Source organism: Pseudomonas sp. F2, from assembly GCF_057174385.1.
This window is the reverse complement of sequence record NZ_CM169904.1, coordinates 2,535,242-2,592,912: the sequence shown is the minus strand read 5'-3', so window position 1 is coordinate 2,592,912 and position 57,671 is coordinate 2,535,242. Positions and strand designations below refer to the sequence as shown.

The window sequence follows — 57,671 nt, the reverse complement described above, 5'->3', positions numbered from 1 at the left end:
ACCAGCAGGGCCATCTGCAAACCGTTCGGCCCACCTTCCTGCAGGTTGCTGCGGGCGACGATCCAGTGGCGCCCATTGACGTCGAGCCGTTTGCCCTGATGGGGCGTGGACAGCAACGCGTGCAGGTTCGGGCTCAGGTCGGCGGCCTTGGCCAGGCGCGCGCTGCGGTCATCGACAATCAGCCGGCGGCTATCGGGATAGGCCACCGCATTGCCATCGGCATCGAACAACACGATTTCGGTGGAGGGGGTGACGACGTGCTTGAGCAAGGTGGCGGAAAGTGCTTCAAGGGTCAGGTCGGCACCGATGACGGAGTCTGCGCTGCTGCGACGGGCGAGCGTGGTGCCCACATTGTGCGTGGAGAAAAATACATAGGGCTCGGTGGTGATCTGGTCACCCTGTTGCAGGGCGTTGATGTACCAGTTGCGGGTACGCGGGTCGTAGCGGTCGTCGGAATTGACGTCGCGCCCCACCGGCGCCAGTGTCTGATCGAAGAACAGTGACTGCGACGATACGGTGCCGCTGGCGTCGTGCTCGATGCTCCAGACCTGATAGACCGCGGTCGGCGGCGCCTTGAGCAGGGTTTTAAGGGCGTTGGTACGCAAGGGTCGAACCATGAAGAAGTCGCCGTTGCCGTACCCCAGATACAGCGACGCGAGATCGCTGTTGTCCTTGAGTGACTGACTGAACGGCTTGAGTAGCGCCAGACGCTGTTGCAGGTTCGAAGCGCCGGCCGCCTGATTGTCGGCCAGCAGGCTCAGCAGGTGCCGGATCGGTTCGTAAGTTGAATGCAGGTCCAGGCGCACGTCCTGTTCGATGCGATTGAACAGGTTTTCACTGCTCGACAGGATGATCCGGGTGGTCTGGCGATAATTGAACAACCCCAGCACAACGCCTGTCAGCAACAGCAGGAAGGTGAACATGACGCTGATGTGCACGTGCAACGGGAATCGGCGTTGATCCGGGCGCAGTGGGCTGGGCATTGCTGACTCTCCATTGAAGTAAACACACTGCTCAGCGTCCAAGCATAGTTAAGGCTCGCCCAGTGTGCCTTCTTCCAAAGGTTCCAGTTGTCGCTGCAATGCCTGCTCCAGTTCGACAATCGCTGCGTCGGTGGCCTCGGTGCAGCGCACGATGGTCGCCAGCGAGGTTGTCTGCAGGCAGGCTTGTTCCAGCGCATCGCAACAGGCAATCAGGCGCGAGGCCTGGGCGATCCGGGCGGCACCCTTTATCTTGTGTGCCACGACCGCCAAGGCTTCACGGTCATTGTGCGGGGCCAGGGCCAGAAGCTCCTGGCGATCAAGGCGGCTACTCTTGAGCAACTGTGTGAGCAGGCGCCGGGCTTGCAGCGGATTGCCACCGGTCAACTGATTCAGGCCCTGAAGATTGAACGCCGGTTCAGGCGCTGCCGGTCGCAACCCATTGACCCAATGGTTCAGGGCGCTGAGGCTCAAGGGTTTGAACAGGCAGTCATTCATGCCAGCCTGTTTGCAGCGCTTGACCTCTTCGGGCTGGGCGTTGGCCGTGAAGCCCAGCACCGTACAAGGCGTGCGGCCAGTGCGCCGTTCCTGTTGGCGGATGGCCTCGGTCAGTTCATAGCCGTTCATCACTGGCATGTTGCAGTCTGCGATGACCAGGTCGAATTCGCCGGTCTGCCAGATTGCAAATGCGTTTCGCCCCTCTTCGGCAACACTGAAACGATGACCGAGGAATTCCAGCTGCTGGCACAGCAGCAGGCGATTGGCCGGATGGTCATCAACCACCAGAATGTTCAGCGGTGTCGCAGAGGGGGCGATTGGCTGCGCGGTTTTCGCTGCGGTGGCCTTGCACGGCAGCGTCTGCAACGGCAACGACAGGCAGACCTGGGTGCCGATCCCGGGCTGACTGCTCAGCTGCAGTTGACCGCCCATCATTTCACAGAGGTTTCGGCTGATGACCAGCCCCAGTCCCGCACCACTTCGAGCCTGTTGTCGACCGCTGTCGGCCTGGGAAAACGGTTCGAACAGGCGTTGTTGATCTTCGGTGCTGATTCCGACTCCGGTGTCGTGAATGGTCAGTTGGATCAGGGAATACACGCCCGCGTCGTTGGGTCGTACGTCCAGCGCAATGCGCACTTGTCCGCGCTCGGTGAATTTGATGGCGTTGCTGATCAGGTTCGACAGGACTTGCTTGAAGCGCAACGGATCCAGCTCCACGTCGACGGCGAGTCCGGGAGGATTGACCGTCAGGGGCAAGGCGAGGTTTTTCTGGCGGGCCAGGCCGTCGAAAATTCTGACCACTGACGCCACGGTTTCGACCAGATTGACCCGCTCGGGGCTCAGACTCAGGTGCCCGGACTCGATTCGTGCGATATCGAGGATGTCGCCGATCAGGCCCAGCAGATCCTTGGCCGAACAGTAAGCGGTTTCGATGGATGAGCGATCCGGTGCCTGATCGCTCATACGCTCGAGCGTCAGTTCGAGCATGCCGATGATGGCATTCATCGGCGTACGGATTTCGTGGCTCATGGTCGCCAGAAAGGTGCTTTTGGCGCGATTGGCGTTGTCCGCCTGCTCCTTGGCCGTGCGCAGCTCATCGAACAATTGGCGACGTTCACTGATGTCGATCCAGCCACCGATGATCCCTTGTACTTCGCCGCTGGAGTCGCGGTACGGCAGGATCCAGTGATAGATCGTCAGGCGCCGGCCACCGATGTGCAGCGGACGGTCGAGCAGCAGCGGCGTCCCTTCGGCCACCACCCGTTGGTAATCCGCCTGGAAGGCCTGGGCTTCGAAGGCATTGCTCAGGGTGCCCTGCATGACACTCTTGCCGATCACGTCTTCGCGTTTGGCGTTGAAGGCTTCGAGATAGCTGTCGTTGCAGCTTTGCAGCAGACCCCGGCGGTCACGCACGTAGATCGGGTGAGGGGTGCCGTTGACCAGCGAGCGCATGAATTCGAACTGATCGTTGAGCGCGCGCTCGGCGGCCTGACGTTGCTTGATCTGGCGACGCATGTAGGCGTTCCAGAGCAGTGACAGCAACAGCAGCAGGCATGCCGCCCCGATCAGTTGGTAAAACAGGCGCTGGTATTGATGCCAGTTGCTTTGCGCGGCATTGGAAAAACCGCGCCAGCGGCTGTTGATGACGCCCAGTTCTTCGGGGCTGATGCTCAGCAGCGCTTTGTCGAGGATCGAGCTCAGCTCGCGGTTGTCACGCGCCGTGGCCAGCGAGAAGGCGGCCTGGCGAGTGCCCAGGGTCGTGGTGATCTGCAACTGATGTTCGAAGATCCGCGACGAGATCAGGTAATTGGCGATGACCAGTGAGGTGACCGCGCCATCGACCCTGCCTTCAGCGAGCAATGTCGCGGCGCCGAAGGTGTCCGAGGTTTCGGTCAGACGGATATCGGGAAACTCGCGGCGCAGGTAATCGGTCATGGGGCTGCCTTGGGCAATCGCCAGGTATTTGCCCCTGAGCTGAGCCGGATGTGTCGGGCTGTCGGGGGATTTGCGGGTCAGCAGGACAAAGGAGTTTTCCAGATAAGGGCGACTGAATTGCAGGGTTTTTTCCCGCTGGGGGCTGGGAAGCAGCGCCGCGATCAGATCGGCCCGATGCTGATTGATCTGTTCCACCATGTCGCCGTCGCTGCGGCTGCGCACCAGTTCGAAGCGCATGCCGGTGCGCAAGCGCAGCAGCTCAAGCAGGTCTGCGGTAATGCCGCGCAGATTGCCATCGCTGTCGAAGAACGTCAGCGGGGCGAACGCTTCGTTCACCACCACACGCAGCACCGGATGCTGTTTGAGCCACTGCTCTTCATGATGGGTCAATTGCAGCTTCTGGTCGGTCAGCAGGATGTCGCTGCCGGCGCTCCAGCGCTTGGCGATGCTGTCCCGTTCACTGGTCGGTATGGCTTGTAGCACGGCGTTGATGATGGCCAGCAGTTGAGGATTTTCGGCGTGTACGGCAAAACTGAAACCGTGGGCTTCCTGTTTGCCGAAATTGGCCATGCGGATGTTGTTGAGATAGCCCTTGTTGATCATGTAGTGGGTGGAAATGGTATCGCCCAGAAACACGTCGGCCTGATCAAACGCCACCGCGTTGATTGCGTTTTGATAGGACGGATAGGAGGTCAGGATGGCTTTCGGATACAGCGCCCGGACCTCGTCCTGGGGCAGATAGTGATAGACCATGCTCAGGCGCAGACCGGCCAGGCCCTGGGTGAGCGTGCGGGTTTCGTCCTCACGGGTGACCAGTACCGGCTGATCGATGGCGTAGGGCGTTGAAAGCAGGATATCCGCGTCGCTGGCTTCGAAACCGTTGGCGGTACCGAGCATGTCGACCTGACCGGCTTTCAATGCGCGCAAGGCGGCTTCCCGTGAGGCAAAGCGCTGGACCCGCACTGGCAGTCCGCTGGCCTGTTCGAGGAGGCCGGCGTAATCAGCGGTAAATCCTTCGTAATCGCGACCGCTGGCCGTCATATCGAACGGCGGATAATCCGGTGCGGAAGTGCCCAGTACCAGTTCGCTGCGAGTCTGCAGCCATTGTCGCTGCGCAGGCTCCAGTGTCACGGACAGTGCTTCATGACCCGAACGGCTGCGCAGCACATACTCTTGCGCCGTGATGAGGTCGGCATGGCTCTGAGTCGTCAGGCACAGGCTCGCGCACCAGAGGGCAAGATAGATCTTTAAACGACTGGGCATTCGGGCTCTCACACTAGTGCGTTGCGTTTGGCCATCTCGATAAGTTCCACCAGAGACCTGGCTTTCAGTTTCTGCATCAGGCGTTTTTTATAGGTGCTGACAGTCTTGTTGCTGAGAAACATGCCTTTGGCAATTTCCTTATTGGTGCGCCCTTGGGCAAATAACTGCAGAACCATGAGTTCCCGGTCATTGACGGACTTGAATAACTCCAGTTCGGCATAACGCACATCATCGCTGCGCACCGGATTCAATGCCTGGCTGGGGAAATAGTTGTAACCGGAAAGTACCGCCTTGATGGCACTGACCAGTTCGCTCAAGTCTTCTTCCTTGCACACATAACCGGATGCACCGGACTGCATGCAGCGAATGCCGAACAGGGTCGGGCATTGTGCGGTCAGCACCAGGGTCTTGAGCGGGGTCCCCATGGCGTTGAAACGGGCGAGGACTTCCAGGCCGTCGAGTTTGGGAATGCTGATATCAAGGATGATCAGGTCGGGCATGCATTCGCGGACCATCTGCATGGCATCGACCCCGTTATCGGTTTCGCCGACGACCTTGTAACCTTCATGCTCGAGCAGCATCCGAACGGCAAGCCGGATGACGGGGTGATCATCGACAATAAAAACGGAGTTCATAATCAAATCCCATACGTGCGCGAATAAAGCGCGCACCTTAGCTCAGATAAATGAGCGGCCGCATGAACTCCCACGGCTCTAGCAGCGATATAGGATAAGTCCTACACGCTAAAGGGAAATCGACTACGATCAAACTCAGTGTCGCGTAAGGAAGTGTTTAGGATATTTGTTTATCTGAATGTCTTAAGTTGCTTGTAGAGTATTGAAGAAGCAGAGTTTGTCCGGTTTTTCTGAGTGTTAAACAAATGACACTTGGAAGTCACAAATATCGCGAACCGTAACGCCGGTTCAATGGACCACGCGCTCAACCGGGCAGTCATGGCGACCCGGTGAGCGCAGTGTTCTGTCAGTGGCTGGAACGTCCGGTCATTTCCAGCGCCATGTCGCTGGCGTAGCTGTCGGTCATCCCGGCGATGAAGTCGATCATGCGCAGAAACGAAGTGTGCAACGGGCCATGGGGATCCGGCGCATTGTTGCCCAGCAGATCGAGGATGCGTCGGCTCTTGAACGACGGCGTGCGGCCGCCATGTTGCTCCAGCGCGGCGCCGCAGAATGCGTTGAGGAGAATTTCCAGGGTGGTGTAGGCGCCGATTTCATGCAGCGTCTTGCGCTTGTCCTGAAAAATCTTCTTGCGCGCAATGTCCTTGGCGTTCAGCACGCAGCGTTTGGCCGGGCCGTGCATGTGTTCCACCAGGTCGCCGTGCAGAGTGCCTGCCAGCAATGCGTCCTGTTGTTCGACGAACGCCCTGGCGGCGGCGTTGGTCAAGTGCTCGATGGCCTTGCCGCGCAGGATCGCCAGTTTGCGTCGACGCGAATCCTGCGGGCCGAGCTGGCGATAGGTTTCCGGCAGATCGTCTCCCACCAGGCCGAGCAGCAGCGATTCAACCTCCGCGTACTCCAGCAGTTCCATTTCCAGGCCGTCTTCGAGGTCGATCAGTGCATAACAGATGTCGTCAGCCGCTTCCATCAGGTACACCAGCGGATGCCGCGCCCAGCGTTGGTCTTCCAGTTGTGGCAGGCCGAGCTTGTGGGCGATCTGCTCCAGCAGTGGCAGTTCGCTCTGATAGCAGCCGAACTTGTGTTTCTTGTAGCCCAGCGAGTCGGCGTGACGTGCGGTCCACGGATACTTCAGATAGGTGCCGAGGGTGGCGTAAGTGAGGCGGGTGCCACCGTCGAACTGGTGATACTCAAGCTGAGTCAGCACCCGAAAGCCCTGCGCGTTGCCTTCGAAATTGAGGAAGTCACCGCGCTCGGCTTCGCTCATACCGTCGAGCCAGCCGCGCCCGGCGGCTTGCTGGAACCAGTGACGAATGGCGTCTTCACCGGAGTGGCCGAATGGCGGGTTGCCGATGTCATGGGCCAGGCAGGCCGATTGCACGACCATGCCCAGATCGCTCGGGTCGCACCAGTCGGGCAGGGCGCTGCGCAAGGTTTCGCCGACGCGCATGCCCAGCGAGCGGCCGACGCAGCTGACCTCCAGCGAGTGGGTCAGACGGGTGTGGATATGGTCGTTACTCGATACCGGATGCACCTGGGTCTTGCGCCCCAGGCGGCGGAAGGCGCCGGAGAAGATGATGCGGTCGTGGTCTTTGTGGAACGGGCTGCGGCCCAGCTCTTGCGGGCTGTGCAGCGGTTTTCCAAGGCGTTCGCGGTTGAGCAGGGTCTGCCAATCCAAGGCTGGTTCTCTCCGTCGGTGACTGGGATGACTGTTGCCCTAGCTTCCCGGTTCAGGCTCGCACCTGCAAGCGGAACTACAGGCCCGCGGCATCGATATCGATCAGCAGCAGGCGCTCGCCGTTATCGAAGAACTGCCCGGCGGTCAGGCAATACTGGTTGCTCGTGGCGTCGCGGTAGGTGCTGGACAGCGTCAGGCGACGTTCCTCCCAGCCTTCGGCCAGCAAATGATAGAAGTACGGGCGCCATGACCAGTTGTGGCCCAGGTAGCGGTTATCGGCGACCCAGCCGTTGTTGCGCCATTCAAGGTTAGGCGTGAGTTGGGTGCCATGCCGGTCGCATTGGTAGAACCGCAGCAACCACGGAAAGGCTTCCAGTTGCGGCAGCGCACTGAGCGGTGCGTGGGCCTGAGCCCAGGCTTGGAGAATCGCCATCAGTTCGCTGAGTTGTTGGCGCATTTGCATCAGGCGTCCGCGTTCGGCCAGTTTCTGCCGCACGTAACGCTGGCGCAATTCAGCGAAGCGCTGCACGAAGGCATCCGTTGGATAGAGCGCCTCCTGCGCCCGGGCGAACAGGAAACCCTGAACGTAGCGCGAACCGCATTCCAGGGCGAAATTGAGCTGGGCCTCGGTTTCCACGCCTTCGGCAATGATCCAGCAGCCGGTCTTCTCGGCCATCTGCGCCAGTGCCTTGACCACATCACTGCTCGGCCCGCCGAGTGCGGCAGCCTGGAACAGGCGCATGTCGAGTTTGAGGATGTCCGGCTGCAGGGCCAGCACCCGATCGAGCTGCGAATAACCGGCGCCGAAATCATCAATCGCAATCCGCGCTCCCGCGTCGCGATAACGCGCCACCACTTCGGCCAGACGCTGACTGTTGCCGCCCAGCTCAGTGATCTCGAACACGATGCGTTGCGGGTCGACGTCGTGTCGCAACATTTGCTTGAGGCTGGGCAGCGGCTGATCGGCGCGCAGGCGACTGATCCAGCGTGGCGACATGTTCAGGCTGAGAAACCACTCCGGGGGGGCTTCATTCAGTCGGCTCAGGGCGTTGTCGCGGATCTGTCGGTCGAGGCGGCGCAGGGCGATGGCGGGTGTGCGCGGGTCGGCGAACAATGGCCCGACCGAGACCAGTTGGCCATCGGACTGGCGCAGGCGACCCAATGCTTCGACGCCTGCAATGCGCCCAGTGGCGGTATCGATGAAAGGTTGAAAGCAGGCGAGCGGTTGCCCGTCGATCACGGGGCCTCCTTAGTCGTTCTTGTTCTGGGTGAACCCCGCCGACCGGGTAGGCGCGCGGGATTGAACCTCCGGGTAAAGAGGTTCATCCCGCGGATATTGCAAGAATGCAGCCAGATGCGCCGGCTCAGCGTTTGCCAGAGCTCTGCATTACCAGTCTGATCAGCGGCCCGAGGCTGGTGCCCAGACGTATCAGTCGGGTCAGACCGCCGACGCCCCCGCTTTTTGCGCCCTTGCCGGTGATAAACCCCAGCAGGGTCACAGCGGCCACGCCCCATAGCGGCGCGTGCTTGATGCCGAAACCTGCTTGCAGGTTTTGCGTCATCCCGCGCATGCGCTGCAAGGGTTGCAGCACTTGCCCGGCTTCATGGCGGATTTCCTGCCGGTGCATTTCCATACGCAGGCGGATCAGTGCCTTGCGCATTTCCCGGCGCGAGCTGTTGTGCGGCAGTTCAGGCAAGCTCATGGCAACAGGCGCTCCCGATCGTTGGCCAACTCTTCCAGCGTGCCGTGGAAGGGCGAGGATTCATCGAAGACGGCTGCTTTGAGGCGTAGCCCACAGAAAGCGGCGGCCAAGGTGTAGAACACGCACAGGCCAATGATTGCCGCCAGGCGATAAGTGTCCCAGAACACGATCAGCACCAGCGTCGACAGACCGACCAGCAACAGCAGGGCAAACACCAGTGCCAGGCCTGCGAACAGCAACAGGCTGACGGTGCGTGCTTTCTGCTCCTGCAACTCGATGCCGAACAGTTCGACATGGCTGTGCAGCAAGCCGAGAACAGCGGCGCCCAGACGCCGCGTGGAGGATGAGGTGCCCGACCCCAGGCCGGATTCGCCGATCGACATGATCAGCGCCGAGTGGCCAGCAGGCCAATCAGAAAGCCCACTCCGGCAGCAATGCCCACCGACTGCCAGGGATTGGCCGACACGTAGTCTTCAGTCGCGGTGACGGCGGCCTGACCGCGATCGCGCAGGGTGTCTTCGGTCAGCTTCAGGGTTTCACGTGCGCGCAACAGGCTGTCGTGGATCTGCTCACGCAGCTCATCAGCCTGATCGCCCGCCAGCGTCGCGGTGTGTTCGAGCAACCGCTCGGTGTCGGCGACCAGAGTCTGGAAGTCGTTCATCAGGATTTCTTGAGCGGTCTTTGCCTTGATGCTGGCCATGGGTGGATCTCCGTAAGTGACGTCTGAAGCGTTCGAGTATGAGCCTTGCGCGAAGGTTCAGTACAAATGACTGGTACAGCTTTTGCTATGTCCTGGTGCGTTCTGCCGCGCTCGTGCGCTGTTGGCGGGCGTACATGCAGCAAAACCTTAACTCAAATAATCCTGGTCCGTGTCAGGACATTGACCTTGTGCGCCAAAGCGGTTCACTGCAGCGTCACTGCGGTGCCTGGCCGGGCGCAACTTGGTGCATGAATTGTCCGCGCGAACCGCTTTGGTGCCTTTCTAGCCTTCAGGTCTGCCTTTTTATGGAAAATCTGCAAAGCGCTGTGGACACGCTGGTCCACAGCTCCAACACGTTGTTCATTCTGATCGGTGCGGTGATGGTGTTGGCGATGCACGCCGGTTTCGCCTTCCTTGAAGTCGGCACGGTGCGCCAGAAAAATCAGGTCAATGCACTGTCCAAGATCCTCAGTGACTTTGCCGTTTCGACGCTGGCCTATTTCTTTATAGGCTATTGGATCTCCTATGGGGTGACCTTCATGCAGCCGGCGGCGGTGCTGAGCGCGGATCACGGTTACGGTCTGGTGAAGTTTTTCTTCCTGCTGACCTTTGCCGCGGCGATTCCGGCGATCATCTCCGGCGGGATTGCCGAGCGTGCGCGATTCGTTCCGCAGTTGTGTGCGACAGCGCTGATCGTGGCGTTCATCTACCCGTTTTTCGAGGGCATGGTCTGGAACGGCAACTACGGTCTGCAAGCCTGGCTGACGGCGCGCTTTGGCGCGGCGTTCCATGATTTCGCCGGTTCCGTGGTGGTGCACGCCATGGGCGGCTGGCTGGCGCTGGCGGCGGTTTTGCTGCTCGGTCCGCGCAACGGGCGTTATCGCGATGGGCGTCTGGTGGCGTTCGCGCCGTCGAGCATTCCGTTTCTGGCGCTGGGTTCGTGGATTCTCATCGTCGGCTGGTTCGGCTTCAACGTGATGAGCGCGCAGACCTTGCAGGGCGTCAGCGGTCTGGTGGCGGTCAACTCGTTGATGGCCATGGTCGGCGGCACCGTGGCGGCACTGATCGCCGGGCGCAATGACCCAGGCTTCCTGCACAACGGCCCGCTGGCCGGGCTGGTAGCCGTCTGCGCCGGTTCCGACCTGATGCATCCGGTAGGCGCGCTGGTAACCGGCGCACTGGCCGGTGCCTTGTTCGTCTGGTGCTTTACCGCCGCGCAAGTCAAATGGCGCATCGACGACGTGCTCGGCGTGTGGCCGTTGCACGGTCTGTGCGGCGTGTGGGGCGGGATCGCCTGCGGCATCTTCGGCCAGACTGCGCTGGGAGGGCTTGGCGGCGTCAGCCTGATCAGTCAGTTGATCGGCAGCGCGCTGGGTGTGCTGGTGGCACTGATCGGCGGATTCGCCGTCTACGGCGTGATCAAGGTCTTGCACGGCCTGCGCCTGAGTCAGGAACAAGAGTATTACGGCGCCGACCTGTCGCTGCACAAGATCGGCGCGGTGAGCCAGGACTAGGCTTCCTCGTCTTCCGCGCCGGGATAGAAGCCATGCAGCAGACGATAGCGGTCAATGCGCACCTGATCGATTTGCTCCTGCACCTTATGCGCCGGCAGGCCGAGCATGACCAAGGCGTGGGAGGCGAGCATCAGGCTCGACTCCAATAGCTCCGGCACCACTTCGCTGGCGCCGGCGGCTTTGAGTTCAGCCCATTGGCTGTCGTCGCGGGTGCGCACCAGAATCGGTATCCGCGCATTGAGCCGGCGCGCTTCCTTGAGAATTTGCAGGCTGACATCGCTCTGATCCACGGCGATCACCAGCAGCCGGGCGCGCAACAGTCCGACGGCGGTCAGCAGGTCGCCGCGCGCAGAATCGCCGTAATGCACCTCGCTTTCGCCGGCTGCGGCTTCCTGCACTCGCACCGGATCGTTATCCAGCGCGATATAAGGCTGATTGGCGTTGCGCATGAAGCGGCCGATGGATTGACCGACACGGCCGTAACCACAGATCACCACGTGTTGATCCAGCCCGGCATTGAGGGCGCTGATTTCCTCGATTTGCGCCTCCTGGTTCGGCTTGCGGTGCAGGCGCGCGGCCATTTGCGGCGCGGCGCGCAATAGCAGAGGTGTCAGCAGCATCGAGCAGAAGGTTGCCGCCAGCAGCAGGGCGCCCAGCTCGGCAGGCAGCATCTGGTTTTGTTGCATTTGCGCCATTAAGGCGAAGCAGAATTCCCCACCCTGCGCCAGGGCCAGGCCGCTGCGCCAGGCGGTTTCGTGATCACTGCCGCGCCATTTCACCAAGAGCGCGACGACCGTGCCCTTGATCAGCATCAGGCCGAGGGTCAGGCCGAGAATCAACACACTGTGACTGACGAACAGTTGCAGGTCGATCAGCATGCCGATGCTGACGAAAAACACCCCGAGCAGAATGTCGCGAAACGGCCGGATGTCAGCTTCGATCTGATGGCGGTAGTGGCTCTCGCCGAGCAGCATCCCGGCCAGAAATGCGCCAAGGGCAGGGGACAGGCCGAGCAGGTGCGTCAGCCATGCAGTCAACAGCACAATCACCAGCGCCAGCAGCACGAACAATTCCGCCGAACGCGAGGCCGCCACTTCATGGAACAGCCGTGGCAGCAACCAGCGGCTGGCCAGCAACAGACCGAAAAACAGCACCACGGTCTTCACCAATGTCAGGGGCAAGGCCCAGTACCAGGCTTGCGCGCTGCTTCCGGCGAACACTGGCACCAGGGTCAGCAACAACACCGCTACCACGTCTTGAAACAGCAAGACCCCGACCGCGTTCTGCCCGTGACTGCTGAACACTTCGCCCAGGCTACCCAATTCCTTGGTGACAATTGCCGTCGACGACAATGACAGTCCGGCGCCGAGCAACAGGGCCGGGGCCCACGGCATGCCCAACAGGATCAGCACCAGCCCGAGCAATCCGGTGCTGAGCACTACCTGCTGGCTGCCCAGGCGGAACACCACCTGGCGCAGCGCGATCATCTTCGACAGGGAAAACTCCAGGCCCAGCGAGAACAGCAGAAACACCACCCCCAGTTCGGCCACGTCCGGCAGATGTTCGCTCTCGTTGACCCAGTTGAAAGCAGTCGGTCCCACCATCAGGCCCACGCAGAGATAGCCCAGCACCGGTGGCAAGCGCAGGCGGCGGAACAGGGCAATCATCACCAGGGATGAGGCGAGGATGATCAACAGGTTGGCAAACACAAGGCACTCCGATGTCAGGCTCAGGCTTCTCAAGCGTAGAGGCAAAAAGCGCGGGAGCATCGCCTGATTGGCTTTTCCGTGGACTGATTTGCATCAGGGTTTTGCTTGTTTGCTGCGGTGCGCCGGCCATCTGGCAGCGCTGGCTCGACGGGTTTTCGAGGCGGGCCTAGAATGAACGCTCATTTTTTCGGTTGAGCGATCATGCCTCCTGAATGTCAGTTGTTCGGCACCTTGGGATGCCATCTGTGCGAGGTGGCAGAAGCCGAGTTGATGCCGTTTGTCGAGCACGGTTTGCTGGTGGAACTGGTGGATATTGCAGAGGATCAATCGTGGTATGAGGCTTACAGCCTGCGGATCCCTGTATTGCGCCGAGTGGATACTGGCGCAGAACTGAATTGGCCGTTCAGTGCCGATCAGGTGGTGGCATTCCTGCGCTGAGCGATTTGTCATCCGCTGGTCGCGAGCGACCATCGTCGCGTTGGCACTCTGCGGTTTATTCGTTTACTGTATGCGCATACAGTAATTGGGTTGACCTGCTGCTTGTGAAGTCTTGAGCAGGTGAATCCGGCAGTCAGAGGGACGAACCGTGGTCAATGTCGAACAGTTGAAGAACAGCGTGAACCGGATGTCGGTTGACGTGGTGCGCGAGGCGGTCCTCGAGTTGCGCCTGGACGGGCTGGTCACGGAGGGCAAGACGCCATTCAACAAACTGCATTTCAACACCTGCTTTGCCGAGATCGAAGCGTTGTTCCAGCGTGCCGGTTATCACAAACAACTGGATGTGGTCGGTTATCAGGGGTTGTTGTACGCCTTGTATGACCCGGGACGCTGGGAGGCGGTCGATGTGTTGCGCTGGCTCAAGGAGTTTACCGAAGCTGCGGCACTCAAGTCGATTCCGGCCTGAGGCGGGCCGCGGATTCCGCACTAGGTTCGTTTCGCTCAGTGTTGGATAATGCCGGCCTGCATTGAGGGTTCGAATTTCCGTATGTCCACACCAACGTTTTCTGCTGCGCAGAATCAGGCCAGCACCCTTTACCTTCCTCCGGGGCCTTGGGCGACCGTCCTTGATTGCCTGTGTGAGCATTTCAGGGCGATCAGTCGCGAGCAATGGCTTGACCGGATTGTCCGGGGCCGGGTGCTGGACGGTCAGGGTCAGCCGATTGCGCTGGATCTGCCGTACAAGGAAGGGCTGCGCATTCACTACTTCCGTGAAGTGCCGGATGAAAAGCCGATTCCGGTGGTCGAGTCGATCCTCTATGCGGACGAGCATCTGGTAGTGGCGGACAAACCGCATTTTCTGCCAGTCACGCCCGCTGGTGAGTATGTCGAGCAGACGTTGCTGCGTCGTCTGATCCGCCGCCTCGATAACCCGCATCTGGTGCCATTGCACCGCATCGACCGGCACACCGCCGGGCTGGTGATCTTCTCGGCCAACCCACAAACCCGCTCGGCTTATCAGTCGCTGTTTCCGACCCGGCAGATCGATAAACGCTATGAGGCGATTGCCCGTGCGCTGCCGGAGCTGGCGTTTCCCCTGGTGCACAAAAGTCGCTTGATCGACGGCGAACCGTTCTTCCGCATGCAGGAAGGCCCGGGTCTGGCGAACACTGAAACGGCGGTGGAAGTCCGGGAAAAGAACGGTGATCTGTGGCGCTATGGTCTGTATCCGGTGACCGGCAAGAAGCATCAGTTGCGCGTGCACATGACTGCGCTGGGCGCGAGTATCTGCAACGATCCGTTTTATCCGCAGGTGTTGAAAGACGTTGAGGATGACTACGCCAATCCGCTCAAACTGCTGGCGCAGGGACTGCGGTTTGTCGACCCGGTCACCGGTGAGAAGCGCGAGTTCGAGAGCCAGATCACCCTGCAGTGGTGACACCATTTACTTTTACGTACCCATGAAAAAGCCCGCATCAATGCGGGCTTTTCTGTATCCGGTGTCGACGTAAAGATTACAGCTCTTTAACGGTACGAACCTGATCCTTGTTGATGCGGGTCTCTTTGCCGTCCAGCTGCTTGAACTCGTAGAAGCCCGAATCTTCGTCATATTTCGGGGTGTCGACGGCCTGGATTTCGCGACCGTCATTCAAGGTGATCACTGTTGGCGACGAGCAACCAGCGAGCGTTGCCAGGCCCAGTGCGAGCATGAAAGTGGCGAGGGTCCGTTGAGTCATGAGTGTGTCTCCGAATGGGAATACTTTTGGTTACTGAGCTTGAGACGTATACAAGGCGTGAGAGTTCCTTGAATGCTGTCAGTCTGACACAGTGTTATGCGCATTTAACAGTTCGGGGGTATTCAGGTTGGCCAGGCGCGGGTCGTTGTCCGGGCATTGCAGGGCCGCTGCGCCGAGGCTGCGCATGATACGGCCGGGGCTGCGTTCGCCGGCGTTCCAGGCGTTTTTGAATGCGGGCAACAGGGCCACCGGAATCACGCACAGCAGGGGCTCCCAATGGTCGTCATGGCGCAACATTAAAGGTTTGTCAGGAAACTGGCCGGCAGTTGCACGCATGTCGCGCAGCAGCGCTGCGTCGATGCGCGGCACATCGCAGGGCAAGACCAGCAGATGGGGCAAACGCGCAACTTCAAGCCCCGCGAGGATGCCGGCCAAGGGGCCTGGAAAGTCGTCTTCTTCATCACTCACCAGTTGGTCGGCGTAGGCAGCATAACGCTCGCGATTGCGATTGCAGGAGATGATCAGATCGTCAGTCAGCGGTCGTACCTTGCGCTGCAAATGCGCAATCAGCGGTTCACCCTGCCATTCCACCAACCCTTTGTCCTGGCCGCCCATGCGCTGGCCGCGTCCGCCTGCCAAGAGCAGAATGGAGCAGGGGAGCAATGGCGTATTCGGGATCATGGCAGCTCTCCAGCAGGGCGGCGAAAGAATCAAGCGCTGTGATATAACACCGGGCTGATTCTCCTACAACTGGACGAGCCTAATGAAAGCCAAGGCCGATGTACCTTTTGCACCGCTGAATATTGCGGTGCTGACTGTCAGCGATACCCGAACCCTGGACACCGACACCTCAGGTCAGGTCTTTGTCGACCGCCTGACTGCTGCCGGGCACCGTCTGGCCGAACGGGTCCTGCTCAAAGATGACCTGTACAAGATCCGCGCGCAAGTTGCCCACTGGATTGCCGAGGACGTGGTGCAGGTTGTATTGATTACCGGCGGCACCGGCTTCACCGGGCGTGACAGCACGCCTGAAGCCGTGGCTTGTCTGCTCGACAAGCAGGTTGACGGGTTTGGTGAGCTGTTCCGGCAGATTTCGGTGGCTGATATCGGTACGTCAACCGTGCAATCGCGGGCACTGGCCGGTCTGGCCAATGGCACGCTGGTATGTTGCCTGCCAGGTTCGACCAATGCGGTGCGCACCGGGTGGGACGGCATTCTCGCCGAACAGCTGGATTCGCGGCATCGGCCGTGCAACTTCGTTCCTCACCTGAAACAGGCGGCGCCTTGTGAATCCCGTGGGTAAGCCGGGCAAGACCGGCAGCCTGATGCCCGTCGAGGAAGCGCTGGCTCGCCTGCTGCAAATGGCCGAGGCCACGCCGATTGTCGAGCGCGAGTTTTTGCCATTGGCGCAGGTCGAGGGGCGAGTGCTGGCCGAAGACCTGGTTTCGACGCTGGACCTGCCGCCTTGGCCAAACAGCGCCATGGATGGTTATGCCTTGAGGCTGGCGGATTGGACCGGCACACCGCTGCCGGTCAGCCAGAAAGTTTTCGCCGGTCAAGCGCCTGTCGCCTTGACGCCCGGCACCTGCGCGCGGATCTTCACCGGTGCGCCGGTGCCTGCTGGTGCCGACTGTGTGGAAATGCAGGAGAACGCCGAAGTCCAAGCCGACGGCAGTGTGCGCTTCGTCGAAATCATGAGCCTCGGCCAGAACATTCGTCCACAAGGCCAGGAAACCACCGTGGGTGAGTTGATCCTGGCGGCAGGCACAAGGCTGGGACCGATCGAACAAGGTCTCGCGGCATCGCTGGGATGTGACGGGCTGAATGTGGTGCGCAAGGTCCGAGTGGCGGTGCTGTCCACCGGCGATGAACTGGTTGAGCCGGGCCAGCCGCTGGGGCCGGGGCAGATTTACAACAGTAATCGGGTGGTGTTGTGCAGTTGGTTGCAGCGATTGGGCTGTGAGGTGATCGATGCGGGCATTCTGCCGGACGATCTGGACACCACCCGAGCGCGGCTGGGCGACTTGCAGGATGTCGACCTGATTCTTTCAACCGGCGGGGTTTCGGTCGGGGAAGCAGATTTTCTGGGTGTTGCATTGAGGGAAGAGGGCGAGTTGGCACTGTGGAAACTGGCAATCAAGCCAGGAAAGCCGCTGACGTTCGGCCATTTTCGCAACGTGCCAGTGATTGGCCTGCCCGGTAACCCCGCTTCGACGCTGGTGACGTTTGCCTTGCTGACGCGACCTTACTTGCTGCGGCGTCAAGGTGTAAGAGACGTTGTGCCGTTGAAGTTCAAGGTGCCAGCCGGTTTCGTCTGGCCTGTGGTTGGCCATCGGCGTGAATACCTGCGTGGTCGACTCGAGCAAGGACGGGCCATCATTTATCGTAACCAAAGCTCTGGTGTGTTGCGCAGTGCTGCCTGGGCGGATGGGCTGGTAGAAGTGCTGGAGGGTCGTACGCTCGTAGAAGGTGATGAAGTCGGGTTCATTCCCCTGAGCGACCTGCTCGACTGACTCTGATCTTCGCTGAGCCTGCCCTTGCAACTGCAGGCTCTACGCCTGAAAGCGTCGAGCCTGCATTCCCCGGTCATTGGCTCATCAGTGTGACCAACTGATCGAAGCGGCTGTTGGCAACCCAACCCAACAGTCCCATTATCACTGCCGTTGCACCTGCCGAATAGGCGAGTCGGTGCTTGATTGTTCTTACATCTGCGCGCACTTCATCCATATCCCGGCGTATGTATTTGAGGTGGGTTTCCAGTTCGGTCACGCGCGGTTCCATTTGTGCTTCTCCAGCGGTTCTGGCGCTCTTTTTGAAATCGGATTTGTGACTGCTGCGACTTTCGTTGAGAGGGGCAATCGGACGGGTTGAAACTCTGGCTTCATGGCTGGACATGGACATATCCGTCGGCTGTTTTCACTGTCAGCGCGCTGGCCTTTCCGTCATTCGAACTGTCACCAGCTTCGAGGGGGTATCCACTCATTCCCTGCACATCCTTGTGTTGTTAAAAAACGAAAATTGATACTGCCTGCACAAGGTGTATCAAGGATCGAGTCCGGTCAATTGAGCCGATTCCTTACCTGTTGTAAGAAAAAATACCGCTGTGTAGGACGTGACAGGCCGGGCGCTTGAATTAAATGGTGCTCCGATGGCTTTTTTGCCTGTGCCAGTGGTCAAGATGTTTTATACCGATTCAATTGTGGGGAGTGACCGTTATGAGTGAACGCAGGGCGCTGTTGATTCTGCATGGCAAGCAGGCACTCAATGAGGCGGTTCGCGCCGCTGTCGAAGCAAAACGCAAGCAGGGCTGGGAGTTGGCAGTGCGCCTGACCTGGGAGGCCGGTGACGCTCAGCGTCTGGTCGCGGAAGCACTGGCGAGTGGCTATCGGACGATCATCGCCGGAGGCGGAGATGGCACGTTGCGCGATATCGCTGAAGCGCTTGCCGCGAATCCGGACGAGGCCAGTCTGGTGCTGTTGCCGCTAGGAACGGCTAACGATTTTTCTCGCGCGGCGGGGATCCCGCTGGAGCCGGCCGAAGCACTGGAAATGCTGGACGTGCCACCGCGCAAGATTGACCTGGGCGAAGTCGGTGGGCAGATTTTCCTGAACATGGCGACGGGTGGTTTTGGTAGCCAGGTCACGGCCAATACCTCTGAAGATCTGAAAAAAGTGCTCGGCGGGGCCGCCTATCTGTTCACCGGTTTATCGCGCTTCAGTGAGTTGCACGCAGCCTACGGCGAACTGCAGGGACCGGACTTTCACTGGCGTGGCGAGCTGCTGGCGCTGGGAATCGGCAATGGCCGTCAGGCGGGTGGCGGACATGAATTGTGTCCGCAGGCACTGGCGGATGATGGCCTGTTGGACATCAGCATTTTGCCGGCACCGCAGGAGTTGGTCGGTACGCTTAAGACCCTGCTAAGTGACGGCTTCGGCCTCGACAATATGTTTGTCCGGGCCCGTCTGCCCTGGGTCGAAATCAAGGTCGCCGAGGGCTTGAGCATCAATCTTGACGGTGAGCCGCTGGAGGGCGACAGCCTGCGCTTCGAGGCGCGCCCTGCGGCCTTGCGGGTGCATTTGCCCGAGCATTCGCCGCTGTTGGGCGGTGCCGGGTCGATCAGTCGTCAAGACTGATGATCTGTTCGCGCACGGCGAACAGGACCAGACCCGCCACGTCGTAGATCTGCAGGCGTTTCATGATCTGCGAGCGGTGGGTTTCGACGGTCTTGATGCTCAGGCCCAAGCCGTTGGCGATCTCCCGAGTGGATTTGCCGCGCACGATCAATCGCAGGATTTCCAGTTGACGGGCTGTCAGGTTGTGCGAATCGGCGACTTCCGGCGGGTTTTTCTGCGTACGGGTCAGGGCCTGGTTGATCACGGTGTGGGCGATCGCCGGGCTCAGGTAACGTTCGTTGTTACGCAGGGCTTCGAGGGCATGTTCAAGTTCGGTGGCTGTGGTGTCCTTGAGCAAATAACCATGCGCCCCGGATTCCAGTGCCTGCATGATCAGCGCCGGATCGGTGTGCATCGACAAAATCAGCACTTTGCTCTGGGGCCGCACCCGCTTGAGCCGTTGCAGGGCTTCAAGGCCACCGGTTTCCTTCATCGAGATATCCAGCAACACGATATCGGGCGCCAGATGCTCGACCATTTCAAGCAACTGCGAGCCATCGCTGGCTTCGCCAACGACGGCGTAACCGGGAATGTCGAGCACCAGAGCGCGCACGCCGGCTCTGATCAGCGAGTGGTCATCCACCAGAAGTAAGTTACAAGTCAACGCATAACCTTATTCGTACTGGCCCGCTCGAGTGCACGGGGCGCCCAGGGGAATAGTGCTTCGATTTGAGTGCCTTTGCCCGGCTCGCTGATGACGTTCAGCGTGCCGCCCAATTGTTCGATCCTTTCGGCCATCCCGGCCATTCCGCGCTGTCCTTCCCGACCCGGATCCGCAGCAGGCGCGAAGCCTTGGCCATCGTCGCTGATCAACAACGTCAGCCCTTGTGGCAGGCGCTGCACACGGATCAACAGGTTGCTGGCCTGCGCGTGGCGCAGAATGTTGGTCACCGCTTCCTGGGTGATGCGAAAGGCGGCGACTGCCATTTCTTCCGGAATGCCGTTGAGTCGCTGCTGGCAATCGAGGCTCCAGTGCACCGGTGTGTTGGCCAGAGTCTTGAGCAAGTGCGCACGCAGGCTGGCTTCCAGTCCGAGGCTGGTCAGCTGGCGCGGGTTGAGAATGGCCGAGACGTCGCGCACCTTGTTGAGGGTTTCTTCGAGGGTGTCGCAGAGCGTCGAGCATTGCTCTTGCAAGTCGCTTGGCAAACGTCTTTTGAGCCATTCACTTTGCAGTTTGGCGGCCGTCAGTAACTGACCGATGTCGTCATGCAGTTCACGGCTGAGGCGGTGTCTTTCGTTTTCCTGGACTTCCAGCAAGCGGTCGGCGAGTTCCTGGGGCTGGAACTTGATCGATTTGCGCGACAGCCGATATTGCACCCAGACACAAGCAGTGGCGGCCATGTTCAACAGCAGCAGTCCCAGCGAAAGCGGTGCAGACAAACCGTAGGTCAGCAGGCAGCCGGCGGTGGCAGTGACACACAATATGAGTGTGAACCGGCGTGCATTTTCCCGGGACGGTGGCCATGTGGTGATTGACTTGAGGCTGGCGTACATATCGGATGGAGCCAATGGATATTCGCTGCGGGCAGACCGGCCGTTGGCTGGCGGGTCTCTGTCTGAAAATGCTGTCAATTACATTATTGATTTGAACGAGGTTCAGTGAACGCTGTTTGACCGCCAACTGCGTTGGGGAGGACTGTCACTGAATCACTTTGCCATTAATTGATAGCAACTAACGGGCGGCATAATACCACTTAAGATACCGTTGGTCGCGTTTGCCATATATGTCCAAAGGGTCAGGAAAGTCGCCATGTTGGACGTGAGTTCCATAATGGAAAAAAGTCACCTTATTATGCTGGATAGATATCCCGTGGCGCTTGAAGTTGATCGTTACACGGACACAGGCAAACCCTGAGGCGCGGGAAAATTTCTGCGGGTGTCAGGTGTGATTATTTAATTCGAACTGTCGCTGGCGGGCATGAACTATTCATTTGCGACATTCAGCGATTCGGCTCTACAGCCTCGATGTGCGCATTAACCGCAGCGAATCAGGCCTGGCGCTCGGAATAAGACAAGAGTGGAACAGGCCGGGGCGAGAGCGAAGGCTGAAACTGGCGTTGGCCGACCTGGAACGCGAAGGCTTCGATCAGCGAGGTCTGCTCGCTGCTATCCAGGCTCAGTTGCCCGGTATTGTGATCGACCAGTTCAATCTGCCAGGCCATCAGGGTGAAACAGTCCTGAAGCGCATTCAGTGCCTGAGCGTGCAGATCGATAGAGTCCGGGGCATGATCGAGCAAGCTGTGAATGTGCAGGGAAAACTCGGAAATCGCTTCCAGTGCCAACGCTTCGGCACGACTCGCCAGCTTGAGCAGGGTGCTGCGCATGCAGTCGATCGCATCCTTGTCGTTGCTGATCAATTGCAGGTGGCTCAGGCATTCTTCCGACTTGGCCAGGAGTGTTTCCGCTTCGACGAGAAATTCGGGAAAGCGTTGTGCCCAGTCTTTACGGTCGATTGGCATGCTTATCTCCACAGCGTCATGTCTGATGAGGGAATGCCGTGTGTGTCGACGATCATGAACCGTCGGGAGATCGCGCCCCGCCGTGCAAGTGCACTGGCTGAGGTTTTCCAGAGGGTGGGTTTCCACTGACCTGCGATCGCACACAATAGCCTGACTCCGTTCATGCAATGAGAATGGCGTCACATTAATGGCTATTGGATATTGCGAACATCAGGTTGGGCCTGATTGTTACTAGGGGATTCCCTTACACGCGGGAACCTGTGGCGCAAACTGTGGTCGCGCCAGAAGAGAATGTAGCAGATGAAAACGCCGGGCCAGTAAACCATGATGTTAATGTGACATCAATGCCTGCGTGTGGCATTTTGATGGTGATTTTGTGGGGATCAAGAATCGCCATCAACAGCCGATAACCCCACTTAGTAGTGAATTCATCAGAACAAGCCCAGGAGTCATTGATGGCCGGCATTCTCGACACGGTAGACCAACGCACGCAACTGGTGGGTGAGAATCGCCTGGAAATTCTCATGTTTCGACTGGCCGGACGCCAATTGTTCGCGATCAACGTGTTCAAGGTTCAGGAAGTCCTGCAATTGCCGAAGCTGACCCTGATGCCGCAACGTCACCCGTTTGTCTGCGGTGTGGTCAACCTGCGTGGCCAGACGCTGCCGGTGATCGACCTGTCCCAGGCGATCGGCATGCGCCCGCTGGTACCGGGACCGAACAGCACCATCATCGTCACCGAGTACAACCGTTCGGTGCAGGCGTTCCTTGTCGGTGGCGTGGATCGCATCGTCAACATGAACTGGGAAGCCATCCTGCCGCCGCCGACCAGTGCTGGCCGCCAGCACTACCTGACCGCGATCAGCAAGGTCGACGATCAACTGGTGGAAATCATCGACGTCGAGAAGGTGCTCGCAGAAATCGTTCCGTACAACGCCAAGGTTTCGCGCGACAAACTCGACGATCCGGTGCTGGAACGTGCCCGTGGCCGTGAAGTGCTGCTGGTGGACGACTCCAACGTCGCGCTCTCGCAACTGCGTGACACCCTCGGCCAGCTCGGGGTGAAGATGCACATTGCCAGTGATGGCCTGAAGGCGCTGAACATGCTCAAGGCCTGGGCCGATACCGGCGTGAACATGACCGACAAACTGCTGATGGTGTTTACCGACGCGGAAATGCCGGAAATGGACGGCTATCGCCTGACCACCGAGATCCGCAATGACCCGCGCCTGCGCGGTCTGTATGTGGTGCTGCACACCTCGCTGTCCGGCAGCTTCAACGATTCGATGGTGAAGAAGGTCGGCTGCGACAACTTCCTCTCCAAGTTCCAGCCGGACAAACTGGTGGACGTGGTGCGTCAGCGTCTGATGCTGGATGAAGTGCCGGCCTGACGAAAACCTGTAGCGAGGGGATTTATCCCCGATGGACTGTGCAGCAGTCCCGCTTTCTTGATTCAAGTGGGGCCGCTTCGCGCCCCATCGGGGATAAATCCCCTCGCCACAAACTATCTTTGCAGGTGCGTGCATCAGGCTTTGATTCGCCGATAAAGCTCGTATAGGGTGGCATTTTTGCCCATCAGGAAGCTGGACATGCTGCGTCTGAGTGCGCTTTATCGTTACCCGTTGAAATCCGGCAAGCCCGAGATTCTGCAATCGATTGGCCTGGATAAACTGGGCCTTGAAGGGGACCGACGCTGGATGCTGGTGGACGAGGCCAGTGGCCGCTTCCTGACCCAAAGAGCCGAGGCGAAAATGAGCCAGATGTCGGCGCTGTGGAATGCGCAGGGCGGGCTGACCCTCAGCGCTCCCGGGCATGCCGCGCTGGATGTGCCATTGCCCGAGACCGATTCCGACCTGCGCGGCGTGACCATCTGGCGTGACACCCTGCGTGTTCCGGATGCCGGTGATGCAGCGGCCCGCTGGGTCAGCGATTTCATCGGCAAACCGACCCGTCTGGTGCAGGTGCCACTTGATCGCGCGCGTATGACGCAGGCCGGGTATGGCCGCGACGACGATCAGGTTGCGTTCGCCGACGGTTTCCCGCTGTTGTTGATTGGCCAGGCGTCGCTTGACGATCTGGTGCAAAAGGTCGGACGACCGCTGGAGATGCTGCGCTTTCGACCGAATCTGGTGATCGAAGGCAGTACGGCATTTGCCGAAGATGGCTGGAAGCGCATCCGCATCGGCGATGTCGAGTTCCGCGTGGTCAAGCCTTGTTCGCGCTGCATCCTGACCACGATTGATCCGCAGACTGGCGAGCGCAGTGCCGATCGCGAACCGCTGGCGACCTTGCAGAAGTACCGTGCCCAGGCTGATGGCGCGATGTTCGGGCAGAATCTGGTCAACGACAGCAATGGTCGGCTGGAAGTCGGTATGCCGGTGGAAATCCTCGAATAACCGAGACCGGAAATGAAAAATGCCCGTGTCCATGGACACGGGCATTTTTTTGCACCGGGAAAAGCCTTGGGCTTAGCCGCGGTATTCGCACAGGTAAGCAGTATCGACGGCGACTTTCAGTTGGAACTTGCTGTTGGCCGGAACGTTGAACTGGCTGCCAGCGGCGAAGGTTTCCCAGTCGCTGCTGTCCGGCAGTTTGACGGTCAGCGCACCGGAGACTACGTGCATGATCTCGCGCTGAGCGGTGCCGAATTCGTATTCGCCCGGGGCCATGACGCCGATGGTCGCCGGACCTTCAGCGGTGCCAAAAGCGATCGACTTGACGGTGCCGTCGAAGTACTCGTTGACTTTGAACATGGGCGATTCCTCTTGAATGGGGCTTAAAAGGGTTAAAAAGGGCCGGCCAGTATGCACAAGGCTCCCGGCGCCGTCACCTGCCCGGGGCGTGTCCGGCGAGTTCTCGCCCTGACTTCAGAGTGGCAAGACCAACGGCAACAACCGCGCAGTATTGCGCGCATCTTCCAGGGCCCGATGCTGCTGACCGCTGAACTGCATGCCGGCCAGTTGCAGCGCACCGTTCAGGCCCAACGGTCGTTCCAGGCGTCGGGCCTTTGCAAAGCGCTGTTTGAGATTCATGTGCGGCACTCGGCCCAGCACGCTGTCGAGTTGCAGGCGCTGCCATTCCTGAAGTAACTGCTTGCGGTCGTAATCGCCCCAACTGGCCCAGCCCTCAAGGCGCGTCTGGTGTTGCCCGAGCCAGCGCTCAAAGGCTGGCCAGACCTCGTTCAACGGCTGCGCGGCATCGATATTGGCCTGGGTGATGTGCGTGAGTTCACGACAAAATGCCGTCAATAACGGCCGTCGGGTCGGTTTGACGAACCGCTGAAAATGATCCTGCTCGCGACCGGCTCGATCGACCAGCGTCGCGCCGATTTCGATGATTTCCATTTCCGTAACCGGCCAGCCACCTTCATCTGTGGTGGCTTCCAGATCAATGACCAGCCAATGGGGCATCGCAGGTTTCCTGATTTACGCGTCCTGATAGATCAGAGCGTAGTCAAACCTTGCGTTTGCGCCTGGCGACTCACTCGACCTGCAACAGAACCTGACGATTTTTTACCTGATCGCCGACCTTGACCTGCACCCGCTTGAGCACGCCGTCGATGCCGGCCTTGAGCGGATGCTCCATTTTCATTGCCTCCAGCACCACCAGCAACTGACCCTTGCTGACCGGACTGCCTTCGCTGACCAGCACGTCGACGATGGCACCGTCCATCGGCGCTTTCAGTGTGCCGGAGCTGACGCTGCTCTGACTGCTGATCAGCGCATGAGTTCGATCCTCCAGGCGCAGGTTGCCGGGGTGGGTGAACAGCCAGAGTTCATCGCCGGCGATCCGATACGCATGACGCTGGCGCAGGCCGTCGACTTCCAGCGTCACCGAGCGTTCGTTGCACTCAATGACGGTCAGCGCCAGTGCGCGCTGCATCACGTTCACGGTGAAACGGCCAGCGCCGTTCGCAAGCAGTTGCAAGTTCCAGTCCTGCTGTTCCAGCCCGAGGCGGTAATCGAGCGGCGCGCCGACATTGTTGCGCCAACCCTTGAGCGGCGCGCGATGCGCCTGCGCGCCAGACTGATAAAACAGCACGGCGGCGATGGCCAGTTCCTCGGCGGTGGGGGCGTAGGTGTGCAGGCAGGGGTGATCAGTGAAATGCTGGGCAATGAACGCGGTGCTGAACTCGCCGCTGATGAACTGCGGATGGTGCAGCAGGCTGACCAGCAAACGCTGATTGCTCTGTACACCGAGCAGCACGCTGTCCTGCACTGCGCGCAGCAGCTTGCGGCGTGCCTCTTCGCGGGTCGCGCCGTGGGCGATCAGCTTGCCGAGCATCGGGTCATAGAACGGGCTGATCAACTGACCTTCGCGCAAGCCGTGATCGATCCGCGCGCCGGGATTCAATACCGGTTCCCAGGCCTGCACGCGACCGGTCTGCGGCAGGAAATTCTGCGTCGGATCTTCGGCATACAATCGCACCTCCATGGCGTGGCCGTTCAGCGTCACCTGTTCCTGTGTCAACGGCAGCGGCTGACCTTCGGCGACGGCCAGTTGCCAGGCGACCAGATCTTGCCCGGTGATCAGTTCGGTCACCGGATGCTCGACCTGCAGACGGGTGTTCATTTCCAGAAAGTAGAATTGCCCACGGGCATCGAGCAGAAACTCTACGGTGCCGGCACCGACGTAATTCACCGCCCGGCCAGCCTTCAATGCTGCTTCACCCATGGCCCGGCGCAACTCGCCGGTCATCACCGGGCAGGGCGCTTCCTCGATGACTTTCTGATGGCGACGCTGCACCGAGCAATCGCGCTCACCGAGGTAGATCAGATTGCCGTGGCAGTCGCCAAACAGTTGCACCTCGACGTGCCGCGGTTCGATCAGTGCCTGCTCGAGGATCAGTTCGTCACTGCCAAAACCATTCAGTGCCTCGGAGCGCGCGGTGCGCAATTGCGCCGGCAACTCGTCGCTGCTGTGCACCAGGCGCATGCCACGTCCACCGCCGCCGGCGCTGGCCTTGATCATCAGCGGGTAGCCGATGCGCTCGGCTTCGCGCAGCAAGGTAGCGTCGTCCTGCGCGGCGCCTTGATAGCCGGCGATGCAAGGAACACCGGCGTCGAGCATGGCGATTTTCGACAGGCGCTTGCTGCCCATCAGTTCGATGGCGTCGGCGCTGGGGCCGATAAAGGTCAAGCCGGCCTCAGCGCAGGCGCGGGCGAATCCGGGGTTTTCCGAGAGAAAGCCGTAGCCGGGGTGGATCGCGTCGGCACCGCTGCGGCGCGCGGCATCGAGGATCGCCGGGATGTTCAGGTAGGACTGGTGTACCGGTGCGGCGCCGATGTTCACCGCTTGATCGGCCATCTGCACGTGCAGGGCATCGGCGTCGGCATCGCTGAATACGGCGACGGTGCGATAGCCGAGGGCCTGGGCGGTGCGCTGAATGCGGCAGGCGATTTCACCGCGGTTGGCGATCAGGATTTTGTGGAGGGCGGGCATGGTGATCTTCCTGAGTATTTGGCGGTGGGTTGGCTGGCCTCTTCGCGAGCAGGCTCGTTCCTACAAGGAATTTGCATCGTTCACAAAACCTGTGGGAGCGAGCCTGCTTGCGAAGCTTTCAGGTGGCCCATCGCGGTTTTCGCTTTTGCACGAAAGCCATCGTGCCCTCGATCCCTTCGACACCGGTCACCGCTTTACTGAACCACTGCGCTGCGTCATCCAGCAATTCATTCGATGGCTGTCCGGCGCTGGCCAGCAACAGCTTTTTGGTCATCGCATTCGCGTCCGGTGCGCAGCACAGAACATGGTCGAGTACTTCGTCGAGGCGTTCGGCCAATGCCTGCGGATCCTGCTCGACAAAATGCACCAGCCCCAGGCGTCGCGCTTGATGACCATCGAAACGCGCGGCTGTCAGTGCCAGCCGACGGGTTTCGGTCAGGCCGATGCGTTGCACCACGAACGGCGCGATCTGCGCAGGCAGCAGCCCGAGGCTGGTTTCCGGCAGGCCGAACTGCGCCTGATGATCGGCCATGGCGATATCGCTCACACATGCCAGCCCAAGACCACCGCCGAGCACTGCGCCTTGCAACACCGTGATCAGCACTTGCGGCGCCTGCTGCGCCTCTTGCAACAGCGCACCGAAAGCGCGGTTCAAATCGCGATAGGCATCGGCGCCCCGGGCGCGTGCATTGGCCATGTCCTTGATGTCGCCGCCAGCGCAGAAGTGCCCGCCCGCGCCACTGAGCACCAGGGCGCGGACACTGCGCTCATCGCGTACCGTCGCCAGTACCGAACGCAGTTCGGCGACCATGTGCAGGCTCATCGCATTGCGGCTTTCCGGGCGATTGAGGGTGATGTGCAATACGCCGCCATGCAGCTCCAGCAGCAGTGTCTGGCAATCGGGCAGGGGGCTCATTTCTTTTTCCCCGGCAGAATGCCCATCAGTTTGCAGATGATCCCCAGCATGATTTCGTCGGCGCCACCGCCAATCGACACCAGCCGCACATCGCGATAGGCGCGGGCCACCGGGTTGTCCCACATGAAGCCCATGCCGCCCCAATATTGCAGGCAACTGTCGCTGACTTCACGACCGAGGCGCCCCGCCTTGAGCTTGGCCATCGAGGCCAGACGCGTGACGTCCTGACCCTTCACATATTGCTCGGTGGCCTGATAGACCAGCGCCCGCAGGCATTCGATTTCGGTCTGCAATTCGGCGAGGCGGAAGTGGATCACCTGATTGTCGATCAGCGCGTTGCCGAAGGTCTTGCGCTCCTTGCAGTACTCGATGGTGCTGTCGACGCAATATTCCAGGCCCTTGATCATGTTGGCCGCGCCGAACAGACGTTCTTCCTGGAACTGCAGCATCTGCATCATGAACCCGGCGCCTTCGTGGCCGATGCGGTTGCGCTGCGGCACACGCACGTTGTCGAAAAACACCTGGGCGGTCTCCGAACTGCGCATGCCGAGCTTGTCCAGGTGTGAGCTGAGGCTGATGCCCGGGGTGTTCATCGGCACCATGATCAGCGACTTGTTGATGTGCGGCTTGTCGTCCGAGGTGTTGGCCAGCAGGCAGATGAAATCGGCACTCGGTGAATTGGTGATCCACATTTTGCTGCCATTGATCACGTAATCGTCGCCGTCCTTGCGCGCGCTGGTCTTGAGACCCGCGACATCGGAACCGGCGCCGACTTCCGAGACGCCGATGCAACCGACCTGCTCGCCGGTAATCGCGGGGCGGAGGAATTCGTCGCGCAACTCATCGGAGCCGAAGCGGGCCAGCGCCGGGGTGCACATGTCGGTCTGCACGCCGATCGACATCGGAATGCCGCCGCAATGAATGGTGCCGAACTCTTCGGCGGCGACAATCGAATAGCTGTAGTCGAGGCCCATGCCGCCGAATTTTTCCGGTTTGGAAATCCCCAGCAGACCAAGGTCGCCGGCCTTGCGGAAAATCTCGTGGATCGGAAAGCGCCCGGCCTTTTCCCATTCATCAACGTGTGGATTGATCTCGTGTTCGACGAATTGGCGGACGGTGCGGCGCAGTGCTTCGTGTTCCGGGGTGAAGATCATTTTTATTGTTCTCCTTGGGATCCGTGGCGGTCAGAAGCGGCTGACGCCGAAGCTGTTGGGTTGCAACGTGCGGATGTCGGCTTCGTGGCAGATATCCAGCAGGTAACCGAGCAGGGTGCGCGTATCGCGCGGGTCGATCAGGCCGTCGTCCCACAGGTTGGCGCTGCCGTAGAGTGCGGTGGACTGGCTGTCGAGTTTCTGCGCGGTGACCTGTTCGAGCATGTCGAGCATTTTCGGATCCGGCACCAAGCCTTCCTTGAGCTGTTTGGCCTCGGTGACAATGCGCAGCACCTTGCCGGCCTGTGCGCCGCCCATCACCGCCGTGCGGCTGTTGGGCCAGGCAAAAATGAAGCGTGGATCGAGACCGCGCCCGCACATCGCATAGTTGCCGGCGCCGTAGGAGCCACCGACGACAATCGTCAGTTTAGGCACTCGGGCATTGGCCACCGCTTGAATCAGTTTCGAGCCGTGTTTGATCACGCCTTGCTGCTCGGATTCGGTGCCGACCATGAACCCGGTGGTGTTGTGGAAGAACAGCAGCGGCGTCTGGCTCTGATCGCACAGTTGAATGAACTGCGCGGCCTTGCTCGCCCCGGCGGGGGTGATCGGGCCGTTGTTGCCGATCAGGCCGCAGGCACGGCCCTGGATTTTCAACTGGCCGCAGATGGTCTGCTGATCGAACTCGCCTTTGAATTCGAGAAACTCCGATTCATCGGCTATCCGCGCAATGATTTCGCGCACGTCGTAGGGCTTCTTCGGGTCGTCGGGAATCAGCCCGAGCAACTCGTCGATCGGGTACAGCGGGTCCTTGTATTGCGGTTCCGGCAACCACGGCAGTTGTTCGTTCCACGGCAGCAGGCGCAGGATCTCGCGCACCAGACGCACGCCATCGGCATCGTTCTCGGCCAGGTATTCGGCGGTGCCGGCAACCTGTGCGTGCATTTCTGCGCCACCCAGCTCTTCATCGGTGGCGACCTCGCCCGTCGCGGCTTTGAGCAGCGGCGGCCCGGCAAGAAACAGCTTGGCCTTGCCGCGCACCACCACCACATAATCCGACAGCCCCGGTTGATAGGCGCCACCGGCCGTGGCCGAGCCATGCACTACGGTGATCTGCGGCAGCCCCATGGCCGACATTCGCGCCTGATTGGCAAAACTGCGTGCGCCCTCGACGAATATCTCCGCCGCATAATTGAGGTTGGCGCCGCCGCTTTCGGCGAGGGTGATCACCGGCAGTTTGTTCTCTTGGGCGATCTGTTGCAGACGCAGGGATTTCTTCAGGCCGGTGGGGGAAATGGTGCCGCCCTTGATTGCGCTGTTGTTGGCCACCACCATCGCCCGAATGCCGGACACATAACCGATGCCGGCGATCAAGCCACCGCCGGCGGCGCTGCCATCCTTGTCGTCGTGCAGTTTGTAGCCGGCCAGGCTCGCCAGTTCGAGGAACGGTGCACCGGGGTCGAGCAACAGGTTCAGGCGTTCGCGGGGCAGCAGTTGCCCGCGCTTGTCGAATTTGGTCTTGGCTTCGGCAGCCTTGTTCAGCAGGTTCTGTTCCAGTTGCTGGACGTGCTCGATGGCCGTGAGCATCGCCGCGCGGTTGCGGGCGAAGGCTTCGCTGTGCGGATCAAGTTCGGACTGGATCTGCGGCATGGCTTACTCCTTGTCCTTGAGGACGTCGGGCAGGTACGCCCGATGGAAACCGTTGAACGACTCGCTGTGGCTCGCCTTGTGCAGCGGCCATGCACGGCTGCCGAGGCTGGCCGCACCATCGATTTTCAAGGTGCTGCCGCTGATGAACGCCGCCGCCGGACTGAGCAGGAAAACGATCGCCGCACTGACCTCGGATTCGGTGCCGATGCGCTTGAGCGGTACGTGTTCGCGCAAGGTCGGGATCACCGCTTTGAACGCACCCTCATAAGTGTCCATGCCGCTGGACGCGATCCACCCCGGCGCCACTGCATTGACCCGCACCCCGGCGTAACCCCACTCGAATGCGGCGGTCTTGGTGAAGTTGTCCATCCCCGAACGTGCCGCGCCGGAATGGCCCATGCCGGGCATGCCGCCCCACATGTCGGCGAGCATGTTGACGATGCTGCCGCCGTGTTTGCTCATCGACTGGTTGAACACTTCCCGGGCCATCAGGAAGCCGCCGACCAGATTGGTGCGCAGCACGGTTTCGAAGCCTTTCTGATTGATCGAGGCCAGTGGCGACGGGTATTGACCGCCGGCATTGTTGACCAGGCCGTGGATCGGCCCGTGCTCGGCGATCAACTCAGTGACCAGTTGTTTTACCGCGTCTTCGTCACGGATGTCGCAGGCGTGCCAGTGCGCGCGGCCACCGTCTTCGGCGATTTCGGCGGCGACTTTTTGCAGTTTTTCCGGCTTGCGCCCGACCAGCAGCACCCTGGCGCCGAGCGCTGCCAGTTCATGGGCGGTGCAACGGCCGATGCCACTGCCGCCACCGGTGACGATGAGGGTCTGGCCGCTGAACAGATCGGCTTTGAAAATCGATGCGTAAGCCATGAAGCCCAACCTCTAGTCGAGTTGTTCGGCGATGCTCTGCGGCACCGGGATCTGGATTTCCAGCAACTGCTGGGCGAAGGCCTTGCCCTGTGGATCAATGCGCAGACTTGCCACGCCACCGCCACCGAGGGCGTTTTCCAGCAGGAAATTCAGGCTGTGGGTGCCGGGCAGGTACCAGCGTTCGACCCGGCCATGGATCGGGTCGAGCACGTGGCGCATCCAGTCGACGATGACCGCCGGCGTCAGCGCTTCGGCGATCCACGGCAGGTATTCCGGCCGACGCGGCAGGACGCCGATGTTGCTGTGGTTGCCCTTGTCACCGGAGCGCGCCACCGCCAGTTTGACCAACGCCACGCTGGCGTCGGCGCGGCCCTGGGGTTTGGGTGGCTGTTCGGGGGTTGGCAGAGCGTGGCTGTCGAGTGGTGTTTGCGCAGGCAGGGCGCAGGGGTATTGCTCACCGGCCATGTCGATTTGCAGGGTGCAGGCGTTTTTGTCGATCAGGAACGAGAACAGGCGGATCAGCGGATAGACCGTCGGCCGCCCGCCGACGATGCCGGTCAGTCCCGGCGCCATGCCGGTCGCGGCCTGGGCGATTTCCCGGGAGAACAGGATCAGCGCCGGTTTCAGTGGATGGCGCACCGCGAGTTTGATCACCACCTCGCGGCTGTCACGGCGCTGACCGTGAGGGCCGTAAGTGGCTTCACTGCCGAGCAGTTCGATGTTGACTTCGCTGTAGGGCGGCCAGCCGCGCTGGCTGAATATTTCCGAGGTTTTGTCGATGATCGCCTGGCTCACGCGCCGGGCCTTGTCCACCGCATCGATGCCGGCGATCAGGCAACTGGCGGTGCAGCGAAAGCCGTCCGGGTAAGTGGCGCTGACCTTGTATTTATCGCTGGGTGGCAAGCCTTTGGCACCGTGCACATGCACGGTGTTTTTGCCCTGTTGCTGCAGTTTCACTTGAGTGAAATCGCAGACTACGTCTGGCAACAGATACGCCTGTGGATCACCGATTTCATAGAGCATCTGCTCGCCAACCGTCAGTGGCGTCACTAACCCGCCGGAGCCCTCGGGTTTGCTGACGATGAACTGGCCGTCGGCGCTGACGTCGACGATGGGAAAACCGATGTGTTCGTAATCCGGCACATCGCGCCAGTCGGTAAAATTGCCCCCGGTACATTGTGCGCCGCATTCGATGATGTGCCCGGCCAGCGCCGCCTGAGCGAGTTTGTCGTAGTCGTGCCACGCCCAGCCGAACTCATGCACCAGCGCCGCGCTGACCACCGCGCTGTCGACCACGCGCCCGGTGATGACGATGTCGGCGCCCAGGCGCAGGGCTTCGACGATGCCCGGCGCGCCGAGGTAGGCGTTGGTCGATACGCACATCGGCGGCAGCGGCGCGCCGTTGAACATTTCGTGGATGCCTTGAGTGGCGAGTTGCTTGAATTGCGGCTGCAGGTCGTCGCCGAGCAGCACGGCGATTTTCAGACTGACCCCGGCCTTGTCGCAGGCGGCCTGCAGGGCGGCGGCACAGGCTTTCGGATTGATCCCGCCCGCGTTGCTGATCACGCGAATCTTCTGTTCGACCAGTTGCGGCAACAGCGGCGCGAGCACTTCGACAAAATCCCCGGCGAACCCGGCCTGTGGGTCCTTCATGCGGGCGCCGGCCATGATCGACATCGTGATCTCGGCCAGGTAATCGAACACCAGATAATCCAGGCGCCCGCCTGCCACGAGCTGGGCGGCGGCGGTACTGGTGTCACCCCAGAATGCGCTGGCGCATCCGATGCGAACGGTCGTGGGCATGGTGATCTCCGACTCAGGAACCTGCGACAGAAGTGTCTGGAGGCTACCAAGCAAGCGCTTGGTTTGTAAACAGCTGAAATATCTTCTGCCCAAGCGCTTGCTTGGTTGCCGCCTGCGGCTTAAATTGCGCGCAACCCTGCGTGTTCAGGGGGCAACAGACTGATCGACTGTAGGAGAGAATGGGTGGACGAGCAAAAAGCCCTGAGGGTCATGCGCGAACTGGTCGACCAAGGCCAACTGACCGACCCTGACAGCGCTCGCGGCAAACTGCTGCAAGTGGCCGCCCACCTGTTCCGCAACAAAGGCTATGAACGCACCACCGTGCGCGATCTGGCCGGGGCGGTGGGGATTCAGTCCGGGAGCATTTTTCATCACTTCAAAAGCAAGGATGAAATCCTTCGTGCGGTGATGGAGGAGACCATCGTCTACAACACCGCGTTGATGCGCGCCGCGCTGGCCGAAGCCGCCAATGTACGCGAGCGGGCGCTGGCGCTGATTCGTTGCGAGTTGCAGTCGATCATGGGCGGCAGCGGCGAAGCAATGGCGGTGCTGGTCTACGAGTGGCGTTCGTTGTCCGAGGAGGGGCAGGCCCGGGTGCTGGCCCTGCGTGATGTCTATGAAGAGATCTGGTTGCAAGTGCTGGGCGAAGCCAAGGAGGCCGGGTTTATCCGTGGCGATGTTTTCATTACCCGACGTTTCCTCACCGGTGCACTGTCCTGGACCACCACCTGGTTCCGCGCTGGCGGCAGCCTGAGCCTTGATCAGTTGGCCGATGAAGCGCTGATTCTGGTGCTCGAAGAGCGCCAGTCCACTTTCTAACAGGCCGGGAAACTGGCTAACTGGGCGAAACCGCCTAGCTTGAATGCATTGATTGCCATTTTTTCGGGGAGTGGGGTGTTTTGAAGTCTTCGCCAATTCGGACGACCGCAGGGCTTTTGCTCGTAGCGCTGGCGGTATTTTGGGTGCTACCCGCACAGGCAGCGCAACTGGTTCGGGTGGGCGCGGCGCATTTTCCGCCTTACACCGTGCGTCCGGAAAGTGGTGCCGACACTGGCCTGCTGCCGCAACTGGTCGAGGCGCTCAATGCACTGCAGGCGGACTATCAGTTCGTACTGGTACCGACTTCGATTCCTCGGCGCTTCGGTGATTTCAAGCAGGGCCGGATCGACATGGCGATCTTCGAGAACCCCGATTGGGGCTGGAAGGAGATTCCTCATACCGACGTCGATATGGGCCTGGAAGATGCCGAGATTTTCGTCGCGCAACGTGAAGACGGTCGCCAGCAGAACTATTTCGCCGACCTCAAGGGCAAGCGCCTGGCGCTGTACAGCGGTTATCACTATGAGTTCGCCAACTTCAACGCCGATCCCAAATACCTCGCCGATACCTTCAACGCGACGCTGACCTATTCCCACGACAGCAACCTGCTGATGGTGCTGCGCGGGCGCGCCGATATCGCTCTGGTCACGCGCTCGTACCTGTTTGATTATCTGCTGCGCAACGAGAAAGTGCGTGACGAATTGCTGGTGTCGCAACGCATCGATCAGATCTACCACCATTACGCCATTCTGCGTCCGACGGCACCGATCACTGGCGAGGCGTTCGGCAAGTTGCTGCAGGGTTTGCGCGACAATGGCCAGATGCTGAAGATCTTCGATCCTTACAAGATTGCCGTGGTGCCGGTGGCTCATCGCTGACCGATTTTCATCCGGGCGGCTAAATTTCTCCTCTCGGCTCACGTCCCATCGTTGAACTGTCGACGATTATCGTGAGCCCGACCCATGTCCAATCTGAATGACCTGACTGCCCTGGCCCTGCCTTCGGGCAGCCAACTGGTAGCCGATGCCACTGAAAGCCGTCTGAGCCTGAGCCTGGACGGGCAACCGCTGATTCGCCTGCGCCTGGATCGCCTGGGCAAAGGCCCGATCCAGCTCGACGAGCGTTACGCACTGCCCGTGGGGCAGGCGCTGTGGGCGGCCTGTTACTGGTTGTTCGCACGCGATCCGGACTGTCAGCAACTGCTCTGGCAACTCGATCAACCACCCATTGAAGCGTTGCTCAGCGGTTTGCTGGTCAGCACCGAAGTGGCTGGTGAATACCGCTGCGAACGCACCCTGTTCTGGCAGTTGCCGCAACCCTGGCTGGGCACGTCGCTGACCGGCAGCTACCCGCAACACATGGTGATCAGTCACGGCAAGCGCCATCCGCTGCGCCCGGCGAAGCCGCGCGGTGAGGTCTATCGGCGTTTCGATGCGCGTCTCGGTGCGTGGATTTCCCTGCGTACGCTGGAGATCGAGCAGGATCTGGCGCGTTTCAATCGCTGGCAGAACAGCCCGCGAGTCGCCAGTTTCTGGCAGGAGGAGGGCAGCCTCGAGCAGCATCGCGAATACCTGAGCAAGCTCGACGCCGATCCGCACACCCTGACGCTGATCGGCTGTTTCGACGATCAACCGTTTGCCTATTTCGAGGCCTACTGGGCCAAGGAAGACCGTATCGCGCCGTTCTACGACGCCGACAATTACGACCGTGGCATTCACATGCTGGTGGGAGAGGAAAACCACCGTGGCCCGCACAAGGTCGCGAGCTGGTTGTCGGCGCTGGTCCACTACCTGTTTCTGGATGATCCGCGGACCCAGCGTGTGGTCGCTGAACCGCGTGCCGATAACGCGAAGATGATCGGCCACATGCACAACCAGTGCTTTCACTGCGAGAAGGAGTTCGACTTTCCGCACAAGCGCGCGGCCTTGATGATTCTGGGGCGTGAGCGGTTTTTTGATCGGTGCAAGCTGGCGTAAAAGCAAAAGATCGCAGCCTTCGGCAGCTCCTGCATGAAAGGTATTCCTTTGTAGGAACTGCTGAAGGCTGCGATCTTTTTTCTGTGATGAACCGGGGCTTAGCGCCGACCCATCGAGGCCGCATCCCCACGGCTGCCCGACACCTTGCGGCAGTGCACCAGTGCATCGCGAATCATGAAGTTGACCAGGGTCGGCGAGACGCCGAGTTCCTTGGCGATGTCCTTTTGCGGCACGCCGTGCAGGCGGTACATCTCGAAGGCGTAACGGGTGCGGCTGGGCAGTTCGGTCAGCGCGTCGGCGATGTGCTCCAGCGTCGAGAAATTGATGTGCGAGGTTTCCGGCGAAGCGCCCTGAATGACCACGTTCAACCCTTCCTCTTCGGGGCCCGAGTACTTTTGTTCCAGCGCCTGTTTGCGGTAGTGATCGATGGCGAGGTTGCGCACGATCTGGAACAGGTAACTCAATTGCGCCTTGATCGACGAGGTGATCGGCGGCGCCGATTGCAAGCGGAAGAACGCATCCTGCACAACGTCTTCGGCGCGCGAACGGCAGCCGGTAATGCGCGCTGCGATCTTCACCAGAATCAGTCGATTGTCGACGAAGGCCTGAAGTAGCGGTGAATCGCACCTGCTTGTGGATACTTGTTCCGTCATGGAAATCACCTTGCTGCCAATAGGTTAGTGGGACGCCGGGGGACGAGGCCGTCCTACACATCGAGCGACAAATTATGTTGAATGATAATGATTGTCAATTGAGAAAGAGAACTAATGCTCCGTAAAGGTGCGAATCGAGAACTGCGACACACCGCCACACCCCGGCCCCCGTTGGCGATCCTGCCCGCTGACTAATTATTTGCAGACGCCATCCGTTCTCATTGGTGAATGGCTTCGGGGGTACAGCCCCGGCCAGACAGCATTCCCCAAGCCTTGCGCGGTCGGCACAGACCACGCCCTGCACGCCCTCGACTGGCGTGACGCAGCAACCCGATTCCACTAGCAAGCCGAATTCAGGCAGGAAACCTCATGACCGACGCGTTCGAACTCCCCAGCACTCTGGTCCAAGCCCTCCAGCGCCGTGCGGCACACACGCCGGAGCGCCTGGCCCTGCGCTTTCTCGCCGAAATCGAGGAGCAGGGCGTGGTGCTCAGTTACCGCGAACTGGATCAACGCGCGCGCACCATTGCTGCCGCATTGCAGGCCCAGGCTGAGTTCGGTGATCGCGCGGTGCTGCTGTTCCCCAGCGGCGCGGATTACGTCGCGGCGTTTTTCGGTTGCCTGTACGCCGGGGTGATCGCGGTGCCGGCCTATCCGCCGGAGTCCGCCCGTCGTCATCATCAGGAACGCCTGCTGTCGATCATTGCCGATGCCGAACCGCGTTTGCTGCTGACCAGCGCCGACCTGCGCGATGCCTTGCAACACATCGAAGGGGCGCCGCCGTTGCTGTGCGTCGATACGCTCGACAACACGCTGGCCGAGAACTGGATTGAGCCGACCCTGCCGCAGGACCACATCGCCTTCCTGCAATACACCTCCGGCTCCACCGCGTTGCCCAAAGGCGTGCAGGTCAGCCACGGCAATCTGGTGGCCAACGAGCTGCTGATTCGCCACGGTTTCGGCATCGACGTGAACCCCGACGACGTGATCGTCAGCTGGCTGCCGCTGTACCACGACATGGGCCTGATCGGCGGATTACTGCAGCCGATTTTCAGCGGCGTGCCGTGCATCCTGATGTCGCCGGCGTACTTCCTCGGTCGCCCGTTGCGCTGGCTTGAAGCGATCAGCCAATACGGCGGCACCATCAGCGGCGGGCCGGATTTCGCCTATCGTTTGTGCAGCGAGCGGGTCAGCGAATCGGCACTGGAACGACTCGACCTGAGCCGCTGGCGCGTGGCCTATTCCGGTTCCGAACCGATCCGTCTCGACACCCTCGAGCGCTTCGCCGAGAAGTTCACCCCGTGCGGCTTCAGCGAAGACAGCTTCATGGCGTCCTATGGTTTGGCCGAAGCGACCCTGTTCGTTGCCGGCACACCGCGTGGCACCGGTATTCCTGCGTTACGCGTGGACGATCAAGCGCTGGCGCAAAATCGTGCCGAGCCGGGCGACGGCAGCGCGATCATGAGTTGTGGCATCAGCCAGCCTGATCACGCGGTGCTGATTGCCGACCCGGTCACGCTCAAAGAACGAGCTGACAACTTCGTCGGTGAAGTCTGGGCCGCCGGGCCGAGCATCGCTCACGGCTACTGGCGCAACCCCGAGGCCAGCGCCAGGACCTTCGTCCAGCACGCCGGTCGCACCTGGCTGCGCACTGGCGATCTGGGCTTCATCCGCGACGCTGAACTGTTCATCACCGGGCGCCTGAAAGACATGTTGATCGTGCGTGGTCACAATCTCTATCCGCAGGACATCGAGCAAACCGTCGAGCGTGAAGTGGAAGTGGTGCGCAAAGGTCGCGTCGCGGCATTCGCGGTCACTCAGGGCGGTGAAGAAGGCATTGGCATCGCGGCGGAAATCAGCCGCAGCGTGCAAAAAATCCTGCCGCCCGAAGCGCTGATCAAAGCCATTCGCCAAGCGGTGGCCGAGGCCTGTCAGGAAGCGCCGAGCGTGGTGGTGCTGCTCAACCCGGGCGCGCTGCCGAAGACGTCCAGCGGCAAGCTGCAACGCTCGGCGTGCCGCACGCGTCTGGCCGATGGCAGCCTCGACAGCTACGCGACGTTCCCACCGGCCACCGCTGAAACCCGCGAGTCGACCGCGTCCACCTCCGAGCTGGAAGCCTTGATCGGCAAGCTCTGGGCCGAGCAACTCAATCTCAAACAGGTCAACGCCGACGACCACTTTTTCCTGCTCGGCGGCAACTCGATTGCCGCCACGCAAGTGATTGCCCGAGTCCGTGAAGAGCTGGCACTGGAGCTGAGCCTGCGTCTGCTGTTCGAGGCGCCGACCCTGTCCGCGTTCGCCGCTGCCGTGGCGCAACAGCAACAGGATGGCGGCAGTGCTCAAGGCGCAATCACCCCGTTGTCGCGCAACGAAGCACTGCCGCAATCGCTGGCGCAAAACCGTCTGTGGATCACCTGGCAACTCGATCCGCACAGCAGCGCCTACAACATTCCCGGCGCCCTGCGTCTGCGTGGCGAGCTGGACGAAGAGGCGTTGCGCGCCAGCTTCCAGCAATTGATCGAACGCCACGAATCGCTGCGCACGCGCTTTTTCGAACGTGACGGTGTGGCGCTGCAACAGGTCGAGGCGGCGCCTGAATTCAATCTGCAACTGATTGACCTCAGCGACTTGCCAGTGCACGAGCGTGAAGCCCGCGCGCAACAGATCCGCGAAGACGAAGCGCGCACTCAGTTCGATCTGGAAAAAGGCCCGCTGCTGTGGGTGACGCTGGTGCGCCTCGACGACGAAGATCACCAGTTGCTGGTGACGCTGCACCACATCATCGCCGACGGCTGGTCGCTGAACGTGCTGATCGATGAATTCTCGCGCCTGTACGCTGCGGCATCCCAAGGTCAGCGCGCCGAACTCGCGCCGCTGCCCACCCGATACGCCGACTACGGCAGCTGGCAGCGCCAATGGCTGGCGCAAGGCGAGGCCGAGCGGCAACTGGCGTACTGGAAAGCCCGGCTGGGCGACGACCATCCGGTGCTGGAACTGGCCACCGATCGCCCGCGCTCGGCCAAGCAATTGCACAGCGCCGCGCGCCACAGCGTGCGCCTCGGTGTCAGCCTCAGCGATGCGATCAAGCAGACTGCGCAGGCGCATCAATCGACGCCATTCATGCTGTTGCTCTCGGCGTTCCAGAGCCTGTTGCACCGCTACAGCGGTCAACGCGATATCCGCATCGGCATCCCCAATGCCAACCGCCCGCGCCTGGAAACCCAAGGCCTGATCGGCTTCTTCATCAACACCCAGGTGCTGCGTGCCGAGGTTGATTCACGGCTGTCGTTTGTCGAGTTGCTGGCGCAGACCCGCGAGGCTGCGCTGGGGGCTCAGGCCCATCAGGATCTGCCGTTCGAACAACTGCTCGAAGCGTTCCCGCAGGCTCGCGAACAGGGACTGTTTCAGGTCATGTTCAACCACCAGCAACGCGACCTGAGTGCGCTCAAGCGTCTGCCGGGTCTGCTCGCCGAAGAGCTGCCGTGGCACAGCCGCGAAGCCAAGTTCGACCTGCAACTGCACAGCGAAGAAAATCGCAACGGACGCCTGACCTTGTCCTTCGACTACGCCGATGAACTGTTCGACGCGGCGACCATCGAGCGTCTGGCCGAACACTTCAGCAACCTGCTGCGCAGTGTGTGCGAACACCCGCAACAGGCGATCGGCGACCTGCAACTGCTGACGCCGTGCGAGCACGAACAGCAACAAGCGTGGAGCATCGCCCCCTGCACCCCGGCGCAACACTGGCTGCCGGAGTTGCTCAACGAACAGGCGCGGCAGACCCCGGAACGCACCGCGCTGGTGTGGGACGGTGGCAGTCTCGATTTCGCCGAATTGCACGCCCGGGCCAACCGTCTCGCGCACTACCTGCGCGACAAAGGTGTGGGCCCGGATGTGTGCGTGGCGATCGCTGCCGAGCGTTCGCCGCAACTGCTGATCGGCCTGCTGGCGATCATCAAGGCCGGTGGCGCTTACGTGCCGCTGGATCCGGATTACCCGGCCGAACGTCTGGCCTACATGCTCAGCGACAGCGGCGTCGAACTGCTGCTGACCCAGACTGCCTTGCTCGAGCGTCTGCCGGCCAGTGACGGTGTCAGCGTGATCGCCATGGACGCGTTGCACCTGGAAAACTGGCCGAGCCAGGCACCCGGTCTGCACCTGCACGGCGACAACCTCGCCTACGTGATTTACACCTCCGGGTCCACCGGGCAACCGAAAGGCGTCGGCAACACCCACGCCGCATTGGCCGAACGGCTGCAGTGGATGCAGCACAGCTATCGCCTGAACGACAGCGACGTGCTGATGCAAAAGGCGCCGATCAGTTTCGACGTGTCGGTGTGGGAATGCTTCTGGCCGCTGATCACTGGTGCGCGCCTGCTGATCGCCGCCCCCGGTGAGCACCGCGATCCGCATCGTATCGCGCAGCTTGTTCAAGAATATGGCGTGACCACGCTGCACTTCGTACCGCCGCTGCTTTCGTTGTTCATCGACGAACCGCTGAGCGCCGAATGCACCAGCCTGCGCCGGGTGTTCTCCGGTGGTGAAGCGCTGCCGGCGGACCTGCGCAACCGCGTGCTGGCGCAACTGCCGGCGGTGCAATTGCACAACCGTTATGGCCCAACCGAAACCGCGATCAACGTCACTCATTGGCACTGCACCAGTGCCGATGGCGAACGCTCGCCGATTGGCCGGCCGCTGGGCAACGTGACCTGTCGCGTGCTCGACGCCGAGCTCAATCCTGTGCCGGCCGGCGTGCCGGGTGAACTGTGCATCAGCGGCATCGGTCTGGCCCGGGGTTACCTCGGTCGTCCGGCGCTGACGGCCGAGCGCTTTGTGGTCGATCCACTGGGCGAGCAGGGCGCACGTCTGTATCGCACCGGTGACCGTGCACGCTGGACTGCTGATGGCGTGATCGAATACCTCGGCCGTCTTGATCAGCAGGTCAAACTGCGTGGTTTCCGCGTCGAGCCGGAAGAAATCGAAGCGCGTCTGCTGGCTCAGAACGGCGTCGCCCAGGCCGTGGTGCTGGTGCGCGAAACCGCAGCCGGCGCGCAACTGATCGGCTACTTCACCGCTGTCGATGCCGGCGAAGATCAGGACGCACAGATCGCCCGCCTGAAAACTGCACTGGCCGCCGAGCTGCCGGAATACATGGTCCCGGCGCAACTGCTGCGTCTGGACGCAATGCCCCTGAGCCCGAGCGGCAAACTCGACCGACGCGCCTTGCCTGAGCCGCAGTGGCAAGTGCGTGAGCACGTCGAACCGGTCACTGAGCTGGAGCAACAGATCGCCGCGATCTGGCGTGAAGTGCTGGGTCTGCCACGGATCGGTCTGCGCGACGATTTCTTCGCCCTCGGCGGGCACTCGTTGCTGGCCACACAAATCATCTCGCGCAGTCGTCAGGCCTGTGACGTCGAGTTGCCGCTGCGCGCCTTGTTCGAACACAGCGAACTCGGTGATTTCGCCGAACAGATCCGCCTGATCCAGGCCAGCGGCCAGACCAACCAACAGCCGCCGATTGCCAAAGTCGACCGCCGCCAAGCGGTGCCGCTGTCCTATTCGCAACAACGCATGTGGTTCCTCTGGCAGATGGAGCCGGACAGCCCGGCGTACAACGTCGGCGGCATGGCGCGCTTGCGCGGCGTGTTGCATGTCGAGCATTTCGAGGCGGCGTTGCAGGCGTTGATCCTGCGCCACGAAACCCTGCGCACCACGTTCCCGAGCGTCGATGGCGTGGCCCGTCAGCAGGTGCATGCCGAGACCGGCGTGCGCATGGGCTGGCAGGATTTCTCGAAACTGCCGGCTGACCAGCGCGAACAGAAAGTCCAGCAACTGGCCGACGAAGAAGCGCATCTGCCGTTCGACCTGGAAAGCGGCCCGCTGCTGCGCGCCTGCCTGGTCAAGACCGCCGAACACGAGCATTACTTTGTCCTGACCCTGCACCACATCGTCACTGAAGGCTGGGCGATGGACATTTTTGCCCGCGAACTCAGCGCGCTGTACGAAGCCTTTGTCGATGAGCGCGATTCGCCGCTTGAACCGTTGCCGGTGCAATACCTCGATTACAGCGTGTGGCAGCGCAACTGGCTGGAGTCCGGTGAGCGTCAGCGCCAGCTCGACTACTGGACCGCGCAACTCGGTCGCGAACATCCGTTGCTGGAACTGCCCGGCGACCGTCCGCGTCCGCCGGTGCAAAGCCATCAGGGCGAGTTGTTCCGTTTTGATCTCAGTGATGACCTCGCCGCCCGCGTCCGTGCGTTCAACGCGCAAAACGGTCTGACCCTGTTCATGACCATGACCGCTGCGCTCGCCACCTTGCTCTACCGCTACAGCGGCCAGACGAACCTGCGCATCGGCGCGCCGGTGGCCAACCGGATTCGTCCGGAAAGCGAAGGGCTGATCGGCGCATTCCTCAATACCCAGGTGCTGCGTTGCCAGCTCGACGGCCAGATGTCGGTCGGCGAACTGTTCGAGCAAGTGCGCCACACCGTGATCGAGGGCCAGTCGCATCAGGACCTGCCGTTCGATCATCTGGTCGAAGCGCTGCAACCACCACGCAGCGCGGCGTACAACCCGTTGTTCCAGGTGATGTGCAACGTGCAGCGCTGGGAATTCCAGCAGAGCCGGATGCTCGCCGGGATGACCGTCGAGTACTTGGCCAACGATGCACGGGCGACCAAGTTCGACCTCAACCTGGAAGTCACCGACCTTGATCATCGCCTCGGCTGCTGCCTGACGTACAGCACCGACCTGTTCGACGAACCGACCATCGCGCGCATGGCCCGGCATTGGCGCAATCTGCTGGAAGCGTTGATCGCCGATCCGCAACAGCGTCTGAGCCAGTTGCCGCTGCTCGACCCGGCTGAGCAGCAACACCTGCTCGACAGCCTCGGTGTCGAACCGGGCGAACGGCGTCTCGATCAATGCATCCATCACCTGTTCGCCGAGCAGGCGCTGGCGCGCAAAGACGCCCCGGCGCTGACGTTCGCCGGGCAGACGTTGAGCTACGCCGAACTCGATGCCCGCGCCAATCGCCTGGCCTGGGCCCTGCGCGAGCGTGGGGTCGGTCCGCAGGTGCGGGTCGGTCTGGCGCTGGAGCGCTCGCTGGAAATGGTCGTCGGCCTGCTGGCGATTCTCAAGGCCGGTGGCGCTTATGTGCCGCTGGACCCGGAATACCCGCTCGACCGTCTGCATTACATGATCGAAGACAGCCGCATCGGTCTGCTGCTCAGCGACCGGGCGATGTTCAACGCCCTTGGCGATTTGCCGCCGAGCATGGCGCGCTGGTGCCTGGAGGATGACAGCGCGGCGCTGGCGGATTACCCGGCCAGCGAGCTGCCATTCATCAGCCTGCCGCAGCATCAGGCCTATCTGATTTACACCTCGGGTTCGACCGGCCAGCCGAAAGGCGTGGTGGTGTCGCACGGTGAAATCGCCATGCATTGCCAGGCGGTGATCGAGCGTTTCGGCATGCGTCCGGACGACTGCGAACTGCACTTCTATTCAATCAACTTCGACGCCGCTACCGAGCGTCTGCTGGTGCCGCTGCTCAGCGGCGCGCACGTGGTGCTGCGGGCGCAAGGGCAGTGGGACGCGGAAGAAATCTGCAACTTGATCCGCACCCACCGGATCAAAGTGCTTGGCTTCACCCCGAGCTACGGCAGTCAGCTGGCGCAGTTCCTCGCCACGCAGAAGGAAATTCTGCCGGTGCGGATGATCATCACCGGCGGCGAGGCGCTGACCGGCGAACACCTGCAACGGATTCGCGCTGCGTTCAAGCCGAGCCTGTTCTTCAACGCCTATGGCCCGACTGAAACGGTGGTCATGCCACTCGCCAGTCTGGCACCGGAAGTGCTGGGAGAGGGTGCCGGCAGCGTGCCGATCGGCAGCGTGATCGGTGACCGCGTGGCGTACATTCTCGACGCCGATCTGGCGTTGGTCCCGCAAGGCGCGACCGGTGAATTGTTCGTCGGCGGTGCCGGTCTGGCGCAGGGTTATCACGACCGTCCGGGCATTAGCGCCGAGCGTTTCGTGGCTGATCCGTTTGCCGCCGATGGCGGACGCATGTACCGCACCGGCGACCTGGTGCGCCAGCGTGCCGACGGGCTGGTGGAATATCTGGGGCGGATCGACCATCAGGTGAAAATCCGTGGTTTCCGCATCGAGCTGGGCGAGATCGAAACCCGGCTGCTCGATCACGCTTCGATCCGCGAAGCGGTAGTGCTGGCGCTGGATGCGCCGAGCGGCAAGCAACTGGTGGGCTACCTCGTCACCGATGTCGCCGAACAAAGTGAAACCCACCAGGCCGAACTACGCGAAGCACTGAAGTCACACCTCAAAGCGCAATTGCCGGACTACATGGTGCCGACGCACCTGATCCTGCTGGCGAGCATGCCGCTGACCGCCAATGGCAAACTCGACCGTCGCGCCTTGCCGGCGCCGGATCCCGAGCTGAATCGTCAGCATTACGTCGCGCCGAGCAGCGAGTTGGAGCAGACCCTGGCACAGATCTGGTGCGAGGTGCTCAACGTCGAGCAGGTCGGTCTCAACGACAACTTCTTTGAGCTCGGTGGCGACTCGATCCTGTCGATTCAAGTGGTCAGCCGGGCGCGGCAGCAAGGCATTCATTTCAGCCCGCGGGATCTGTTCCAGCATCAGACGGTGCAGACCCTGGCCGCCGTCGCCAGCCGCAGTGAGCAAGTCACTGCCGAGCAGGGACTGGTGCTCGGTGAGTCGGCCATGACGCCGATTCAGCACTGGTTCTTCGACACTGAAATTCCTGAGCGTCAGCACTGGAACCAGGCGCTGCTGCTGGAGCCGAGCGTGGCACTGGAACCGCATCGTCTGGAACAGGCGCTGCTGGCGGTGATCGAGCAGCACGACGCCCTGCGTCTGCGTTTCACCCAGGTCAACGATCAATGGCAGGCCACGCATCAACCGGTGTCCGACGCCGAGGTGTTGTGGCAGGTGCGGGTGGCGGCGATGGACAAGTGCGCAGCCTTGTTTGCCGATGCCCAGCGCAGTCTCGATCTGCAAAATGGCCCGCTGCTGCGCGCCTTGCTGGTGGACGGGCCCGAAGGTCAGCAACGCCTGTTCATTGCGATCCATCACCTGGTGGTCGACGGTGTCTCGTGGCGGGTGCTGCTTGACGACCTGCAAACTGTGTATCGCCAGCTCGACGCCGAACAGTCAGTACAACTGCCGGCGAAAACCAGTGCCTTCAAGGATTGGGCCGCACGTTTGCAGGCCTATGCCGGCAGCGAATCGTTGCGTGAAGAATTGAACTGGTGGCAAACCCAACTGGCCGGCCCGAACGCCGAGCTGCCGTGCGAAAACCCGCAGGGCGGACAGCAGAATCATCACGCGCAAACCGTCAGCGTACGCCTGGATGCCGAGCGTACCCGACAATTGCTGCAGCAGACGCCGCGCGCCTACCGCACGCAAGTCAACGATCTGCTGTTGACCGCGCTGGCCCGCGTGCTGTGCCGCTGGAGCGGGCAGCCGTCGGCATTGATTCAACTGGAAGGCCACGGCCGCGAAACCCTGTTTGACGAGATCGACCTGACCCGCACCGTCGGTTGGTTCACCAGCGCCTATCCAGTGCGCCTGACTCCGCACAACATCGAAGAAGCGGCCGGGCAGGGCGCTTCGATCAAGGCGATCAAGGAGCAACTGCGCGCGGTGCCGCACAAAGGCCTCGGTTATGGCGTGCTGCGTTATCTGGCCGATGACCTCAGCCAGCGCAGCATGGCGGCGCTGCCGAACGCACCGGTGACCTTCAACTACCTCGGCCAGTTCGACCAGAGTTTCGCCAGCGATGCGCTGTTCCGTCCGCTGGATGAGCCGGTCGGTGCAGCCCACGATCCGCAGGCGCCGCTGCCCAACGAGCTGAGCATCGACAGTCAGGTGTATGGCGGTGAACTGTTGCTGCGCTGGACCTTCAGTGCCGAGCGTTATGACGCGCAGACCATCAATGACCTGGCCGACGCTTACCTCGGCGAGCTGCAAAGCCTGATCGAACATTGCCTGCAGGAGGAGGCCGGCGGCCTGACACCGTCGGACTTCCCGCTGGCGAAACTGACCCAGGCGCAACTCGATGCCCTGCCGGTGCCAGCGGCGCACATCGAAGATGTCTACCCGCTGACGCCGATGCAGGAAGGCATGTTGCTGCACACCTTGCTCGAACCGGGTACCGGTCTGTACTACATGCAGGATCGCTACCGCATCAACAGTGAGCTTGATCCCGAGCGTTTCGCCCAGGCCTGGCAAGCGGTGGTCGCCCGTCATGAAGCGTTGCGTGCATCGTTCTGCTGGAACGTCGGCGAGGACATGTTGCAAGTGATCCACACCCCGGGGCGCACGCCGATCGAGTACCTGGACTGGTGTGACATTGCCGAGGACGAGCAAGAACCGAAGCTGCAGGCGCTGCTGAAAAGCGAGCGCGAGGCCGGGTTCGATCTGCTCAATCAGGCACCGTTCCACCTGCGCCTGATCAAGGTTGGCGCGGCGCGCTACTGGTTCATGATGAGCAACCACCACATCCTCATCGATGCCTGGTGCCGCTCGCTGCTGATGAACGATTTCTTCGAGATCTACACCGCCCTCGGTGAAGGTCGTGAAGCACAATTGTCGGTGCCGCCGCGTTACCGCGACTACATCGGCTGGCTGCAACGCCAGAGCCTGGTCGAGGCACGTCAGTGGTGGCAGCAGAACCTGCAAGGTTTCGAACGCACCACGCCGATCCCGAGCGACCGGCCGTTCCTGCGCGAACACGCAGGCGAAAGCGGCGGCATGATTGTTGGTGACTGCTATACCCGTCTCAACGTTGAAGATGGCGTCCGTCTGCGCGAGCTGGCCCAGACCTATCAACTGACCATCAACACCTTCGCCCAGGCGGCATGGGCCTTGGTGCTGCGCCGCCTGAGCGGTGATCGCGACGTGCTGTTCGGCGTGACCGTGGCCGGGCGCCCGGTGGAGTTGCCGGAGATGCAACGCACCGTCGGCCTGTTCATCAACAGCATTGCGCTGCGAGTGCAGATCCCGGCGGACGACCAACGCGCCAGTGTGCGTCAGTGGTTGAGCGGACTGCTCGACAGCAACATGCAGCTGCGCGAGTACGAATACCTGCCGCTGGTGAACATTCAGGAACAGAGCGAACTGCCGAAAGGCCAGCCGCTGTTCGACAGCCTGTTCGTGTTCGAGAACGCCCCGGTGGAAGTCTCGGTGCTGGACCGTGCACAGAGCCTCAACGCGACGTCGGACTCCGGTCGGACCCACACTAACTTCCCGCTGACGGCGGTGTGCTACCCGGGCGATGACCTCGGTCTGCACCTGTCTTACGACCAGCGTTACTTCGACGAGTCGACCATCGAACGCATGCTCGGCGAGTTCAAGCGTCTGTTGCTGGCACTGGTCGATGGTTTCCATGGCGACATGGCCGAACTGCCGCTGCTGGGTGCCGAGGAACAGGACTTCCTGCTGCACGGCTGCAATCAGAGCGCGCACGACTATCCGCTGGAGCACAGCTACGTGGCGCTGTTCGAAGCGCAGGTCGCGCAACATCCGCAACGCATTGCCGCCAGTTGCCTCGATCAGCAACTGAGCTATGCCGAGCTGAACCAGAACGCCAACCGTCTCGGTCATGCGCTGGTTGCGGCCGGGGTGCAGATGGATCAACCGGTGGCGCTGCTGAGCGAGCGCAATCTGGATCTGCTGGGGATGATCGTCGGCAGCTTCAAGGCCGGTGCCGGTTACCTGCCGCTGGATCCGGGCCTGCCGAGCCAACGTCTGCAGCGGATCATCGAGCTGAGCCGCACGCCCGTGCTGGTGTGCAGCGACGCCTGCCGCGAACAGGCGCAGACCTTGCTCGATGATTTCAGCTGCGCCAACCGTCCACGGCTGTTGGTCTGGGAAGACGTGCAGGCGCTGGCGACATCGCTGCACAACCCGGGAATCTACAGTGGCCCGGATAACCTGGCTTACGTGATCTACACCTCGGGTTCGACCGGGTTGCCAAAAGGCGTGATGGTCGAGCAGCACGGCATGCTCAACAACCAGTTGAGCAAGGTGCCGTACCTGCAACTGACGGACGCCGACGTGATCGCGCAGACCGCTTCGCAAAGCTTCGATATTTCGGTCTGGCAGTTCCTCGCTGCGCCGTTGTTTGGCGCGCGGGTGGACATCGTGCCGAACGTCATCGCCCACGATCCGCAAGGCTTGCTGGTGCATGTGCAAGCGCAGGGCATCAGCGTGCTGGAGAGCGTTCCTTCGCTGATTCAGGGCATGCTCGCCTCCGATCGCCTGAGCCTCGACGGCCTGCGCTGGATGCTGCCGACCGGTGAAGCGATGCCGCCGGAACTGGCGCATCAGTGGCTGCTGCGTTATCCGGACATCGGTCTGGTCAATGCTTACGGCCCGGCGGAATGCTCCGATGACGTGGCGTTCTTCCGCGTCGATCTGGCTTCGACCCGCGGCAGCTATTTGCCGATCGGGACACCGACCGACAACAACTTGCTGTACCTGGTCGATGGCGCGCTGGAACTGGTGCCGCTGGGCGCGGTGGGTGAGTTGTGCGTGGCCGGGACCGGCGTCGGTCGCGGTTACGTCAGCGATCCGTTGCGCACCGCGCCGGTGTTTGTGCCGAACCCGTTCGGCGCGCCGGGCGAGCGTCTGTATCGCACCGGTGACCTCGCGCGGCGGCGCAGTGACGGGGTGCTGGAGTACGTCGGCCGGGTTGACCATCAGGTGAAGATTCGCGGTTACCGCATCGAACTGGGTGAAATCGAAGCGCGTCTGCACGAACAACCGGAAGTCCGCGATGCGGCGGTCGGCGTGCAGGAAGGCGTGAATGGCAAGCACTTGGTCGGTTATCTGGTCGCGGCGGATTCGGCGCTCAACCCGAGCGAACGTCTGGAGCGGATCAAGCAACGCCTGCGCAGCGAACTGCCGGAATACATGGTGCCGCTGCACTGGTTGTGGCTCGATCAGCTGCCGCACAACGCCAACGGCAAACTCGACCGCAAGGCCTTGCCGGCGCTGGAGATCGGCCAGTTGCAAAGCCAGGATTATCTGGCCCCGCGCAACGAGCTGGAGCAGACCTTGGCCGATATCTGGGGCGAAGTGCTCAAGGTCGACAAGGTCGGGGTGCGCGACAACTTCTTCGAGCTGGGCGGTCATTCATTGCTGGCCACACAGATCGCCTCGCGTGTGCAGAAAACCCTGCAACGCGATGTGCCGCTGCGGGCGATGTTCGAGTGCAGCACGGTGCAGGCGTTGGCCGAGTACATCGAAGGCCTGGCGGCGAGTGACATGACCGAGGACAAGGTGGATCGCTTGAATGATCTGATGGCGGAGCTGGAAGGCTTGTAAATCTTCAGCGCCTGTTCCGGCCCCATCGCTGGCAAGCCAGCTCCCACACGTTTCATGGTGAACACATAATTTGTGTACACATTCGATCACTGTGGGAGCTGGCTTGTCAGCGATGGCGTCAGTGCATTCAACACCGATAAACCGGCATATTCACGTACATATCCAGGGTTGACGATCAACAACCGGCAGCTCAGTCTGCCGGTTCTCTTTTTCATCGCGGGGGTGGTCGATGCCTTTCTTCACGGTTGACGGACAAGCGCTGCACTACATTGATCAAGGCACCGGCCCAGCCGTGTTGCTGGCGGGCAGTTATCTGTGGGACACGGCCATGTGGGCGCCGCAGATCGCTGCACTGTCACCGCACTACCGGGTGATTGCGCTGGATTTGTGGGGCCATGGTGAGTCCGGGCGTTTACCTTCAGGCACCACGTCGCTGGACGACATCGCGCGGCAGGTCGAGGCCTTGCTCGATCACCTGGGTATCGACCGGGTCACGTTGATCGGACTGTCTGTCGGCGGTATGTGGGGCGTACGTCTGGCCTTGTCGGCACCGCAGCGGCTCAATGGCCTGGTGCTGATGGATACGTACGTGGGCGTGGAGCCGGAACCCACCCGCCAGTACTACTTTTCGCTGTTCAAGCAGATCGAGGACAGCGGCGAGATCTCCGAACCATTGCTTGACATCGTGGTACCGATCTTCTTCCGCCCGGGCATCGATCCGCAGTCGGCGCTGTATCAGGACTTCCGCGCGAAACTGGCGGCGTACACTGCGGACCGCCTGCGCGAAAGCATCGTGCCCATGGGGCGTATCACCTTCAGTCGGGATGACCTGCTGCCGCGTCTGGGCGAATTGAATGCCGCGACCACGCTGGTGCTGTGCGGCGATCAGGACAAACCGCGACCGCCGTCAGAGGCCAAGGAGATGGCGCAGCTGATTGGTTGCCCGTGTGTGCTGGTGCCGGAGGCGGGGCATATCTCCAGTCTGGAGAATCCCGAATTTGTCACCGAGGCGTTGCTCGGCTTTTTGGCTGAGCGTCATTGAAAATGATCGCAGCCTGCGGCAGCTCCTACAGAAAACGCGTTCCCATGTAGGGCCTGCCGCAGGCTGCGATCTTTTGATCTGGCTTATTTAGGCCCCAGAATCTTCGCCAGTTTGTCCGGCGAAGGCGCGCCTTGCTGCTGTTGCAGCTCACCCTTGTCGTCCATGTAGAAGATGGCCGGCGTCGCCTGCAACTCCAGGTCTTCCATCAACTGCATGTTGGCGGCCAGTTTGGTCTGCACCGCTTTGGGAATGTCTTTCAAGGGCTTGAGGGTGCTGGCCTTGCCGGCCTTCTCATGGTCTTCCAGGGCTTTGGCCGGATCTTTCGCGGCCAGCAGCGCAGCGGATTTCGCCGGGCTGTCTTCGCGGATGATCCCGACCATGATATGCCGCAGCTGCACCTTGCCAGCCTTGACCCATGGCCGCGCCTGTTCCCAGAACATGTTGCAGTACGGGCAGTTCGGATCGCTGAACAGGTACACGGTACGCGGCGCATCCTTGTTGCCGTCCTGAATCCAGTTGCTCGCTTCGAACTTGCCCCAGATTTCCTTGGCCATCGGCGCGTAGACCAGTTTTTGCAGCGGTTCGCTGCTCAAGTCCTTGCCGTCGGCGTCGTACAGATTGCCGAGCAACACATGCTGGCCGTCCGGCGTCAGGTACAGCGCCATGCCACGGTTCTGGTACTGCGCCGCATAGCCGCGCAAGCCGTCCGGGGCGTCGAACTGGCCGACGATTTTTGCGCCCTTGGCTTCGATCTGCTTGATCGCGGCGGGCAATTCTTCGGCAGCCTGCACCGACGGCAGGTGCAGCAGGGCAGTGCCCAGGGTCAGCGTCAGCAGGTGGCGGAGGCGGGGCATGGCAGTTTCCTTGCAGAGGTGGCCGGTGCGGCGGTTGGATTCGGGGTGTCGAAGTTTTCCAGGGCGCGGGCGAGACTGGCGTTCGACAGTTCGCCCAGATGGCTGCTCAGCAAGCGACCGTCAGGGCTATAGAACAGCGTAGTTGGCAGTGCCATGGAACCCACGGCCTGGCCGAGTCGACCGCTGCGGTCGAACAGCACGTTGTTCAGGCTCAGGCCCTGGGTTTCAAGAAAAGTCGCAACGCTTTGCATGCTTTCGGCCTGATTGACGAACAGAAAGGTCAGGTCCGGGCGTTGTTGTTGCGCATTTTCCAGCACCGGCATCTCGCGCCGGCACGGCGGGCACCAGGTTGCCCACAGGTTGATCACCAGCGGGCCGCCCTGATAGTCGCTGAGCTGGATGGTCTCGCCGGCGGCGTTGCGCAGGGTGATGTCCGGCAGGCGCGTGCCTTGTTCGTAGATATTCAGTGACAGGGTCGCCAACAGCCAGAACACTACGCCACTGGCCACGCCAAAACCCAGTGGCCGACGCAGCCCCGGGCGACGCCAGCCGCGATAGAGAGCGGCGAGCAGCAGCACGATCACCCCCGGCCAGGCGAGGAAACCGCCGTCGCGCAGGTCGATGATCTGCCACGGATCGTTGCGATAGTGGCCCCAGTACAGGGTCACAAAGGCCACGCGCGCCGCGAGCATGCCCAGCAGGAACAGGCTGAACAGCGCCGACTCGGGGTTATCGCCACCACGCTTGGCCACCCGCCAGCCGACAAAGGTCGCCAGCGCCAAGGCACTGATCAGCAACAGGTGGTTGAGCGCGATGGCAAAGGTGCCGAGGGTGAACGTCAGCATTTAATTGGCGTCTCGGGTGGTGGTCCAGCGTTGCAGGAACGTCTCGGCATCGACTTCGCCGGTAATGCGCTGGCTGCGCCGCTCTTCGCCGTCGGTGCCGATCCAGACAAAACTCGGTGGCCCCGGGACTTTGTAGCGGCCGAGCAGCTCGCGGCTGGCGGCATTGTCGGCAGTGACGTCGAGGCGCAGCAGGCGCACATCGCTCAGCGCCTGCAGGACCTTGTCCTTGCCGAACACCTGTTTCTCCATGACTTTGCACGACACGCACCAGTCGGCGTAGTAATCGAGCAGCACCCATTGGCCCTGCGCCTTGGCGCTATCCAGTTCGCGCTGCAGGGCTGCCGGATCCTTGATCGTGGTGAACGCGTCATGCCCGCTCGGCGTGGTGCTGGCGACCCGACCGGCGCTGTACACCTGCAACGGTTGATACGGGTCGTCACTGCCGCCAGCGGCACCGATCAGCAGCAGGCTGCCCCACAGACCGAGCAGCAGCGAACTGGCGCCGAACACTTGGGCGACGCGGCCGAAGCCTTCCGATTGCTTCCAGGCGCAGAACGCCGCGATCAGCAACAGCGCGCCGCACAGGCCCAGCCACAGCGACGAGTCCAGCACCGGGCGCAGCATCAGCAGCGCGGTCGCGAGGAACAGGAAACCGAAGATGCCCTTGAGCAGGTTCATCCATGCCCCGGGTTTGGGCAGGAAGCGGTTGCCAACGGTCACCAACAGCAACAGCGGTACACCGATGCCGATGCCCAGCGCGAACAGAATCAAGCCACCGTGCAGCGCATCACCGCTCTGCGCGATGTACAGCAAGGCGCCGGCCAGCGGTGCGGTCATGCACGGGCCGACCAGCAGACCGGACAACGCGCCGAGCACTCCGGCGCCGATCAGGCTGCCGCCGTTACGGCTGCGCGAAGCGTGTTCGAGGCGATCACGCAAGGCTACCGGCAATTGCAATTCGAAGAAGCCGAACATCGGCAGCGCCAACACCACGAAAATCGCCGCAAAGGCACCCAGCAGCCACGGATTTTGCAGCCACGCCTGCAGGTTGGCGCCGAGCAACGAGGCGATCACACCCATCGCGGCATACACCAGCGCCATGCAGATCACATAGCTGCTGGCCAGGGCGAAACCACGACGCGGGGTGGCGCCGCTGCCGACAATCATGCCCGCCAGAATCGGCAGCATCGGCAATGAACACGGGGTAAACGCCAGCAGCAGGCCGAGGCCGAAGAACACCAGCAGGCTCCAGCCCAGCGCCCGTTGTTGCAGGCTGCTGGCCAAGGCCTGATCCGGCGCTTCAGCGCTGGCCGTTGGTGTTGCTTTGCCGCCCAGGTCGATGACCCGGGTCTGCGGCGGATAACACAGGCCGGCATCGGCGCAGCCCTGATAGCTGACCTTGATCTGACCGCTGGCCGAGGCCGGGACTTTCACCTCCAGCCCTTGGCGATACACCGGTTGTTCACCGAAGAATTCGTCGCTGTGCGACTCGCCCTCGGGCAACGTCGGCTGCTGCTCTGCCGACAAACCGTCGAATTTCAGGCGTTTCTGGTACAGGTAATAGCCGTCGGTGATCTGCCAGAACAGCTGGGTTTCCCCGGATTCAAGGCGTTCGGAGGTCAGCACGAAGGCTTTGTCGACCGGCAGAAACTCCGGTTTGGTCTCGAATGGATTGTTCCCGGCCTGGGCCAGGCTGGAGATCAGCAGTGCAAACAAAAGAAAAAAATGACGCATGGAGGAGCCTTGTCCCTGTGCAAGTCTGGTGCACAGTGGCGGGTGGCGATTAACCGATGATTAACCGCCCCGCACGATGTCGGATGGGCGACCCGACGCCGATTCACTGGTGCCTGCGAGTGGCTCAGTCCTTCAGCAGTCCGGGCCAGGTTGAGTCGGAGATTGTATACGGGCCAAATACTTTTTTCGCGTTCTGTTCATAACGCAGGTAGCGGTTGTCGTTCAGGAAAACATAAAAGTAAGTGTCGAACGTCGGGTAGTCATTGGTGACGGCTGTCATCATTTGGCTTTTATATTCTTCCAGCGATGCCCAGGGCGAACCTTTTAGAGGTAGTAGTTCCAGGGTCTTTGAGTATATTTCGTAGATCAGATAGTTTCCGTCATTCAACAAGAACCAGTAACTTTCTCTTTGTGCAGTGCTTTCAGCCCACATGACGCCAACGATTTTTTCGTAGTAGGGCAATATTTTTTCCCACTTTGATTTGGCGATGGGGGTTTTCGAGATTGCCTTGTCGGTTTGTTGGCTGTACTCACAAACGGAGGGTGTTGTTCCTTCGTCATAGAACAGCCAGAGCGTGTCGACGCCACCGTTCCAGTGGATGTTCGTCGTGGTAAAGCCAAAGCGCAAGTCTGCAGCAGTCTTGTCGAAGCCTTCCCATTTGCCATCCATCGGCTTGGGGAAGCCGGAAAGTACTTTGTTATCCTCGAAGTCGAAACGGGAATAACTGTTTTTCTCCGGGAAGAAGAAATAAATGCGGTCGGGGCCGGTGCGCCAGTCAACGGCTACGAAGTTTTTTGTAATGCTCATTCATGGTTCCTTTAATAGGTTGATTTATGTTTTTAAAGTTTTGATTAGTTGTATGCAACTTGCGAAAGCGAGGTTAGTTATTAGTTGTGGTTTTGTATAGTTTGAAGGTGTTGGAATTCATGTCAGTTAGTTTGTTTTCAAGTTGATCAAGCGTTGTTCTTGCGCAAGCGGTCTGTTGGCAGTTTTGAGTCCGGACCTGGCGAACAAGCGAGTCGCTGCCGTGTTGGTTGTCGCCCTGCCATAATTGCGGCTTAATCCTGTTCTGTTCGACTTGCCTTTTATTTCAGGGAACCACCATGCACGTACTGGTTTGCGAAGACGATGAGTTGATCGCCAGTGGCATCGTCGCCGGCCTGACAGCCCAAGGCTTGACGGTCGAGCACGTCAACACCGCCTCCAAAGCACGGGCGATGCTCAAGGTCGCCGAATTTGACGTGATGGTGCTCGATCTTGGCCTGCCCGACGAAGATGGCCTCAAGTTGCTGCAACAACTGCGTCAGCAGGGCCTGGAAATTCCGGTGCTGATCCTGACTGCGCGCGATTCGGTGACCGACCGGGTCGACGGCCTGCAAGCCGGGGCTGACGATTACCTGCTCAAACCCTTCGATCTGCGTGAATTGTTCGCGCGCCTGCAAACCCTGCTGCGCCGGGTCGCCGGGCGCAGCGTCAACCTGATTGAGCACGGTGCGCTGACCTACGATCCAAGCAGCCGCGAAACCACTCTGGCCGGGCAACCGGTGGACCTGTCGCGCCGCGAGCAATCGCTGTTGCAGGCGCTGTTGCACAACCGTGGCCGGGTGTTGTCCACCGAGCAGTTGAAGGACAGCGTCTACGGTTTCAATGATGAACTGGAGAGCAACGCCCTCAACGTGCATATCCACCACCTGCGCAGCAAACTCGGCAAGGGCATCGTCGAAACCGTGCGCGGTCTGGGTTATCGCCTTGGGCCGGCCGATGGTGGAGAACAACAGAAGTGATGAGCCTGCGTCTGCGCCTGAGTCTGACCCTCGGTGCCGCGTTTGCCCTGATCTGGGCGCTGGCCGCGGCCTGGATGCTCAGCGACTTGCGCAATCAAATGATGTTTTCCCTCGATCAGCGGCTGGTGGCTTCGGCGCGCATGGTCGCCGGGCTGCTGGAGCAACTGCCGGCGCTGCCGAGCAAGGGCGAGGGCACCCATTTCAGCGCCGAGCAATTGAACATTCCCGGCGGCATGGCCTGTCAGGTCAGTTCGTTGCGCGGGGAGATTCTTGCGCGTAGTCACAGCAGTCCCGAGCAAACCCTGGAAGCAGAAAAAATGGGCTTCCATGACCAGATGATCGATGGCGCGCCGTGGCGCAGTTTTACCCTCGCGCGAGGCGACGTGCGGATCACTACGGCTGATCGGCAGATCGAACGCGAAGCGCTGAACATGTCGATCCTGCTGGCGGCCTCGGTGCCGGTCGGCGTGGCGTTGCTCGGTTGTCTGTGCCTGTTGTGGCTGGGCATCGGCCAGGGCCTGGCGCCGCTCAATCGCCTGCGCGAAGCCTTGATGCGGCGTAACGCCGACTCGCTGGAACCGTTGCAGTTGCAGTCGTTTCCCAGCGAACTGAAACCGTTGCTCGATACCCAGAATCAGCTGTTTCAGCGCATCGGCAAGACCATCGAACGCGAGCGTCGCCTGACCGGTGATGCCGCGCATGAATTGCGCAGCCCGCTGACCGCGATCAAGACCCACCTGCAAGTGGCCCGCATGACCGAAGGCAGTGCCCGCGACCAGTCGCTGGCGCGGGCCGAGGAGGGCGCCGACCGCATGCACCGCACGCTGGAGCAACTGCTGTTGCTGGCGCGGGTCGAGGGCAGTCTGTCGTTCGATGATGGCGTGCAGTGCAGCGCCGAACAGGTGGCGAAACTGGCGATGCAGGATGCAGCGGGCGGTGAGCGTCAGCGCATCAAACTGCACTTGCCCAAGCAGCTCTCCAGTGCGCCGGTGCAAATGCCGGCGGTGCTGTCGATTGCCGCGTTGCGCAATTTGCTCGACAACGCTCTGCGCCATACCCCGGCGGACGCTGAGGTCGAGCTGAGCCTGGAAACCGTCGGCCAGCGCGCCTGTTTTGTGGTGCGCGACCACGGCCCGGGGATTGCGGCGGAAGATCTGCAGCACCTGACCCAACGCTTCTGGCGCAACGGCCAGAGCACCGGCTGCGGTCTGGGCTTGGCCATCGTCCAGGCCATTGTCCAGCGCTGCGCCTGCACCCTGCATTTCGACAGCCGCGCGGATGGGCTGCGCGTTGAGCTGACCATGCCGCTGCAGTCCATCTGAAAACACTCCCCCCTTGTAGGA

At 61.2% G+C, this 57,671-nt stretch carries 44 protein-coding genes (1 of these 44 cut by a window edge); 16 read left to right on the top strand and 28 right to left on the bottom strand.

The window, feature by feature from the left end:
• The 8 genes from AC193Q_RS11475 to AC193Q_RS11440 all read right to left on the bottom strand — a co-directional run.
• A protein-coding gene (locus AC193Q_RS11475; protein WP_483879549.1) for an HD domain-containing phosphohydrolase crosses the window boundary here: on the bottom strand, positions 1 to 983 show its 5' portion. 1,963 nt of this gene lie to the left of the window's left edge; only the first 983 of its 2,946 coding nucleotides appear in the window; its start codon is at positions 981 to 983; its stop codon lies off the left edge, out of view.
• Positions 984 to 1,031: 48 nt separating this feature from the next.
• Complete coding sequence (locus AC193Q_RS11470; protein WP_483879548.1) at positions 1,032 to 4,676, bottom strand: transporter substrate-binding domain-containing protein; 3,645 nt, start codon at positions 4,674 to 4,676, stop codon at positions 1,032 to 1,034.
• A gap of 8 nt (positions 4,677 to 4,684) precedes the next feature.
• The gene (locus AC193Q_RS11465; protein WP_041069609.1) at positions 4,685 to 5,311 is read right to left on the bottom strand and encodes a response regulator transcription factor; all 627 of its coding nucleotides are present in this window, start codon (positions 5,309 to 5,311) and stop codon (positions 4,685 to 4,687) included.
• A gap of 346 nt (positions 5,312 to 5,657) precedes the next feature.
• The gene (locus AC193Q_RS11460) at positions 5,658 to 6,986 is read right to left on the bottom strand and encodes a deoxyguanosinetriphosphate triphosphohydrolase (protein ID WP_003226741.1); all 1,329 of its coding nucleotides are present in this window, start codon (positions 6,984 to 6,986) and stop codon (positions 5,658 to 5,660) included.
• Between the two features lie 76 nt (positions 6,987 to 7,062).
• Positions 7,063 to 8,226, bottom strand: a complete 1,164-nt coding sequence (locus AC193Q_RS11455) for an EAL domain-containing protein (protein WP_121186492.1) — start codon at positions 8,224 to 8,226, stop codon at positions 7,063 to 7,065.
• A 124-nt stretch (positions 8,227 to 8,350) separates the two neighbouring features.
• The gene (locus tag AC193Q_RS11450) at positions 8,351 to 8,689 is read right to left on the bottom strand and encodes a hypothetical protein (protein WP_041069615.1); all 339 of its coding nucleotides are present in this window, start codon (positions 8,687 to 8,689) and stop codon (positions 8,351 to 8,353) included.
• Complete coding sequence (locus AC193Q_RS11445; RefSeq protein WP_041069617.1) at positions 8,686 to 9,072, bottom strand: phage holin family protein; 387 nt, start codon at positions 9,070 to 9,072, stop codon at positions 8,686 to 8,688. Before AC193Q_RS11445 ends, AC193Q_RS11450 begins: the two co-directional genes overlap by 4 nt.
• A gap of 2 nt (positions 9,073 to 9,074) precedes the next feature.
• Positions 9,075 to 9,389 carry an ElaB/YgaM/YqjD family protein gene (locus AC193Q_RS11440; RefSeq protein WP_025113166.1) on the bottom strand — a complete coding sequence of 105 codons (315 nt, stop codon included), beginning with the start codon at positions 9,387 to 9,389 and terminating at the stop codon, positions 9,075 to 9,077.
• Between the two features lie 305 nt (positions 9,390 to 9,694).
• Between AC193Q_RS11440 and AC193Q_RS11435 the strand changes: the two genes are divergently transcribed.
• On the top strand, positions 9,695 to 10,903 hold the full coding sequence (locus tag AC193Q_RS11435; RefSeq protein WP_121186490.1) for an ammonium transporter: 1,209 nt from the start codon (positions 9,695 to 9,697) through the stop codon (positions 10,901 to 10,903).
• Here the strand turns inward: AC193Q_RS11435 and AC193Q_RS11430 are convergent.
• Positions 10,900 to 12,612: a cation:proton antiporter gene (locus AC193Q_RS11430; RefSeq protein ID WP_047295424.1), complete on the bottom strand. Its 1,713-nt coding sequence runs from the start codon at positions 12,610 to 12,612 to the stop codon at positions 10,900 to 10,902. The genes AC193Q_RS11435 and AC193Q_RS11430 overlap by 4 nt on opposite strands.
• Before the next feature lie 201 nt (positions 12,613 to 12,813).
• Between AC193Q_RS11430 and AC193Q_RS11425 the strand changes: the two genes are divergently transcribed.
• From AC193Q_RS11425 to AC193Q_RS11415, 3 genes are all read left to right on the top strand, one after another.
• Positions 12,814 to 13,050 carry a glutaredoxin family protein gene (locus AC193Q_RS11425; RefSeq protein WP_047295422.1) on the top strand — a complete coding sequence of 79 codons (237 nt, stop codon included), beginning with the start codon at positions 12,814 to 12,816 and terminating at the stop codon, positions 13,048 to 13,050.
• A 148-nt stretch (positions 13,051 to 13,198) separates the two neighbouring features.
• On the top strand, positions 13,199 to 13,516 hold the full coding sequence (locus AC193Q_RS11420) for a transcriptional regulator (protein WP_003226726.1): 318 nt from the start codon (positions 13,199 to 13,201) through the stop codon (positions 13,514 to 13,516).
• A gap of 81 nt (positions 13,517 to 13,597) precedes the next feature.
• Complete coding sequence (locus tag AC193Q_RS11415) at positions 13,598 to 14,488, top strand: pseudouridine synthase (protein ID WP_121186488.1); 891 nt, start codon at positions 13,598 to 13,600, stop codon at positions 14,486 to 14,488.
• A gap of 76 nt (positions 14,489 to 14,564) precedes the next feature.
• On the opposite strand, the gene AC193Q_RS11410 is transcribed toward AC193Q_RS11415, so the two are convergent.
• Entirely contained in the window at positions 14,565 to 14,786 is a 222-nt protein-coding gene (locus AC193Q_RS11410) for a YgdI/YgdR family lipoprotein (RefSeq protein WP_003226722.1), read from the bottom strand.
• A 78-nt stretch (positions 14,787 to 14,864) separates the two neighbouring features.
• Positions 14,865 to 15,467 (bottom strand): molybdenum cofactor guanylyltransferase MobA, encoded by a 603-nt coding sequence (gene mobA, locus AC193Q_RS11405; RefSeq protein WP_047295418.1) that lies wholly within the window; start codon positions 15,465 to 15,467, stop codon positions 14,865 to 14,867.
• A gap of 82 nt (positions 15,468 to 15,549) precedes the next feature.
• On the opposite strand from mobA, the gene moaB reads away from it, so the two are divergent.
• Both moaB and AC193Q_RS11395 read left to right on the top strand, forming a co-directional pair.
• Positions 15,550 to 16,089 (top strand): molybdenum cofactor biosynthesis protein B, encoded by a 540-nt coding sequence (moaB, locus tag AC193Q_RS11400; RefSeq protein WP_047295416.1) that lies wholly within the window; start codon positions 15,550 to 15,552, stop codon positions 16,087 to 16,089.
• Positions 16,073 to 17,299: a molybdopterin molybdotransferase MoeA gene (locus AC193Q_RS11395; protein ID WP_121186486.1), complete on the top strand. Its 1,227-nt coding sequence runs from the start codon at positions 16,073 to 16,075 to the stop codon at positions 17,297 to 17,299. The genes moaB and AC193Q_RS11395 overlap by 17 nt, the downstream gene beginning before the upstream one ends.
• A gap of 73 nt (positions 17,300 to 17,372) precedes the next feature.
• On the opposite strand, the gene AC193Q_RS11390 is transcribed toward AC193Q_RS11395, so the two are convergent.
• On the bottom strand, positions 17,373 to 17,681 hold the full coding sequence (locus AC193Q_RS11390; RefSeq protein WP_179294967.1) for a hypothetical protein: 309 nt from the start codon (positions 17,679 to 17,681) through the stop codon (positions 17,373 to 17,375).
• A 320-nt stretch (positions 17,682 to 18,001) separates the two neighbouring features.
• Here AC193Q_RS11390 and yegS point away from each other — a divergent pair, with 320 nt between their 5' ends.
• Complete coding sequence (yegS, locus tag AC193Q_RS11385; RefSeq protein ID WP_047295409.1) at positions 18,002 to 18,919, top strand: lipid kinase YegS; 918 nt, start codon at positions 18,002 to 18,004, stop codon at positions 18,917 to 18,919.
• Here yegS and AC193Q_RS11380 read toward each other — a convergent pair.
• The 3 genes from AC193Q_RS11380 to AC193Q_RS11370 all read right to left on the bottom strand — a co-directional run bounded on the left by AC193Q_RS11380 (position 18,903) and on the right by AC193Q_RS11370 (position 21,417).
• Complete coding sequence (locus AC193Q_RS11380; RefSeq protein WP_047295407.1) at positions 18,903 to 19,562, bottom strand: response regulator; 660 nt, start codon at positions 19,560 to 19,562, stop codon at positions 18,903 to 18,905. The genes yegS and AC193Q_RS11380 overlap by 17 nt on opposite strands.
• The gene (locus AC193Q_RS11375) at positions 19,559 to 20,452 is read right to left on the bottom strand and encodes a sensor histidine kinase (RefSeq protein WP_047295405.1); all 894 of its coding nucleotides are present in this window, start codon (positions 20,450 to 20,452) and stop codon (positions 19,559 to 19,561) included. Before AC193Q_RS11375 ends, AC193Q_RS11380 begins: the two co-directional genes overlap by 4 nt.
• 494 nt (positions 20,453 to 20,946) lie before the next feature.
• Complete coding sequence (locus AC193Q_RS11370; protein ID WP_047295403.1) at positions 20,947 to 21,417, bottom strand: hypothetical protein; 471 nt, start codon at positions 21,415 to 21,417, stop codon at positions 20,947 to 20,949.
• Between the two features lie 455 nt (positions 21,418 to 21,872).
• On the opposite strand from AC193Q_RS11370, the gene AC193Q_RS11365 reads away from it, so the two are divergent.
• Together AC193Q_RS11365 and AC193Q_RS11360 are read left to right on the top strand one after the other, a co-directional pair.
• A complete protein-coding gene (locus AC193Q_RS11365; RefSeq protein ID WP_003226705.1) occupies positions 21,873 to 22,808 on the top strand; it encodes a chemotaxis protein CheV in 936 nt (311 codons plus the stop codon).
• Positions 22,809 to 23,006: 198 nt separating this feature from the next.
• Positions 23,007 to 23,813 carry an MOSC domain-containing protein gene (locus AC193Q_RS11360; protein WP_121186482.1) on the top strand — a complete coding sequence of 269 codons (807 nt, stop codon included), beginning with the start codon at positions 23,007 to 23,009 and terminating at the stop codon, positions 23,811 to 23,813.
• Positions 23,814 to 23,885: 72 nt separating this feature from the next.
• Here the strand turns inward: AC193Q_RS11360 and ppnP are convergent, their stop codons facing one another.
• The 8 genes from ppnP to AC193Q_RS11320 all read right to left on the bottom strand — a co-directional run bounded on the left by ppnP (position 23,886) and on the right by AC193Q_RS11320 (position 33,252).
• The gene (gene ppnP / locus AC193Q_RS11355) at positions 23,886 to 24,170 is read right to left on the bottom strand and encodes a pyrimidine/purine nucleoside phosphorylase (RefSeq protein ID WP_003226701.1); all 285 of its coding nucleotides are present in this window, start codon (positions 24,168 to 24,170) and stop codon (positions 23,886 to 23,888) included.
• A gap of 114 nt (positions 24,171 to 24,284) precedes the next feature.
• Entirely contained in the window at positions 24,285 to 24,827 is a 543-nt protein-coding gene (locus AC193Q_RS11350; protein WP_047295400.1) for a 3'-5' exonuclease, read from the bottom strand.
• Positions 24,828 to 24,897: 70 nt separating this feature from the next.
• Entirely contained in the window at positions 24,898 to 26,859 is a 1,962-nt protein-coding gene (locus AC193Q_RS11345; protein ID WP_483879547.1) for an acetyl/propionyl/methylcrotonyl-CoA carboxylase subunit alpha, read from the bottom strand.
• Positions 26,860 to 26,977: 118 nt separating this feature from the next.
• Positions 26,978 to 27,775, bottom strand: a complete 798-nt coding sequence (locus AC193Q_RS11340; protein WP_047295395.1) for an enoyl-CoA hydratase/isomerase family protein — start codon at positions 27,773 to 27,775, stop codon at positions 26,978 to 26,980.
• Complete coding sequence (gene atuD, locus AC193Q_RS11335) at positions 27,772 to 28,929, bottom strand: citronellyl-CoA dehydrogenase (protein WP_027613409.1); 1,158 nt, start codon at positions 28,927 to 28,929, stop codon at positions 27,772 to 27,774. The genes AC193Q_RS11340 and atuD overlap by 4 nt, the downstream gene beginning before the upstream one ends.
• A gap of 30 nt (positions 28,930 to 28,959) precedes the next feature.
• The gene (atuC, locus tag AC193Q_RS11330) at positions 28,960 to 30,576 is read right to left on the bottom strand and encodes a geranyl-CoA carboxylase subunit beta (protein WP_047295391.1); all 1,617 of its coding nucleotides are present in this window, start codon (positions 30,574 to 30,576) and stop codon (positions 28,960 to 28,962) included.
• Positions 30,577 to 30,579: 3 nt separating this feature from the next.
• Entirely contained in the window at positions 30,580 to 31,449 is an 870-nt protein-coding gene (locus tag AC193Q_RS11325; protein ID WP_095668681.1) for an SDR family oxidoreductase, read from the bottom strand.
• A gap of 12 nt (positions 31,450 to 31,461) precedes the next feature.
• On the bottom strand, positions 31,462 to 33,252 hold the full coding sequence (locus tag AC193Q_RS11320; protein ID WP_095668682.1) for an acyclic terpene utilization AtuA family protein: 1,791 nt from the start codon (positions 33,250 to 33,252) through the stop codon (positions 31,462 to 31,464).
• 183 nt (positions 33,253 to 33,435) lie between these two features.
• Between AC193Q_RS11320 and AC193Q_RS11315 the strand changes: the two genes are divergently transcribed.
• The 3 genes from AC193Q_RS11315 (at position 33,436) to AC193Q_RS11305 (ending at position 36,047) form a co-directional block, all read left to right on the top strand.
• On the top strand, positions 33,436 to 34,071 hold the full coding sequence (locus AC193Q_RS11315) for a TetR/AcrR family transcriptional regulator (RefSeq protein ID WP_483879546.1): 636 nt from the start codon (positions 33,436 to 33,438) through the stop codon (positions 34,069 to 34,071).
• 80 nt (positions 34,072 to 34,151) lie between these two features.
• Entirely contained in the window at positions 34,152 to 34,949 is a 798-nt protein-coding gene (locus AC193Q_RS11310; RefSeq protein WP_121186478.1) for a PhnD/SsuA/transferrin family substrate-binding protein, read from the top strand.
• Positions 34,950 to 35,033: 84 nt separating this feature from the next.
• On the top strand, positions 35,034 to 36,047 hold the full coding sequence (locus tag AC193Q_RS11305; RefSeq protein ID WP_121186476.1) for a GNAT family N-acetyltransferase: 1,014 nt from the start codon (positions 35,034 to 35,036) through the stop codon (positions 36,045 to 36,047).
• Between the two features lie 98 nt (positions 36,048 to 36,145).
• Here AC193Q_RS11305 and AC193Q_RS11300 read toward each other — a convergent pair whose 3' ends face one another.
• On the bottom strand, positions 36,146 to 36,700 hold the full coding sequence (locus AC193Q_RS11300; protein WP_027613402.1) for an RNA polymerase factor sigma-70: 555 nt from the start codon (positions 36,698 to 36,700) through the stop codon (positions 36,146 to 36,148).
• A gap of 369 nt (positions 36,701 to 37,069) precedes the next feature.
• Here AC193Q_RS11300 and AC193Q_RS11295 point away from each other — a divergent pair, with 369 nt between their 5' ends.
• Together AC193Q_RS11295 and AC193Q_RS11290 are read left to right on the top strand one after the other, a co-directional pair.
• Complete coding sequence (locus AC193Q_RS11295) at positions 37,070 to 50,068, top strand: non-ribosomal peptide synthetase (RefSeq protein ID WP_121186474.1); 12,999 nt, start codon at positions 37,070 to 37,072, stop codon at positions 50,066 to 50,068.
• A gap of 229 nt (positions 50,069 to 50,297) precedes the next feature.
• A complete protein-coding gene (locus tag AC193Q_RS11290; RefSeq protein WP_315438420.1) occupies positions 50,298 to 51,110 on the top strand; it encodes an alpha/beta fold hydrolase in 813 nt (270 codons plus the stop codon).
• A gap of 83 nt (positions 51,111 to 51,193) precedes the next feature.
• On the opposite strand, the gene dsbG is transcribed toward AC193Q_RS11290, so the two are convergent.
• The 4 genes from dsbG to AC193Q_RS11270 form a co-directional block, all read right to left on the bottom strand.
• The gene (gene dsbG / locus AC193Q_RS11285; RefSeq protein ID WP_095668687.1) at positions 51,194 to 51,964 is read right to left on the bottom strand and encodes a thiol:disulfide interchange protein DsbG; all 771 of its coding nucleotides are present in this window, start codon (positions 51,962 to 51,964) and stop codon (positions 51,194 to 51,196) included.
• Positions 51,940 to 52,809 (bottom strand): TlpA disulfide reductase family protein, encoded by an 870-nt coding sequence (locus AC193Q_RS11280; RefSeq protein WP_041069703.1) that lies wholly within the window; start codon positions 52,807 to 52,809, stop codon positions 51,940 to 51,942. The genes dsbG and AC193Q_RS11280 overlap by 25 nt, the downstream gene beginning before the upstream one ends.
• On the bottom strand, positions 52,810 to 54,543 hold the full coding sequence (gene dsbD / locus AC193Q_RS11275; protein ID WP_121186470.1) for a protein-disulfide reductase DsbD: 1,734 nt from the start codon (positions 54,541 to 54,543) through the stop codon (positions 52,810 to 52,812). It abuts the gene before it with no gap.
• A gap of 124 nt (positions 54,544 to 54,667) precedes the next feature.
• Complete coding sequence (locus tag AC193Q_RS11270) at positions 54,668 to 55,351, bottom strand: hypothetical protein (RefSeq protein WP_121186468.1); 684 nt, start codon at positions 55,349 to 55,351, stop codon at positions 54,668 to 54,670.
• Positions 55,352 to 55,647: 296 nt separating this feature from the next.
• Between AC193Q_RS11270 and AC193Q_RS11265 the strand changes: the two genes are divergently transcribed.
• A complete protein-coding gene (locus tag AC193Q_RS11265; protein WP_007969056.1) occupies positions 55,648 to 56,328 on the top strand; it encodes a response regulator in 681 nt (226 codons plus the stop codon).
• The gene (locus AC193Q_RS11260) at positions 56,328 to 57,650 is read left to right on the top strand and encodes an ATP-binding protein (RefSeq protein ID WP_121186466.1); all 1,323 of its coding nucleotides are present in this window, start codon (positions 56,328 to 56,330) and stop codon (positions 57,648 to 57,650) included. Before AC193Q_RS11265 ends, AC193Q_RS11260 begins: the two co-directional genes overlap by 1 nt.
• The last annotated feature ends 21 nt before the right edge of the window (positions 57,651 to 57,671 follow it).

Coding starts and splice junctions, on each gene's coding strand:
- AC193Q_RS11410 (WP_003226722.1), bottom strand. CDS start 14,786: ATGACTCAACGGACCCTCGCCACTTTCATGCTCGCACTGGGCCTGGCA.
- AC193Q_RS11265 (WP_007969056.1), top strand. CDS start 55,648: ATGCACGTACTGGTTTGCGAAGACGATGAGTTGATCGCCAGTGGCATC.
- ppnP (WP_003226701.1), bottom strand. CDS start 24,170: ATGTTCAAAGTCAACGAGTACTTCGACGGCACCGTCAAGTCGATCGCT.
- AC193Q_RS11450 (WP_041069615.1), bottom strand. CDS start 8,689: ATGAGCTTGCCTGAACTGCCGCACAACAGCTCGCGCCGGGAAATGCGC.
- AC193Q_RS11470 (WP_483879548.1), bottom strand. CDS start 4,676: ATGCCCAGTCGTTTAAAGATCTATCTTGCCCTCTGGTGCGCGAGCCTG.
- AC193Q_RS11305 (WP_121186476.1), top strand. CDS start 35,034: ATGTCCAATCTGAATGACCTGACTGCCCTGGCCCTGCCTTCGGGCAGC.
- AC193Q_RS11295 (WP_121186474.1), top strand. CDS start 37,070: ATGACCGACGCGTTCGAACTCCCCAGCACTCTGGTCCAAGCCCTCCAG.
- yegS (WP_047295409.1), top strand. CDS start 18,002: ATGAGTGAACGCAGGGCGCTGTTGATTCTGCATGGCAAGCAGGCACTC.
- AC193Q_RS11260 (WP_121186466.1), top strand. CDS start 56,328: ATGAGCCTGCGTCTGCGCCTGAGTCTGACCCTCGGTGCCGCGTTTGCC.
- AC193Q_RS11465 (WP_041069609.1), bottom strand. CDS start 5,311: ATGAACTCCGTTTTTATTGTCGATGATCACCCCGTCATCCGGCTTGCC.
- AC193Q_RS11300 (WP_027613402.1), bottom strand. CDS start 36,700: ATGACGGAACAAGTATCCACAAGCAGGTGCGATTCACCGCTACTTCAG.
- atuD (WP_027613409.1), bottom strand. CDS start 28,929: ATGATCTTCACCCCGGAACACGAAGCACTGCGCCGCACCGTCCGCCAA.
- AC193Q_RS11360 (WP_121186482.1), top strand. CDS start 23,007: ATGCTGCGTCTGAGTGCGCTTTATCGTTACCCGTTGAAATCCGGCAAG.
- dsbD (WP_121186470.1), bottom strand. CDS start 54,543: ATGCGTCATTTTTTTCTTTTGTTTGCACTGCTGATCTCCAGCCTGGCC.
- AC193Q_RS11435 (WP_121186490.1), top strand. CDS start 9,695: ATGGAAAATCTGCAAAGCGCTGTGGACACGCTGGTCCACAGCTCCAAC.
- AC193Q_RS11440 (WP_025113166.1), bottom strand. CDS start 9,389: ATGGCCAGCATCAAGGCAAAGACCGCTCAAGAAATCCTGATGAACGAC.
- AC193Q_RS11345 (WP_483879547.1), bottom strand. CDS start 26,859: ATGCCCGCCCTCCACAAAATCCTGATCGCCAACCGCGGTGAAATCGCC.
- atuC (WP_047295391.1), bottom strand. CDS start 30,576: ATGCCGCAGATCCAGTCCGAACTTGATCCGCACAGCGAAGCCTTCGCC.
- AC193Q_RS11425 (WP_047295422.1), top strand. CDS start 12,814: ATGCCTCCTGAATGTCAGTTGTTCGGCACCTTGGGATGCCATCTGTGC.
- AC193Q_RS11320 (WP_095668682.1), bottom strand. CDS start 33,252: ATGCCCACGACCGTTCGCATCGGATGCGCCAGCGCATTCTGGGGTGAC.
- AC193Q_RS11340 (WP_047295395.1), bottom strand. CDS start 27,775: ATGAGCCCCCTGCCCGATTGCCAGACACTGCTGCTGGAGCTGCATGGC.
- AC193Q_RS11415 (WP_121186488.1), top strand. CDS start 13,598: ATGTCCACACCAACGTTTTCTGCTGCGCAGAATCAGGCCAGCACCCTT.
- AC193Q_RS11375 (WP_047295405.1), bottom strand. CDS start 20,452: ATGTACGCCAGCCTCAAGTCAATCACCACATGGCCACCGTCCCGGGAA.
- AC193Q_RS11290 (WP_315438420.1), top strand. CDS start 50,298: ATGCCTTTCTTCACGGTTGACGGACAAGCGCTGCACTACATTGATCAA.
- AC193Q_RS11325 (WP_095668681.1), bottom strand. CDS start 31,449: ATGGCTTACGCATCGATTTTCAAAGCCGATCTGTTCAGCGGCCAGACC.
- mobA (WP_047295418.1), bottom strand. CDS start 15,467: ATGATCCCGAATACGCCATTGCTCCCCTGCTCCATTCTGCTCTTGGCA.
- AC193Q_RS11350 (WP_047295400.1), bottom strand. CDS start 24,827: ATGCCCCATTGGCTGGTCATTGATCTGGAAGCCACCACAGATGAAGGT.
- AC193Q_RS11390 (WP_179294967.1), bottom strand. CDS start 17,681: ATGTCCAGCCATGAAGCCAGAGTTTCAACCCGTCCGATTGCCCCTCTC.
- moaB (WP_047295416.1), top strand. CDS start 15,550: ATGAAAGCCAAGGCCGATGTACCTTTTGCACCGCTGAATATTGCGGTG.
- AC193Q_RS11280 (WP_041069703.1), bottom strand. CDS start 52,809: ATGCTGACGTTCACCCTCGGCACCTTTGCCATCGCGCTCAACCACCTG.
- AC193Q_RS11370 (WP_047295403.1), bottom strand. CDS start 21,417: ATGCCAATCGACCGTAAAGACTGGGCACAACGCTTTCCCGAATTTCTC.
- AC193Q_RS11445 (WP_041069617.1), bottom strand. CDS start 9,072: ATGTCGATCGGCGAATCCGGCCTGGGGTCGGGCACCTCATCCTCCACG.
- AC193Q_RS11365 (WP_003226705.1), top strand. CDS start 21,873: ATGGCCGGCATTCTCGACACGGTAGACCAACGCACGCAACTGGTGGGT.
- AC193Q_RS11270 (WP_121186468.1), bottom strand. CDS start 55,351: ATGAGCATTACAAAAAACTTCGTAGCCGTTGACTGGCGCACCGGCCCC.
- dsbG (WP_095668687.1), bottom strand. CDS start 51,964: ATGCCCCGCCTCCGCCACCTGCTGACGCTGACCCTGGGCACTGCCCTG.